The following is a 55,519-nucleotide window of genomic DNA, read 5'->3' on the forward strand; positions in this document are numbered from 1 at the left end:
GAGGATCGATGGGCCGCTCTGCAGAGCCGGAGCCGCTGGGCTCAGCTCACCTCCCAGTACCCGGCGGGATGGGTGGATCAGGGCGCCCCCGTCGTGGCCTGGCGTCGGTACCGCCGCAAAGCCCACCTGCCGCCGCACGCCGGACGCCCCCGCTACGAACTCCTCGTCGCCCGGCCACCCACCGGCCGGGGCCGACGCCCCACAGATCAGGGCGCCCTCTTCTGACGACCGCCGTCCTCTGGATCAGAGCCCCGCCCCGCGCGACGCAAAGGTGGTTTAATTACTCCGCCGTCAGCGGAGCGGGCAACCTCCGACCGGCCGCGCGTCCCACAGGACGCCGCTCACCCCAGACGACAGATGACGGCCAGCGCACAAGGGCAACAAGGCGCTGGCCGTCGGTGTCTCTCACCAGAAAGACCACACCATGCTATGTGACCGACACCCCGACTGTCCCCAGCCCGGCGACATCGCCCAGCTCACCAGGGGTAACAGCATCGGCGCCGACGCCAGCGACTCCTTCGTCATCGTCGAGGACTTCCCCCCGACCGGCCGGCACCTCGTGCTCAACCTCCCTGTCGACCACCCCGGCCGCGCCGACTGGGCCGCCGCCGTCCCCCTGGCCGACATAGCCACCCTCACCCGGCTCGAACCGGCGGGCAGCCGTACGTGGACGCCGGCCCCGGACCCGGACGACATCGAGTGACCGCGCCGAGCGGGCACGACCCCGACCAAGAACAGGAGACGACCGTGTCCCCCAAGACCGGACGCACGCTCTACTCACGCGCGGACCTGCGCAGGGTCCACGGCATCAGCGAGCCGACGCTTCAGAACCTCTGGACCGACCGGGAGAACAACGGGCACCCGCCCGTCGCGGACACCATCGACGGCGTCATGCACTGGGACGGCGACGTATGGGCGACGTGGCACCACGAGCTTCAACGGCGGCGCGCTGCCGCCAGCACCACCAACCCACCGAAGCTCGATGGCGACCCGGAGGAGATGGTCGGCCCCGCCGAAGCCGCGAAGGTCTGCGGGTTCGCCGACTCCACCACCGTCTCCCACTACGTCAAGAACCCGCCCGAGGGGTGGCCGGCACCGGACGACTGGGACGAGCTTCCGACCCGGCGGCGTCCGAAGTGGAAGCGCTGGCGGCTGTGGCAGTACCTCGCGGACCGCAAGGGCCGCGGGCACGCCGGCGGACGGCCCACCGGCCGCCGCGGACTGGCCTACCCGTACCAAGGAGACGAGCGGCTGGCCCTCGCCCGGCAGGCCATCGCGGCGAACCCCGGGGCGAAGAATGCCGAACTGATCCCCGCACTCCAGGGCCAGACGGAGAAGACCTACTCCCGCCCGACCTGGAACCTGATCCTCAAGTCCGCCCGCGAGCACCCCGAGGAGTGACCCGTGCCCGACACTCGCTGTCCGCGCTGCGGCGGCCCGCTCGGTGAACGGCCCGCACGTTCCCGGCTGACCCTCGACCGCGAGGTCTTCATCTGCACCTTGTGCGGTACGGACGAAGCCGTACGCGAAGCCCACGGTCAGGCGCCGGTGCCATTCGGCGAGTGGCCCCTGAACACGTAGCCGTCGGCCGAGCCACACGGCCAGCATGACGAAGGTCCCCGCTCCGACCCGGAGCGGGGACCTTCGTCATGTCACCAGGGGCCTGCGGATCGAGCAGGGCCCAACCAAGACCGCACGACCCGACAGCAGTCAGACGTCCCGGTCCAAACCGGCCCTCCGCGTCGCCCCCGTACACCGGGGAGTCCGCGGCCATCCAATACGAGCCCGTCAACTCGGCGAACCGGCGGGAGGCCGCCGGATACGGGGTGTGCTCCATACGCCATCCAACGACTCGGCCCCGCGCAGGTACCGCGCCGACATCGGATCGTCACACCGCCTCAGCACGTACGGCACCCCAGCCCGCGCACCCCGCACAGAGGTAACAGTCCAACCGGAGATCGGACTCCAGGAGCCAAATCCGCCGGAGCGAGAGGCCGCTCCGAGTTGTCCGATCCAGTTGGGTGCTGCATCGCTCGTCGGCCGTGACCAGAGGGATGAAGGGTCGGACTGTGCGACCGGCGCCGGAGTTGGTCAACCCGACCCTGCATCTTCGGCGAACACGTCCAAGCCCACCGCTGTGTCGGGCGACACGAATGTGTCAGTGGGCGACGCCACGTCACTCGGCCGGAGGCGTTGCTCCCGTCATCGAGCGGATCGGCGGCTGTATCAGGGCCAGACGTATGTGACCCAGTATCGCTGCGCGCACTTGAGCGGGGAGCCTGTGTTGTAACCCAATGTGAAGGCAGCGGTGCGCTCGGACTTGTTACCGTGCGGCTGGTGTGCGCCGATGGTGGTGTCGGCCGCAGACATGAGCGCCCGCACTGCCTGCCCCAGGTCGGCGTGGCCGACCATCTTCTGCTTGAAGGCGTACTTGGCCCAGTTGCCGCTGAAGCAGTCCGCGATGAGCTCGGACTCCTTCACCGGAATGGTGTTGCCGTTCTCGTCCAAGACGGGTGCACCATCCTTCATCTGCACGATGGCGGGCAGGTTCAGCTGAGTCATGTACTCCTGGGTGACCTCATGGCCGTATTCGTGCGCCACCACAGTGGCTACTGCGAAGGCGCTGGTGTCGGCTTGCAGGCTCATGGCAGAGCCCACGGGTATGTGGATCCCACCCGTGTAGGTGGTTCCCTCGGCGTTGGTCCAGGTGTCAGCCGCGCAGTAGAAGTAGTTCTGCGTGTTGGTCTGTATCGGCTCAGGCAGACACCGGCTTACGGACTCCTGCCCAGAACCGATGAGCGAGTAGTACGTGGACGGCCCCGTTAGCTTTTGCTGCGTGAAGTCGTTCTTCCAGTACTCATCAATCTTGCCGAAGGCGAACGTCAGGTACTCGGCAAGACCCTCAGGAGTGTCGGTAGGAATCTCCTGGGCGTAGGGCGCTGGAGCGGTGGGGGTCGGAGGCGGCTGCGGTTCACTCACCGCGGTTCCGGTGAACGGGCCGGCCGCGACGAATGTAAGCGCGGCAATCAAGGTGGTGCACGAGGTTGCACCCTTGCGTCGTCGCATAACGGACTCCCTTTCCGGGCCTTCCCTTCCTCCACCGTGCGCCCGCCGGGTTTCCCCAGCAACTCCTGCCGTGTGACCCCCCCGGCGGCCCACGACGCACCTCTTACCGGCGTGACAGCCGACCATGATCGACCCAGCCTGTCGAAGCCGGGGTACTCCTCCGCGTCTGAGTCGACGGCGGCAACGACCCCGGCGACGCCTCCCAGCGCCAAGCCGTCGAAGACCTAGCGGCCGCCATGGTTACGCGCGGCGACATCATCGACGTCCTGCCCAACCACGTCGCATACAGCCTCCGGCTGCTCTCCGAGCAGCCGTCACCGCCTACCGACACACCTCATGTCGCCGACCACTGACATTTCGTGTCGTTTCCCACTGACGTTCTGACGTCGTCCGACAGCAAGGTCACGCTGACCTATGCAAGATCACGTGCAGCCTAAAGCTGACCTGTGCAAGGTCGACCAGTTGTCGTCTGCCACGGAAGTGTCAGTGGTTCTGCCACCTGATGTGTCAGTCGCGCGAAACGACCAGCCGAGGACGTGGGACGCCCCCAGCGCGGGCTGCGCCGGGGGCGGTCTGTGTGTGTCCTGTGCCACTGAACCTCGACCGTTTGCCACTGAAGTTTGACCGGGGTCGAATGCGCCTGGCAGTGGAGCGGGAGGGCCACCGCAGCATGGTCGAGCGTCCCGAGTAGCAGGGCCCGGAGACTGTCTGCCGCCATCCATGCCGGGCCGACCGACCTTTCGGATGTAGGGAGAGCTGTGGGAGGAGGCACTTGCACCATCATCTGTTGCCAGCCAAGCGATGGCTGATTCCCTGTGAGTTGATCGATTCAGGGAGAAGGGTCTCTCCAGTAGCTCTAGCGTGGCGGGAAACCGACCAAACGAACTTATGGAGCGTCCATGACCAGCAGCGAAGCAGAACCCGCCGCCGCCGACCAGGAGGCCCAGCAGATCCCGGTGGTGATCAACATGTCCGAGGTCGACGCCGCCACCGACGCCCGCGACGCCTTGTTGCGGGCCATTGGTGCTGAAGCCCAGATTGTCGCGGACAAGTTCCCGGGCCAGGCAGCCAAGGCCCTGGTTGACCTTGCGAACGCCTACGCCCTGGTGACCGCCGGAACCACGGCAGTCGCCACAGTCTCCGCGCCCACCCGGTCGTTCGCGAGCACCATCAGCAACCTCCAAAACATCAACGAGAACGCGTCGGCCGCGTTGGGCTGAGTAGAGGGCTGAGCTCGCTGCTGAGACGGCCAGATGAGGCTGGCCCATCAGTCCGCCTGGGGTCCGCGCCATGAGCCGCGGGCTTGTTTCCCGAGGCAAGTCCGCCGCTCGCCGATCAAACTTCAGTGTCAAACGGTCAAGGTTCGGGGTCATAGGACAGTGTGGACTACGAGGCGGGCCCGGCCTCGGGGATCAGTCGAACCGGGTGGTTGTCGGCGAGGTTGATCAGGGGCGGTAGGGGCCGCTGACCTTCAGTGAGCGGTGCCGCAGTGCGCGATACCCAGGGTCTGGTCGGTGCCGGTGAGGGCAAAGACGCGGGCGACGATGGGGGCCTTGACGTCGGACACGGTCAGCGGCACGCCTTGGCGGGCAGCACGGTGGCGGGCAGAGGTTGACGGTCATCTGCTGGGGGTCGTACAGCGGCCCTTGTCCTTGAGTGCGATGGCGAAGGTGAGCGTGTCGTCGTCGATGACCTTCGGCCGTCCGCCGTGGTTAGCGCGTCGCTGACCGGGTCAGCCGCCGCCTGGGCGTCGACGGTGATGTCGGCGAAGCCGAGACCGCGCTCTGCTCCGTTGGCTCTGGGGGTGGAGCAGAGCGTCGGCGGACGCTGCGGCGGGTGCTACAGGGGCCTGGCCCTTTCCGCTTGTGCGCCCTTCGGCCCCTGCGTGACCTCGAACTCCACCCGCTGGTTCTCTTCCAAACCCCTGGGCCCGGTGCCCTGGATCTCGGAGGACTGCACGTACACATCGGCGCCGCCGTCATCCTGGCTGATGAAGCCGTAACCGTTGTCGGCGCTGTACCACTTCACGGTGCCTGTTGGCATGGGTCTCAGTCCTTCTTCCGGTGCTACGGGGCGCTCTGAGCGCCCCGGCCACAGCCGATCGAGCCGACTGCGGCACTCGATCATGTCTTGCCGCCGGGGGGGAAAGCCGCTGTCTTTCCTGTGCCTCACCCGCGGGGATGAACGTCGTCGTGCCACGGCTCTGCTTGAGGCGGCGGCACTGTGCCGACTGATGGACAGACGCTTTTCGGTTCTCGGACCGCCCGGGGCTGCTCATGCGGCACAGCGACCTGCACTCTCAGAGGTCCGGCTCATGGCGTACGGCCAACAAGCGGATAAGTCGGCCTGGTGGCCGGGCCACCGCCGGCTCGGCAGCGAGGCCGGTCCGGCAGTGGCGCGTTCAGTGCGTCAGCCGGTGGTCTGTGTGGTCAGCTGCTCTTCTTCGGCGGTGTCGTCGGCGGCGCTTTTCTTGCCGAAGCCGCGGTGGACGCACATCAGCTGGTCGTGGGTGCCGTTCTTGTCGCGGTAGACGATCAGGGCGGGGCCGGCGTTGCTGGCGTGCTTGCTCAGTTCCTTGTCCTGGCTCCAGCCCTTGCCTTCTTCGAAGACGGTGTACCACAGGCTCTGGTCACGGTTGCCCCGGTGGACGCAGTACAGCTTGTCCTTGAAGACCGCGAGGGCCGCTCCGGCTGTGGTGCCGTGCTGGGGGAACTTCTGGCTCTGGCTCCAGTCGGTGCCGTTCTCGGAGACCGTCCACCACAGGCTGTTGTCGCTGCCGTCGCCCTTGTAGACGCAGTACAGCTTGTTCTTGTAGACGGCGAGGGCCGGGTTGGAATCGGTGGCCGTTTTGGGGATCACCTGGTCGCCGGCCCAGCTCGTGCCGTCCGGGTTGAGGGTGGTGTACCAGAGCTTGGGGTCCGAGCCACCGCCGCGGTGGACGCAGTAGAGCTTGTTCTTGAAGACGGCCAGGGCCGGTCCCGCGCCGGTGGCGTGCCGGGGGAACCGCTGGTCGGAAGACCACCCGCCGGCGGCTGTCCGGGCCGTCCACCACAGGTCCGTGTTTCCGTTGCCCTTGTGGACGCAGTACAGCTTGCCGTTGAAGACCGCCACTGCCGGGCCGGCGTCGCTGGCGTGCCTGGGAAGCTCGACGTCGTCGCCCCAGCCGCTGTCGGGGTTGTAGAGGGCCTGCCACAGGCTCTCGTCCGAGCCGCCGCCGCGGTGAATCACATGCAGGCTGCCGTCGAAGGAGGCCAGCGCGGGGTTGGACTGGCTGGCGTGGGCGGGCAGGCGCTTGTCCTCGCTCCAGCCGCTGCCCTCCTCGAAGACCGTCCACCACAGGCTGGTGTCTTCCTTCGGGATCTTTCCGACCGGGATGAGCATGCCCGGCGCGATCCACGGCGAGACGAGCTTGCAGCCGTACCCGGCGGACACGGCCGAGATCCACTCTTTCTTGATCTCGCAGAACGCCTCGACAATCTTGTTGAACGGCGACGGCAGGATCTCACCGCCAACGGCACCGATCAGCTCGGCGATGTCTCCCGCCATGTCGGCGGCCTCGGCGTTGAGGTGGAGCTCGAAGCCCCACCACTTCGTCTCTTTCCAGACCTCGACGCCGCGTGCAGCCAGTTCCTTCCGGGCCTGCTCGCCACGCGCCAGGTCCTGCGGTGACGGCTCCGCGTTGTCGCTGCCCAGGATGTAGCTGGGGCTCTGTGCAGCTGCTTCGTCAATGGCCAACGGGCACTCCTAGCGTTTGGTGCTGTGAAACTCAGGGCCGCCTCAGCAGCTGCCTTGAGCAACGAGACGAACTCACCCGACCACGAACCACCCACTACGAAAAGTAATTATTAAGTCACGTTTAGTGTCATATTTTCGGGTGTCTCGTGTCAGGTCCGTGTACGACCTCTGTCGCACACCGATCAGCCGGACCCGGGAGGCCGCTGTCCAGTACAGATATTGATCGGCCATTGGATTCCTACGACGCCCGCGACAGCAGAGGCGACGATCTGTACTCGTGGATCAGGTGGATGACAGCGGCGCGGATCGCGTCGTACGCCGAGTCATCGACAGCGTGGTCGGGGCCGGCGGTGAGCGCGTCGGCCTTCCGTCCAGCGCCCGCCCTGCTGCTCGACGCGATGAAGACCGCGTGCTGCTGCTTGGCCTCCTTGTACGCCGCGTTGAAAGCGTCGACGGCGGCGGCGTCCGGGATCAGGTCGGCGGGGCAAGGTACCGGCAGCGGCTGCATGAGGGGCATCGTGCCAGGCGCGGCCGGGTGGCGCCGGTGCCGACGCGTACGGGCGCGGGGGCGCTGCTGGTCAGCGGTGCAGGTCCTCGTTGAGCCGACGGTGCAGCAGCAGGAGGGCCTCGGCGTCGGCGACGTCGGCCAGCTGGTGGAGCAGGGGGCGGATCGCGGGGTCGTCGCCGGCGCGTACGGCCGCCACGATGCGCTCGATCAGCCGTGCTGCCTCGCAGGGGGTGGCTGCCGGACCGGGCGGGGCCCAACCATGGCCGTCCGGTCCGGCAGCGTGGGGTGCAGCCCCGTGGGGGCTTGTGGTCGTCACGGGTTCAACGCTCCTGCTCGGACTCAGTCACGCGGTGAGCGGCGAGCGCGCCCTTCACGGTCGGCGGTTCGATGGCGACGCCGAACTCGTACAGGCCGATCTCCAGCACGATGTCCGTGGTCGCCGCGGCGGTCCGCTTGAGGGCGAGCGCGGTGGCCCCCTGGGCGATGGTCTGCTCGCGGCCGGGGACGTCAAGGTCCTGGAGCGCGGACAGCACGTTCCGCCACAGGGTCGTCATCGCTGCGTCCGCTCCTGTTCCTGCTCGGTATGCGCCTGGTTCCGATCGTCGCCGTCGGCCTCACGGTCGCCGCCGTACGGCCCGAAGGGCCCGACCTCCCCGGCGGCGCGGGCGCCCAGGAGGAGGGCGGCCCCCTTCATACGGTGCGGGTGCGGGATCACCGGGTGCTCCCTTCGAGCTGGGCGGGGACGCGGGAGGTCCGCAGTTCCTTGAGGTCGGGGACGTGGTTGTAGAGGGTGCCGACCGAGACGCCGAGCAGGGCCGCGATGGTCTCGATGCTGTTCTCCGGGTTGGGCAGCATGTCGCGGGCGGCGCGAAGCAGCTTGTCGTTGACGACCGAAGGCCGGCCGCCGACGCGGCCGCGGGCCCGGGCTGCGGCCAGGCCCTCGTTGGTGCCCTGCACGATCAGCTCCCGGATGAACTCCGCGAGCGCCGCGAACACGTGGAAGATCAGGCGGCCGCCCGGGGTCATGGTGTCGAGCTTCTCGTGCAGCGAGGTGAAGCCGATCTCGCGCTTGCGCAGCTCGGCGACCATGTTCACCAGGTCCTGAAGCGAGCGCCCGTACCGGTCCAGGGAGGGCACGACGAGGGTGTCCCCGGCCTGGAGGAAGGCGTGGCACGCCTTCAGCTCCGGGCGCAGGTCGTTCTTCCCGGACTTCTTCTCGGGGAAGATGCGCCGGCATCCCGCGAGGGTGAGCGCGTCGATCTGCCGGTCGAGCTTCTGTCCGCCGGTGGAGACCCGGGCGTAGCCGATGCGGATCTCGGTCGGACGGGCCGGGAAGATGCCGAGGAGGTCGTCGTCAGCGCCGAGCACGTCGGTCAAGGTCGTCACGGGGGCAGTCTGCCCTCAAGTAACCAACGTTTTCTGAGGATCGGCCGACGATCACCGAAAAGGGCTCCAGAGCCTTCAACAACTCCCTCAAAAACCCCCGCCCCTCAAGAACACCCGGAGACCCTTTGATGAGGGAATCCGGGCCCCTCCGGCCGTATCCGGATCACGCCCGGCGTCCGCTCGCCACCGGTTCGGGAACAGTCCACCCGGATGTGTGGATGCGGGCGCATGTTCGGGCGCGGGGTTCTGCCACCGCTGACACTTCGGTGCATGGGGAGGGTGTCGGCGGAGAAGCGCCGGGCGGCCGTCGAACGGCTGTCCCGGCTGCGCGAGGACGAGGCGCTGACCGCGGCGCATGTGCGTACGGTCGCCGCGGGCCTTGAGGTGTCGGAGCGGACGGTGTGGCGCTGGCTCGCGCCGCCGAAGCCGGCCGCGCCCGCCGCCCGCCCGCGCCCGCGCTACGAGCTGAACGAGGCCGACCGGGCGGCGCTCGCCTTCTACCGGGGCAACGTCGCCGCCGTGGTCCGCGCCCGGCGGGCGGTAACCGACGGGGACGGCACGACGGCCGGGGCGCCGGTGCCCGACTTCCTCGCCGACGGCTGGGCGGGCGCGAAGCCGGTCGCGGAGCGCACCCTGTACCGGGCGTTCACCGACGGCCTGACCCCGGCGGAGCGCGCAGCGTGGAAGACCGGTGAGGCCGGGCGCCGGGCGGGCTCGGTCTACCTGCGCCGCCCCGACGCGCTGCGCGGCCGCATCTGGGAGATGGACCACAAGCAGCTCCCGATCCTCGTCTTGCCGCCGAAGGGCAAGGCGCTCGCGCCGTGGCTGACCACCGTGGTGGACGACGGCACCCGGGCCCTGCTCGGCTGGGCCATCGCCACCGCCCCCAGCTCCGGCACGGTCCTCACCGCGATGCGCCTGGCACTCACCCACGAACCCGAGCTCTCCCCGTTCGGCGCGGTGCCCGAACTCGTACGCATCGACCGCGGCCTGGAGTTCGCCGCCGGCGCCGTCAAGGAGGTCCTGGGCGGCCTGGCCGTGGTCATGCACCGGCTGCCCGCGTTCACCCCGCACCGCAAGGGCAAGGTCGAGCGGCTGAACCTCACGATCGAGCAGATGCTGATCTCCCAGCTCCCCGGCTTCACCGGCGGCCCGCGCGACGCCGCCGGCCGCCTGTACGGGCCGATCAAGGACTCGACGGCCGCCCAGCGGGCCGCCGAGAGCGCCGCCGAGGGCGAGGGCCCGCTGCGCCTGGAGCGGTTCGTACGCCGCTTCGCCGACTGGGCCCGCTGGTACAACACCTCCCACCGCCACCGCATGCTCTGCGGACGCACCCCGCTCCAGGCGTGGGAGGAAGACCCTGCCCCGCTGCGACGGATCGGCGCCGACCAGCTGCGCCACCTCATGCTCGCCGGCACCGAGCGAATCGTGCAGAAGGACGGCATCAACTTCCGCTCCCTGGCCTACGTCGCCCCCGAGCTGCATGGGCGCGGCGGACAGCGGGTCCAGATCCGGTACATGCCGCACGATGACCGCACCATCGAGGTCTACCTGGGCGCCGAGCACCTGTGCACCGCCTACCCGACCGGCCAGCTCACCCCGGCGCAGACCGACGCGTTCCGCGAGCACGCCCGCGCCGAAGCCGAACGACTCGGCCGGGAGCGGCGCCGCGCCTCCCGCCAGGCCCGCCGCACCCTTGCTCCCATGACCGGCGACAGCGCACCCGCGGAGTCCCGGCTCGTCCCGGCCGCCGACGGCCGCGACCGTACCCAGCGCGACCGCGACGCCGCGCTCGCCGCCCGCGCCTCCACCAGCCTGCTCGGACTCATCGACCCCACCGCCCCCGCCGACCCGGAGAGCTGATGCCGCGCCACTTCGTCGACCTGGACGGGGCCAACGCCCTGCCCACCGGCCACTTCCAGATGACCGCCCGGATCGTCCGCGACCTCGTCGCGCACGCGGCGACCGGCGTCGTCCACGGCCCGGCCGGCACCGGCAAGACCTTCGCCGTCGAAGCCGCCCTCGAAGCCCTCGACGCGCTCCCCGCCGTCGACCGGCCCCAGGTGTGCCTGCTGACCTTCCCCTCCCGCCCGACCATGCGCATGATCGCCGACCAGCTGCTGCGCGAACTCACCGGCGCGGACACCCCCACCTCCCGCAACCGCTTCGACCTCACCACCAAACTGGTCGGCCTGCTCGCCACCCCGATGCGCCTGGTCGTCGTCGACGAGGCCCAGCGGCTGAACGGCGACTGCATCGAGCTGCTGCGCCACCTCCACGACCACCCCAAGACCCGCTTCGCGCTGCTCTACGTCGGCGGCGACGGCTGCTGGGAGGTCCTGTCCAAGGAACCGATGCTCCGCTCCCGCGTCTTCCGCCGCCTGCCCTTCTCACCCCTCGCCCCGGCCAAGGTGCCCGCCCTGATGCGCCGCTACCACCCCATCTACCAGGGCGCCGACGACGAGCTGCTGCACGAGGTCGACGCCTCCTACGGGCACGGCACCATGCGCGACTGGGCCGTCTTCACCCACACCGCCGCCGCCCTGTGCGCCGAGCAGAACCTGACCACCGTCGACCAGACCACGGTGCACAACGCCTACTCCCTCCTCGGCGGCGGCCTGCGTGACTGAGACCCTCCCCGCCGCCGAGCAGACCGAAGACCCCGCCGCCCGGCCGGTCGTCCCGCGCCGCACGGTCCGCGTCGTCATCGACGCCGGCGACGACCCGGGCCTCAACCGCCGCCTGGCCGCCCTCGAAGCCGCGAGCCGGATCGTGGTCCGCCCCAACCCCGTACGATCCACCACCGACCTGGTGTGGGACGTCCTGGCCGCCGCGGGCAAGAACCCCGCCGCCGTCCACTCCCCGCGCCTGAGCGTCGCCGACGCGTGGAAGGCCGTCGCCGCCTGGCTGTCCGCCGCCCATGTCACCGACGTCATCGTGGAACGCGCCCACCGCCTCCTGCCCGGCGAACCGCTCGAACTCGCCAAGCTCGCCGACCGCATAGACGCCGACCTGTGGCTGATCTGGTCCTCACCCGCCGACCCGACCCGCACCTGCAACTCGATCGAAAGCCTCGGCCGCTCCCGCCGCAACCGCGGCCGCCTCCCGGCCAGCGGACCCCACCGCCACGTCCGCGTGATCGGCATCAGCATCTTCCACGACCTGCTGTCGCTACCCGCCCCGGCCCACCACCAGCCGCCCCACCCCGACGAGCACGCCGACATCGACGCCGACTGGCCGGCCCTGCCGACCGCCGACTTCCCCCTCTTCCTCGCCACCTGCCGCCGCCGCCTCGCCGGAGACACCTTCGACCAGCTCAACCACGCCTACCGCGCCGAAGCACAACGCGCGGACGAGTTCGTACGCCGCCATCGCCACGAGCTGACCCCGAGCCGCACCCCCGGCGAGTTCCAACGGCAGCTGAACGCCTACCTGCGCGACGAACGCCTCGGCACCGCCGCCAGCGGACGCCTCGCCCTCATCCGCCTCCGCGCCATCCAAGCCTCCCTGCTCACCCGCGGCGTCCTGCTGCGCTGGCAGTCCGCCGCCCTCGGCCCCGCCGCCCCCGACAAGCTCACCACCTGGCTCACCCCCGGCATCTGCCGCGCCCTGCGCGCCACCGTCTCCACCCACGCCGCCGCCGTCACCGTGCTCTCCCTGCACCTGACCGCCGCCCCCGACCGCTTCGCCCACCTGCTATGCCGCAACGTCGACGAACACGGCCAGTACCTGTACCTGCCGACCTTCGCCGACCACGCCCTCTACCTCCGCGCCGACTGGGCCCACCAGCTCGACCGCCGCGACGACGACGAGTGCCCCAGCTACGCCCACACCACCGGCAAGACCCTGCTCCCGCCGTACGCGGCCGACATCATCGCCGCCCACCTCGCCCACCGCCGCGCGGACGGCGCCGGCACCCGCCGCCGCTTCTTCGCCGACCCGAAGAACCCCGCGCTCGACGCCTCCGACCGGGCCCTGACCGAGATGGTCCTGCGCACCTGCCGCCGCATCGGCGTCGACCCGATCTGGCTCCACCGCGGACACTGCGAAGTCGCCCAGCTCGGCGCGGGCCCCGCCCCGCTCACCGACTGGATGGCAGCCCGCCGGCTCGACGTGAAGATCCTGACCGACCGGGGAGCCACCCTGTGACCGACCCCGGCCCCTACAAGCCCCCGCGCTACAAGCCCCGCGGCTGGGGCGAGGAACTGCGCCGCCGCCAGCACAACGCGGGCATGTCCGCCTGGGAGCTCGCCGACCTCCTCGGCGTCCACGAGCACGACATCTCCCTGGACAACCTGCCCAACCAGCCGCTGCGCGTCGTCCTCGAACTCGCCCGCCGCCTCGACCTCCACCCCGGCGACCTCACCCCGTACGCCGCCGAGGTCTACAACCACCCCCTCTACTTCGACGCCCAGTTCCCGGCCGAGCCCGCCCCCGGTACCGACACGGACGCCGTCGCCGTTCTCAACGCGCTCGCCCACGCCGGCCGCCCGCTCACCGCCGATTTCCTTGCCGAGTCCCTCGGCTGGAGCCTGGACCGCGTCAGCGACGCCATCGAACGCGCCTGGGCCTACCCCCACCTCGCCGGGCCATACGCCCTGCGGCGCGCGGCCCCCGCACACTTCGCCCTCAGCCCGCGCCTGGACGTCCTCACCGACCGGCAGATGAACTGGGTCCACCCCGCCAACCACACCGAGCCGTGGCGTCACCCGCGAGATGCGCACTTCCGGCCGCTCCAGCGCGACGTCCTCAGCGACCAGGACGCGGCCGTGCTGTTCCAGGCGTCCTACGAGGGCACCGTCTCAACCGATCCCGAGGAGCCGATCGCGGCCACCGTCGCGGGCCTGCTCGACGCCGGGCTCCTGATCCGGGCCGACGACGGGACCGCAGTCCTGACCGACGACGTCCGCTACAGCCTCCGCCTCACCGACGCCGACGACGTCAGCACCTACTGACACACCTCATGGCAGAACCACTGACATCCAGTGGCAGACTCCGCTGACGTCCCGATGGCAGACGACACCAGTACCGGACACGAGTGACCGAGGTTCCCCGTCGTTGATCATGATCTTGAATTGAGAGGACCAAGGTATCGTCACTTCGTGACGATACAATCAGCCAAGACGACCGAAACTGGCCGGATGAGAGCGGGGGGTGAGCGGGCCGATGGGATGGGTGACCATGATCGGCCCCTCCGACGAGCAGGTTGAATACCGCCTTACCGGCGGCCACGGATGCGGGAAGTCCACGACGGTCGACGCCGCCACCCTCGTCGCCGCCATCGAGGCCAAGGCCGAAGCGGCCGGTGCCCCCGTCGCCTCCCTGTTCGCCAACCGCGAGGCCAAGCGCGCCTTCTTCCGCGCCCGCGGGCTCGTCCGCAGCAAGGGCACCGCGCGGTTCACCGGGTTCGACGCCGTCGAGGTCGCCGCCGCAGCCGGACTCGACGCCCGCGACCTCTATGGCGAACGGGCTCTTCCCCCACGGCCCGTCGACGGACAGGTGGACTACCACCTGGACGCCAGCGAACGCCCCCTGGTCTGGATCGGGGGAGGGCTCACCGAGTTCGACATCACGCCCGGCAGCGTCCTCGCCCCCGAGCAGTTCCAGGCGGCACGGCGCCTCATGCACGGGGAAGACCCCCGGACCGGGCAGACCCTCGTGGAACCCAAGCTGGCCATCGCGCCGGCCGCCAAGCTCCCAGCCGCCCCGCTGGCCCGCGCCATCCGACGCGCCGCCGCCGAACGCAGCGTGACCCCCGCCTCCCTGCTGGACTCCAAGCGCAAGCAGGACGCTTACCGCCGGATGGAGAACCAGATCCAGCGGTTCGGGGAGTCGCACCGCGTGCCCGTCGCCACGGTGCTGAAGCTCGCCGACGCCGTCGGCATCGACGCCGTCGACCTCTACGGTGAAGGCGTGGTGGAGAAGGCTGTCGCCGCCGAGGCGGGCGGCCACCTGGACGCCCGTGCGCTCCTTCGCGCAGTCGAGGCCCGCGCCACCGAGATCGGCCAGGAGCCCGCCGACCTGTTTGACGCCGCGTCCATGAAGCGCCGATACGCCCAGACCGAGGGCCAAGGTGCACGGCGCCTTCGGGACCTGCCGATGGACGTCCGCGAAGCCGTCGCGATGGCCAAGGCGGCAGGACTCTCGCCCGAGGACGTGTGGGACGCCGAGGAGATCAAGGCCGCTCTCCTCGAAGGCCGCGTGCAGGTCGGCAACTTCGGCGCCGACGTCACCTTGGACCTGGCGAAGTCGAAGTCCGCGTTCCTCGCCTACGCGCCCGAGGAGATCGCCGCCCAGGTCGAAGGCATCTACACAGCCGCCGGCCGCGAGTCCATCGGTGCCCTGGAACGGTGGACCGCGTACGCCATGCGTGGCCACCACGGCGACGGCGACGAAGCCGAGACCGTGAAGACGAGTGGGTTCTCCGGCTGGATGATGGTCCACCGTGCCGCCCGCCCGGTGGACGGCGCACCGTATGGAGACCCGCACTTCCACCTGCACTTCACCCTGGCCAACATGGTCAAGGGTTCCGACGGCAAGTGGTCCACGATGGCCAGCGGGGGCCGAGACCTCCACCGGCACACCCGCGCGACCCAGTCCCTTATGAACGCGCGCATCCGCAGGGAGCTGACCGACACATTCGGCATCAGCTTCCGCCGCGAGGAGCGGACCGGCGCGTGGGAGATCGCAGCGATCCCCGAGTCCACCATCAAGCTCTTCAGCAAGCGCGACAGCCAGGTCCGGGACCTGCTGACGAAACTCGGCATTGACTACGACAGCGCCACGACCCGCGAGCGCACCGCCGCCTCCACCGCCTCCAAGGCCGCGAAGAACGGCGAAGCCGCCGGAGTCGAGGACGACGTGCTGCGCGCCTACTGGCAGGCCGAAGGCCGCGCTGCCGGTGACGACCCCGACGCCATCGCAGCCAGCGCGATGGAGCAGGACCGAGCGGACCAGAACCCGTCTCTGGACGAGCTGTGCGCCCAGGTCTTCGACCCGAAGACCGGCCTGACCAGCCACTCCAAGGAGTTCACCCACGCCGCCGCCATTTCCGCCGTGTTGGACGCCCTGCCGTACGGCGTCGCGGACGCCGCTGAAGCCGAACAGCTCACCAACTCTGTCCTCCGGCACGCCGGGTACGCGGTGCAGCTGAACCCGAAGGGTGCCCAGCACTTCACCCACGCCGACCGTTACACCACGGCGGATGTCGTCGCGGCGGAAGCTCTGATCGTTTCCGAGGCAACGAACCGGCTCGGCACGCAGGCCGCCGTCGTCACCAGCGACACCGTCGACATGACCTTGTCCACCGTCGAGGCCCAGCATGGTGGGACCTTCGCGTTCTCCGACGAACAGCGTGCCGTCCTCGAACGGCTGCTTACCGCCGGGCACGGAATCGACGCCGTGGTGGGCATCGCGGGTTCGGGCAAGACCACGATCATGGACACCGCGAGGCAGGCGTGGGAGGCCCATGGTCTCGTCATCGCCGGCGCGAGTACAGCCGCCGTCGCCGCCGCGAACCTGAAGGCTGAGGCGGGCATCGAGTCCCGCACCCTTGCGTCGTGGCTCACCGGCATCCGTGCCGGTGGCCCCGGCCTCACCGGCGTGGACGTGTTGGTCGTGGACGAAGCCGCCATGTGCGATGACCGCGACATCGCTGAACTCCTTACCCACGCCGCGATGACCGGTACGAAGGTCGTCGGCATCGGCGACCCGAAGCAGCTCCACTCGCCCGGCATCGGCGGCAGCTTCGCCGCCGTGCACCACATCGTCAGCGGACTCAGCCTCAACGAGAACTTCCGGCAGAAGGACATGGTCGAGCGCCGTGCCCTGGAACTGTGGCGCGACGACAACCGCGTGGAAGCACTCCGTACCTTCGCCGGAACCGGCCGCGTGCACGCCCTCGCGGACAAGGACGCCGCCCTCGCCGCGATGCTCACGATCTGGGCCGACAAGCGCGCCGCGCACACCGACGACCACACCGCCGTGCATCAGCTCCTCATGCTCGCCGCGACCAACGAGATCGTGGAGGAACTGAACGTCGGGGCCCGCGCCCTGCGGAAGGAGAACGGCGACCTCACCGGTCCCGAGCACGCCTACGCGCTGCCCGGTGGCGGCGAACTGACTCTGTCCGTCGGTGACCAGGTCCTCCTTCGGATCAACGACTACCGGGGCAAGAAGTCCCGAGGCAACAACCAGGACGTGTTGAACGGCCTCCGCGGAATCGTGCGGGCCGTGGACGAGGAACGCCGGGTGCTGGTCGAGTGGCGAGAGAAGACCGCGGACGGCCACCGTGACGTCGCCGAATGGGTCGATGCCGACTACATCGCACAGGGCGGACTCAGCCTCGGATACGCGATCACCGGCCACAAGTCGCAGGGTCTCAGCGTCCAAGAGGCTCTGGTCTACGGACCCGGCGCCCAGGCGAATGCGCTCTACACGATGATGTCGCGGGACAAGAAGGAGTCCCACCTCTTCCTGCCGCTCTCCGTCTACGAGACCGACGCCGACCGTGCCCGCCACGGCGACGCACTCACCGAGCAGGAACAGCTTGACCGCGCCGTCGCCGGCCTCGTGCGCGAGATCGAGAACGGCACCGAGGAACGCATGATCCTCACCGAACTCCCGAAGAGCGCGGTCCCCGCCCACGTCCGCCAGGCCGTAGCGGATCTGCCGATCCCGCGCGCCCCCGGTGCCGGTGAACCGCACGACGCGAACACCCCCGAAGAAGCCGCAGCGCCCGAGGTCCGATCCACCCCGGCCACGGCTGGGCGGCACGAGGAGTTGACCGCTCCTCCTGAAGCCGCGCCGACGGCTGAACGTCCGTATGCCCACCTCAGTAATTCAGCCTTGCGCGACGCTGTGCGAAAGGCGGCGTCGGCAGCGCGCGCCACCAACACGGCGGCCGGGAAGGCGGAGGCCGCCGCCGATCGTGCCGAGCGGGAGGCTGCTGCCGGATCAGGCCCCAACTCGCTCGCACTCCAACGCCGTCATGAGGCCGTTGCCGAACGGGCCGTGGCCATCTGCGAAGTCCGAGCGCTGGACAGCACGATCGCTGAACGCACCGCCCGACTGAGCGGCACGCAGGCCCGGATCGAAGGTCTCGAACGGCAGCTGGCCGCGACGGGCCGTTTCGGGCGCTCCGCGCTCCGCGGTGACGAGCGTGCTGCGGTCGAGGCGGACCGGGAGGCACTGCTTCGTACCCGTGAGGAGACAGGGCAGGAGCTGGAGCAGATGCGTACGCGGCTCCAGGATGTTGCTGGGCAGGCCGGACCCGTCGGTGAACACGAAGCTGTGCTGACGGAAGCGGACATGTCGCCGCAGGAGAAGGCCGCACTGCTTCGGCGGGCCAAGGACAAGGACAACGGGGCCGCCAAGCAGCTTCGGGCCGAGGCCATCAAGGCTCGCAGCACTGCTCGTGGCGCGGACCACCGCGTGTCCGGTCTTCAGAAGGAGACGAGTTTGCGACACCGGCGCGGGGGTCAGCACGTCGACGTCGGTGAGTCCGTGGCGCCCACATCTCCGAGCCCCGATTCCTCGTACGCCAGCCGAACTGCGATGGACCACACGCAGCCTGCACTGCCGGACAGCGCTCACGACGCGCCGCCCGTGTAGAGGGCGCCTGAGACTGCCTAGGGCTCATGCCAGGTATGAACCCGACGCGAGAGCGGTACCGCAGCGTGATCTCGTGACCCGAGCGGCAGGTGGAGGGGCGCTCGGGCCGCGACGTAGTAGACGGACCACGGTTCGCCGTAGAAATGACGGCGCAGCCGGCACGGTGAGGCCCTCGGCCGGATGCGCCCAGAGGTGTCCTGTGAGCCGGTCCCGTATCTCACGCAATGGCGCCGATGGCGTCGCAGTCGGGTGACTTTGGCCCCGGCTGCAGCGCGCCAATGAGCCGTACGCAATGATGGAGACGGCCCGTGAATACCACTCCTTCGAACAGCACTGGGCCACGAGTAGAAGGAATCCCTCATGAATGACGTCTCGACACAGCAGGAGAACCTGCTGACCCTATGCGCGCTGCACCATGATGGCGCGACCGTGGACTGGCACGTGATCGCCCGTACCTGCCAGTCGCAGGCGGGGCTGGAAGCTCTCCAGGCCGGGGAGATCCCCGAGGACTCCGTCGCTGCCCGCAAGTCCCTGCCCGTCCTGCGGGGCGGCCTCGAAGCCCAGGACAAATCGCGTGAACGCGTGGCGTCCGAGCTGGCGGCGGCCGAGAAGGCTGGGGCCCGGCTGGTCACCGTCCTCGATGAGGAATATCCGGCGAACCTGCGGCTGGTGCCGAACCTTCCCCCGTTCCTGTTCTACCTCGGGGAACTGGAGCAGCGTGATGCCCGCTCGATCGCGGTGGTCGGAACCCGGGGGGCCTCTGAGGAGGGTCTGCGCCGGGCGGCCCGTATGACGCGGGGCCTGGTCGAGCACGGTGTGGTGATCTTCAGTGGTCTGGCGAAGGGCATCGACACCGCTGCGCACAAGGCGACGCTGGAGGCTGGCGGGCGCACCCTTGCCGTGATGGGCACGGGTATTGCGGCACGCGTCTACCCGGCGGAGAACAAGCCGCTGGCGGAGAAGATCGTGGAAGACGGAGGGGCGATCCTGTCCCAGTTCTGGCCGACGAGCCCGCCCGCCCGCTGGACGTTCCCACGCCGCAACGTCGTCACCTCGGGCGCCAGCATGGGCAGCGTGGTCATCGAGGCGTCCAGCACCTCCGGCGCGAAGATGCAGGCCCGGATCGCGGCCGAGCACGGCAAGCAGGTGTTCCTGCTCCGCTCGCTGGCGGCGACCCAGCCGTGGGCGGCGAAGATGATCGCCGACGGCCGGGCCGTAGAGGTCGCCGAGCTGAACGATGTGATTAAACGCCTCGGGAGTCCCGAGCGCGTCCGGAAGGCAAGCCAGCAGCGTATCCAGCTCGCTCTGGCGGGCCTGTGACCGACGAACTTCCCCAGCCACTCGGATTCCCCCACTGCGCCCGCTGCCCCTACCGCGTCAACGGCACCCCACGGATCTGCGGGGACTGCGCCGGTAAGACTCTCAAGCCGATCCCTGACGATCACTGTCCGGTATGCTCCCAGGTCCTCAAGCCCAACGTGCCCTGCGTGAACAGTCTGTGCGGCTGGCAGCAGGGCCGGGCTCGCTGGAAGCGGAGCATCACCCGGATCGACGCGGTCGCCCAGTACACCGACCCGTTCAGCTCCACGCTGCGACGGTTCAAGGAGGTCGCTGGTCACGAGCCGTGGGGAGGGATTTTCGGGCGTCTCCTCGTCGGCTGGATGGAGACCCACGAGAGTATCGTGTCCGACATCGACCTCATCATCGGCAACCCGACCCACGCCGAGCGGCAGCCGTTGCAGCACATCGAGACGATCATGGCTGCTGCGTACGTGGCGGACGCGCTTGGCTGGTGGCCCCTTCCGCATCCCGAGAAGCCAGTGCTGCTCAAGACGAAGGCGACCGTCACGTCCAAGGACAAGGGCTTCACTGCCAAGGAGGAAGCGGCGTGGGAGCACGTCATGGCAATCCAGCGGAGTCCTGCTGTCGACTTCAAGGGCAAGAAGATCCTCCTGATTGACGATGTGTGCACCACCGGGCTCCAACTGAACTACCTGGCCTATCGGCTGCTGGCCTCTGGAGCGGCCGAGGTCCGGGGTCTGGTCCTCGCCCGGGTTCCCTGGCGGTACTGACCGTCAGCGGCGGCCCTGCACCCCATCCGGGTGCAGGGCCGCTGTCGTTTTGAGGCGCCGCCGACGTCGCCTGCTCCGAGACGTGTCAGGAAGACGCCTTGGCCCGGGTGGCGGGGCGTACGGATGCCTGGATGCAATCCGCGGTGAGGTCGAGGCGTTCGGCGGTGTGGACGGCCATGACGAGGACTGGGCTACGAGCCACGCCTTCCCCGGCTGGCTGCACACCGAGGAACGGAGGGTCAGTCCACCTCTTGTTCGACGGAGCAGGATTGGTCCGCCGCCTGGAAGACGCTGGCCATAGCCTCGGCCCACGCTGCCGCCGGCTCAAGGTCCTGGCCCGGAGCGCTGATTCGCGCTCCGGGCTGGCTCTTTGAGGCGTGCCCTGCACGCAGGAGCCACTGAACAAACGCGGTACGAGCGTCGGGGAAACAGACCCACGCGAAGCCCGCCAGCCCCGCAGCAATGACCTCGACTCCCCCAGGGCCCTCCAGCGCCATCGGCGTAGGTCGGCATTCCTGCCTGGCCCGGTCCGCGACCTTCAGCGCGATCTCGTAGAGGCCGGCCCAGTCGCCAGGAACGATCGCTGGCGAGTCAACGGCGCCGGGGATCTTCCTCCCGGGGTACAGCGTGACAAGTTGGACAGGAGCATCGTCCTCGATCTTCCACGCAGCCGTGACCTGCTTGGTCTGGCCGTTTAGACCGACAACCGGAGCACTGATCTCGAACCGGAGCTGCTGTGTGTCTCCATACGCTCGGTTGTCCCTGAATTTCTTCGGCTCGGCACCATGCAGGGCCGAGATCAGCTGGATCGCGAGGAGTCTCCAGTTGCTCTGCTCGATTCCCAACTCTTGTTGGAAGAACCTCGCCTTCGAGCCGCCATCGGGATGGGCAAGGTTCAGGGCGTAGTCATGCAACTTGCTGCGCAGGTCGTCCACCAGGGGCTGCTGACGGCCTACCGTGAAGGACAGGCGACGTTCGGCTTCCTGGTACTCATGAACGAGCGCCGCGATCGACTCCTGGTAGGTCCTGCCCCCAGAAGAGGCGAGGGCTCCTAGCGTCACCGGAGCCTCGGACGGAAGCGTGGCGGGGGTCCACGGAATCTGGCAGTGGTGCTCAGCGATCGGACGTTCTCCCAGGCCGATGCCATCCACCGCCAGCCCCGCGAAGAGTTCCTCCGCCGAGATGCCCTCCCCACCCGGGTGATCCACGCGCCCCCGCGAGTACCTCCACTCGGGAAGCGGGGAGAACACCTCTTGGTGGAGGGGGTCGTTCGGGCCAACCTCGATCGCACCGAGGTACCAGCTAAATGCCCGCAGCTGGTCGTCCAGCGGTGCCCGCAGCTCGCTCGGCAGCCGCGAGATCACACCAACGTAGACATTCGATGTCCCGAGAAGCCACGGCGCGTGGGCACCCAGCGTGCTCCAGCGGCCTTCGCTACCCCGGCACAGAGTGGAAGCTGCAGACCACAGGAGAAGCGGATCGCGCGCCAGCGCCAGCTTGCCGTCGGACGAGGAACTCTCCCAGCGGAAGCTCGGCAACAGGAGCGAGCCCCAGTACGTCTGGAACTGGCATCGCCGGGGCTCATCGACGGTGAGGATGGCAGAGAGAATCGCCCGCTTGATCTGCGGGCCGTACTCGAACTCACGCGACACAACAAAATCGTCCGCGCTGACAAAGATGGCGATGGGTGCCTGGTGAGAGATCGCCGCTGCGGATGCTTCAGTCATGCCCGCCAGTATTCGCGACGGTCGGAGCGCCGACCACACCTGTGACATAGACCAGGTACGGATCGAGCAATCCGGCAGCCGATCAGCGCGGTTCAGGGAGCCCGCCCCAGAGACGACCACGACGCAACGGCCGAGAGTGACCACATCCGCTTGTTCCTCGCCGGGCAAGACGAAGACGTCGCGGCGGGGCCAATCCAGGCGGCCCCTTCCTTGTAGTGCCCGTCCGCAGGTCAGGTGCCGGAGGGATGGGGAGAGCCACTGAGCAGGTCTGGGGTTACCCAGAGCAGGGGGTGGCCGCTTTCAGAGGGCGTTAAGTCCGTTTCTGGTAGCGGCCTCGTCCGGGTTGGGTGAGGAAGCCTTGGCGGGTGAGGCGTCCGAGGCGGCTGCGGGTGATGTTGACGGCTGCCTCGTCGGTGGGCATGGCGAGGAGTTCGTGCAGCTCACGGGCTCGGAAGACCTGGTCGGGGTGCTGGTTGAAGACGTTCACGATGGCCTGGTAGGCGGTGTTCGTCTCGGGCGGATCGGGCTCGCCTCCAGCCGGTGCGAGTTCGGCGATGACCTTGGCGGTGGTGGCCAGGTCCGCGAGCCGTGCTTCGGTCTCGGCCAGGGCGGCGGTCAAGCGCTGGATCTGGTCGCGTAGTCCAACGGCCCGGGCGGTGGTCTCGTCGTGCTGGGCCTGGAGGTCGGCCAGGAGCTCGGTGACGTTCACGCGGCCAGCCCGAGGGTGTCGCGCCAGGCCGGAGACGGTGTGGTGAGGCGGCGGGTCATGTTCGCGATCGAGGCCCAGTAGACGCGCGAGGCGGAGGTGTCGGGCCGGTGGTCGTACTCACGGGCGAGGCGGCGGTGCAGCATCAGCGTGCCGTTGACCTGCTCCACGATCCACCTCTTCGGTTGCGGAACGAAGCCTTTGCCCTGATCGGCCCGGTTGCGGCGGACGATCTCGACGTCGATGCCGGCCAGGGCGCCGTGGATGAGGACCTCGTCCTTGAAACCCTGGTCCACCAGGGCCTTCGCCAGGCGGTTTCCGCACCGCTCGGCGGCCTGGTCGAGCAGGGCGGTCCCGGCGGTGTTGTCGTGGGCGGAGGCGGCGAGCACGACGACGCCGATGACCAGCCCCATTACATCCACGGCCAGGCCCCGCTTGCGGCCCGACACCTTCTTGTGCGCGTCCAGTCCCGTCGTGGTCTTCGGGACACCCGCCGCGGCGCGGACGGACTGGGTGTCGATGATCACGAGGGACGGGTCCTCTAATCGCCGGGCTCTCTCCCTCACCTGGCAGCGCAGGATCTCCTGGATCCGCTGGTCGAGACCGTCCTGTCGCCACAGGGTGAAGTAGTAGAACACCGCCGACCAGGTCGGCAGGTCGTGGGGCAGGTAGCGCCACTGGCAGCCCGTCCGGTTCTGGTAGAAGATCGCGTTCACGACTTCCCGCAGGTCGCAGGCCCCGGGATCGCCGGTCGCCGACCGTGCCACCCGGTCCTGCTTCCAGGCCGTGATCATCGGCTGGATCAACGCCCACTGCTCGTCCGACAAGTCGCTGGGGTACGGCTTTCTCTCCATGGCCGCATCTCAGCATGGACATGCCCAACGGATGTCCACTGTGGCGATCAGTACCACGATCGAGCGATCACGAACCGAGGAAGATCGGACTTAACGTCCACTCAGAGAGCACCATCAGCTCTCGCCTGCCTGATCAATTCCGTTCCCGGAGAGCCACTGCGCCGATGATGAGCGTCGTCATGACCCTGATCTCTCCCCGTGCAGGATGGCTGCCCTGGCCGCCCAAGCCAGGATGCTCTGCCCGCGCATGGACAGGCCGAGCCGGTTCCAATGGAAGATCACGTGGTAGCTGAGCACCTGACGCAGCCCGCGATCGAGCGTCCCGTCCTGTACGCCGCGGGCGAGTGCTTGGCCGGTGCTGCGGAAGGCGGCAGCCCACTCGGCGATGGGTTCCAGCGGGCCGCCGGAGCGCAGCAGGGTGTCGCTGTCGGCGAGAAGCAGGGGACGGATCTCCTGCGCTCGGGCGTTGAGTCGTTCCGCCGGAACATCGCCGATGGCTGAGCGGTGTTCCGTCGTGATGACCCGGTCCCAAACATCGCCTTGCTCGTACCACTCTAGCCGCGCCGCACGCATCATGATCGTGCACAGGAGAACGGACAGCTCCCTGGGCCCAACGGTGAGACCGCCGTGCTGTCGCAACTTCTGGATCTCGTGGCTGTCGGTGACGAACAGGGAGTGCGCGGCCGTCATGCTGGACTCCCCGCCGAACGCCGGAGTCTCCGGTTCGTAGATGCCGGGCCACCAGCGCTGAAGGTTCCCGTCGGAGACGAGGCGGTCGAAGTGGTCCCCGATGCCCAGCTTGGCGCCGCCCGCGGGCTGGACGCGGATGCGCAGACGCCAGCAGGGGTGCTTTCTGGTGTACCACCAGCCGCCGATGAGACCGGCGGTCTCCGCCTCCCGTAGTAGAGGCAGGACGTGTGCGGTGAAGGTCTCGTCGGCTTTCGTCCAGTCGGTGAAGTGGAGGTACACCTGCCACCAGTCGACTGCGGAGGCGTGTCGAGCCAGGGCCTCCCGGCCGCCTTGGTCGTAGACCGCCACAGCGTCGGAGAGGATCGCCGGTTCCATCCCGTACTGGGCTGCGACATCGGGGATCGACATGCCGGTGAGGGCAGCGGCGACCGCGCGCTGGATCGGGCTCGGCTCCGTCAAGATCAGTTGATCAAGAGACATGCGTCCCATCCGGTGATCGGGGCCTGCTGTGAGGCGTGGGTGGTCAGGGCGAGCGCGGTGCCAGCGTCACCGTTGATCAGGCCGAGCCCGGGAAGGCCGGGCTGGGCGTTCGCCGCGAGGGAGTCGCCGAGGCTCTTCGGGAGGGTCCGAAGACGAGGGTCGAGGGCATCGGCGGCGGCGCGGGTGGCGGTCTGGTAGATACCTGCCCAGCCGTGGCACAGGCCGGAGTCGGTGACGTGCGCGAGCTGTTCGGGGTCGGTCAGGGCGCAGTACAGCGCGTCCTCGTAGAACGCCTGGACATCGGGGGCGCGCAGGGCGAGCCCGGCGAGTTGCCCGGCTCGTGCGATGCCCGTGGTGCCGTAGCACCAGCTCGGCCGGCTTGGAGCGTCGTGGTGCGGGCGCCCGAGGTCGAGGTCGCTCCGCGAGATGTGCTCGGGCCACCAGGGACCGGAGGGATTGAGCTGGCACCACGCGTCGAGGTGTTCGCAGATGTTCCAGATGGCTTCGCGGTGGCCGCTTACGGTGATGCCGCGGCGCATGGCCTGGGCCAGCAGGAGGAGCGGGCCGGTGATGCCGTGCGCGGCACCGAAGTTGCCGTGGCCGCCCGGGAAGTGGGCGGACTCACCGCGGGCCGGGTCGTGGCGGACCCACCAGCCCGGCAGGCCGCGGCCGTCGGGGGCGAGAGGGCGGGTCAGGGCAACGAGGTATTTCAGGACTCGTTCCAGGGACAGCCCTTCGGGGTCGGTCCGCAGGAAGTACGCCCCGATGCCGGTCAGGCCGTAGAACAGGTCGTACTCGGCGAACGTGGGCAGGTCGCCCTTGCGGATGCGGGTGAGCGCGGCGTCCACGCGGCGGTGGGTCAGATCAATGATGTGCTGGTGCAGGGTCCGCCTCGCCGGTTCGTACAGGTGCTGGAAGGACGGCGGGACGGTGGTGAGGACGAAGCCGAGGGCGGGGGCGCCGAAGAACAGCCCCACGGTGTCGGCCGCGCTGATTTGCCCAGCCGCAGCGGCGGTGATCCACCGGTGTGCGGGACGCCAGGAGCCGCCGTGACGACTGGACATCTCGACGTGCAGCAGGCTGATTCCGGCGGCGCCGTCGGCGAGGGACTGCACCGCCCAAGGCTTGTCCCGGGGCAGAGGAGCGGGTTGTGCGAGCCGGGCGGTGTACTGCTCCAGGATCGCCGCAGTGGTGACGGCCGGCGTGGTCATCGGGCCGCCATCCGGTGCTGAACGGCGGCGGTCCGTACGAGCCGGATCGTGGTCTCCTCGGCGCGCGGGTCGACGCCCAGGGCCCGGACGTGGTGCTGGTGCAGCAACGACCGGACGACGTCGAGCGGATCACGCTGACTGGTCAAGGCCGTCCGGTAGGAGTCCACGGCGACGGCGCGGGCCCGCCAGGCTTCGGCGACCGCAGGGCCGCCGGGGAGGGCTGCGAGCACGGAGGCGCCGTTCGGCGCGGCGAGTTCGAGCACCTGGGTACGCAGAGCCCGGTCCAACCGCCCCGTGCCCTGCGGGAGGGTGCGCACCAACCACTCCTCGGCCGCCGCGGTGTCCGGCGCCAGGGGGGTGACGAGGTGCAGGGCGCTGGCCGCGGCGAGGGCCTGCGGGGCGAGCGCGTCGGTGCGCTCGGTGAGCTGGATCTGCGCGAGGGCGGCGGCGGAGTCCGCTGCGAACACCTGGTGCGCGGCGTCCATGGCCTCCGCGCCGCCGAAGCGCCCGGTCTGCGGCTGGTAGGGAGCCAGGACGAGCCCGGCCGCCAGGCCAGCCCCGTGCAGGCTGTCCGCCCACCTACGGACGTGCTGGGCGGCGGCCCCGTATGCGTCCGGCGGCAGGTGCAGCGTGAGGTCGAGGTGCTGGTCGGCGTCCGGGCGGGCCATCACCCGGTGCCGGGTGAACCACCAGACCGGCGGGGTGTCGCCGAACGCGGCGAGGAGGCTGGGCAGGTGGCGGCTCAGGATCTCGTCGTAACGGCGCGGGTGGGCGTGGAGCTGCGCGAGCAGGACGTCACCCGCGCCCGGAAGGCGCCGCCCGGGGGCCAGCACCGTGGCTGGGCGCGGCCGGGGCACATCGGCGGCGTCCGACTCCAACCGGCCCAGGGAGAGCCAGATCTCGTGTGCCCGCCCGATCCAGCCGTGGGCGTCTGCGTCTGGCACTTCGCGCAGCTCCAGGCGCCGGGCGTTGTCGAGGTGCGCGCGCAGGACCCGGCGGTGAACCGGGTGGGACAGGTCGAGGGGGAGACGCTGGTCGTAGTCGATGACGGCGACCTGCATCGGGACCCGTAGCCGGTCCCGCCAAGCGGTGAAGGCGTCCTCCCACTCCTCGGTCGCTGCTTTGCGGCCGGGCAGGTCGTCTGCCATCAGCAGCCATCGGGCCTGCGTGAGGATGGTGCGGCGGTAGCGCACCCGGGGGAGGAACGGGAGCCGGGAGCCGGCGCCGAAGTCGAACGGCTTGTAGGCGGCGAACCGCCCGTTGGCCACTTCGGCTAGGAACCGGGCCAGTGGCGGGGTCTGCGTCCCGCCCTCCAGGGCGTGCAGGACCCGCACGTCGATGCGCCGGCCGGTGGAGAGCTGCACGAGGCGGAAAGTGCGCGGGTCTGCGGTGACGGCGATGTCGGCGAGCGGGATCGTCGCCTCGTCCGTCTCCTGGTGGCCGGACAGCTCGATGACGTGTGGCAGCAGCCGCGGCGTGCGGGTGACGTTCTCGTTGCGGTGGCGGCGCGGCGGGAACACGAGCTGCGCCGTGAGGCCGTCCGGCGCCCCGTCGTACGTTGCGGCGAGCGCGTCCTGCTGCTCAGGCGGCAGGACGTGAGCGAACCGGCCCGCCATGCTGCTGCCGGGGCGGGGGACCGCGGTGAGCAGGAGGTCGAAGGTGCCGCTGGACAGTGCCCGGGTGCTGGGTGAGTGGACCTCGAAGGCGGTCTCCACCCGGGGCACGAACAGCCGCTCGTCTATCCCGGCGGACTTCTCCAAGCGGTCGACTATGTCGTCCGTTAGCCGCAGCTCACGGCCGCCGTCCAGGAGGACTTGCTGTACCAGGGCGAGTAGCAGTTCGTCGCGGTCGGTGCGCACCTTCAGGGCGGCGCCGCGTTCGGAGCCGACGTATCCGGCGGGCAGGCCGAGGCCGCTGTCGGCGACCAGGTCCATCACGGGCACCAGGGCGCCGACGCCGTACCGGGCCCGGAAGCGGCGGTGGTAGTCACGCCAGTGCTGGTAGCCGTAGGGCTGCGGGGTGGTCCGGTAGAGGGCTGACACGGCTGCTTGCGCTTCCGCGATCACGGCCTGCGGGAGCTGGGTCTCGCAGTCGAGGGCGGTGTCAATGAGCAGCGGTGTCGGGGTGACGGTGGTGAGGTCGCGCATTCGCGCGGCGACGGCGCTCACGCTGGTGTCGGAGAGCGTCGGCTGGTGGGCGGACACCTCGTCGCGCAGGGCGTACAGCGAGTGGACCAGGTCTCGCACCTCGGGGACGTTGTCCGCTTGGTGCGCCTCCAGTTCGCGGCACAGGTGCTGGAAGGCGTCCACGGTGGTCATGGGCGCCCACAGGCTGGTGATGAGGAACTGCTGCTCGACCAGGCTGGTGAGAAGGGTGTCGATCTTCTCCGGCGTGGCCTGCGGGAAGCGGTCGTGCAGGCGGCTGTGGAGGTCGCCGTAGGGGATGGGGGCGCGGGCCGCGTCCATGGCTGCGGTCACCGGCCGGGCGTTGCGGACGGATATCTCGACCGGGGCCAGGAGGACGGCGTGGCCGTCGGAGGGCGGCCCTGGCGCCACGAGCCGGTCACCGCGGGCGCGGGCGGCGTTGTTGGCGACGAGCGGTAACCGCTTCAGCAACGCGGGGGTGCGCTGGAGGCGGAGCACCATGTCGGTGACCCATTCGGCGTCCGGCCGGATCATCGCGCGGTGCTTGTCGCGCCACCGTGCGCTTGCCTGGGGCCCGACGGACACGGGGGCGGTGCCGGCGAACAGGCCGAGCGGGGTCGGCCGGTGTTGCCACCGCAGGAGGTATGCGACGGTCGACAGCGCGGTGCGGCGGACGTGACGAGGCTCGGTCTGCCGGCCCCGGACGACTGCCTCGATGGCGTCGGACAGGACGGGGGTGGCGAGCTCCAGCGCGCTGCGGAAGTCCTCGCGCTGCCAGATGCGGTTGAGCCATCCGCGGGTGACGGCCACGTTGTCCACGTCGAGGGTACGGGGGATGTCTGCCGGCCCGGGGCTGGTGGTGGCGCGCAGCATCGCAACGCCTTGCCATAGGTATCCGGCGGCTGCTCGGGAAGCCATGAGGCCCTTCCATGAGGCGGCGCGGGAGGGGAGAGGGCCTGTGGGCCGGGCGAAGCGCTTCGCCCGGCCCACAGGTGCGGGATCGGCCTGGATCAGGCCGGGTCCTCGGTGAAGGAACCGCAGGCGGAGGCACCGTTCGCACAGGTGGTGCCGCAGCCGTCGCCCGTGGTGCACATGAGGTGGCCGTACGAGTGCTCGGCGATGACGACCCTCACGTCCAGGGGCGCGAAGTCGTCGTCCAGGTCCGCTGACGCCGCGGGCGCGACGGGGGGCGGGGCGAGAGTGGCGCTCGTCATGATGTGCCCTTCTACTCGTTGGGGTGGTGCGGGATTACCTGGCTCCCGGTGTTATGCCGAGGGCCAGGAGAGCGAGATCCGGCTGTGCACCTTGTCGATGACGCGGTCGGCCGGGATCTGGTCATCGGGGGTGCTGGCCGGATAGACCCGGATGACCGGGCTGGGGCCACCGCGCCGGTTGGCCTCCCAGTCGCGGAGCACGCCGGCGATCTCGTCGGCGAACTGCTCCGCGTGCGGGCCGAGGGCGTGCACGCCGTACTCCAGGTGCTTGTTGTCCTCGGTGCGGCGGGTGACGAGGTAGGCGAATGTGTCGTCCTCGACGGCCGCGAGGGCAAACCGCTTGTTCACGGGGGCGACCAGGCCCGTGTCCGAGTTCTCATCGACGGCCATCGTGCAGAAGCCCGGCAGGCTAATTGCCATCGCCATCTGAAGGGTGTCGATGAGTTCCTGGATGCGGACGGTGACGCCGGTCCACAGCTCGTGGCGCGGGAACGTGACGGCGTTGTCGAGCCGGTGCGGGTCGGCCGGCAGGCCGTCATCGAACTTGAGCCCGATCTCCGGGGTGCCGTTGACGAGGAGGAGTTCTTCCCGGTGAGCGGTCGAGCCCTGCATCGGGACGAAGCCGCAGATCCGCGCCGACTCGCTCTCCAGGTAGCGGCCGTGTTCGCCCTCGACCTGGGTGAAAGCGACCGACCGGGTCAGGCCGCGCATCCGGAGCGGCACCACGAGCCGGCCGCCCTGCTTGAGCTGCGCGGTCCAGGCCGGGGAGATGTCCCAGGCCCCGGCGGTCACCATCACGATGTCGACCTCGCCGAGGTCCGGGACGGGCTCGGCGGCGTCGGCGGTGACGACGTGCACCCTGCCGTAGCCGTGCTCGTCGAGGAGGCGGCGCGCGCGGTCGGTGACGCCGGGGTCGATGTCCACAGTGACGACTTCACCGTCCTCACCGACGAGCTCAGCGAGGTAGGCCGCGTTCAGCCCGCCCGAGCCGATCTCCAGGACCCGCATCCCGGGCTTCACCTCGGCCTGCTCCAGCATCATCGCCTGGATCTGTGGCGCCGAGACGGAGCTGAGCTGAACGCCGTGCTCGTCCGTCTTGGTGATCACGGCGGCGTACGTCTCGTACGCCTTGTCCAGCGGCGTGTCGGCGGGGGTGAACGCGTGCCGGGGCACCTTGCGCATCACCGCTTCGATCTCCGGGGAGGAGATGTTGCCGTCCGCGCACAGCTCGTCCACCACCTTGTTTCGCAGGCGGCTTGCCTCGTCGGGCTCGACGGTCGTGTTCGTCATCGACTTCCTTCGGTCGTTCGTGTTCGGGGGGTGAGTAGGCCAGCACTGCGTGCCGGGGGCGGGGAGGCTATCGGCGAACGCTCTCCGTTCTCGTCGGACCGCCGAAGGTTGGCGGATTCGTGTTGGACGGCGCGCGAGGCTCTGCGCCGGTGGTGAGCCGCCCGGCGGTCCTGTCTGTACCACTCAGGACCGCCGGGCGGCCGTCTATGCGGCGGGCACAAGATCGTCCAGATTGACTACCTCGTAGTCCCGCAGTTCGCGTACGAGTTGGCTCGCCAGGAACCAGCCCAACTGGGGGTGCCCGTACGCCACGGGCGCGTCGTCGTCGGCAGGAAGCGGCTCCAGGCCGGTGGCGGTGAGGCGGTACCGAGAGCCGATGACGCCCCAGACCGATGTCGCCCGCGCGCGGAAGACGACGTGACCCTTCCGCAGGTGCGGGCACAGCTCCACAGCCGGCCGCAGGTGCTTCAGACACACCGGCGGCTGTGCCGTCCTCACCGGCTCACCAGCACGGTGAGACGCGTCTTCCACAGTCCCGGCGAGGAAGATGTACCCCCGGTCGGTCTCGGCCGGGCAGAAGCCGACCTGGCACCGAAGCTGCTCCATCGTCTCCCGCTGCCGAGCGGGGTTGACCAAGCGCCACTGCGGCTTGCCCCTCGGCTTCCCGGTAGCGTTCAGCGACTGGGAGCAGCGAGCCCACAGCTCACCGCGCGGCCCGCGGTCAGCGGGGGTCTCCTCCTGGTAGGCGAGACGCACGGAGCCGAAGGCGTTGATGCTCAGCGTGAGTTCCGACTCCAGTCCGCCATACTCGCCCTCTCGCGACGTGATGTACGGGACGAGCCGGGGGGCTGCGCTGGTCCGCTTCACGCGGCTGCTCGCGCCATGTTGAGGGGCCGGTGCGGGGCGACGATCCGACCGTCGGGGAGGAGTTCGCCGGTGTCCTCGAAGAGAAGCACTCCGTTGCACAGCAGGCTCCAGCCCTGCTCAGGCCGGTGCGCGAGGGGCCGCGCGGCCTCCCTGTCGGGAGCCTCAGCCGTGGGGCACGGCGGATTGTGCGCACACATGGTACTCGTCCTCTCGGATGAGAAGTTGGGCCCTCTTCGGCGAGCTACGGTGCCGTGGGGGAACACGGTTCGGGCACGGCCGAAGAGGGAGTTTTGTGGTGCCGCTGCATGAAGGCGGCGATGGCTGCTTCGCTGTAGCCGTAGAAGCGTCCGAAGACCGCGTCGTCCTCCCACCACTCGGGGGCGGGATCACCCCACTCGACGGTGTGGCAGGTGTCGCGGTAAGGCGACCAGCGAACGCGCAGGTCCGGGAAGCCTGGCCGCTCCGTGAGGAGACCGCGCGTCGCCGTCGCCAGAGTCAGCAGGTCGAAGGACATGTATCCGCCGTGGCGCGGCCCACCGACGGGAACCGCGAGGAGCGGTGCCCGAAAGACACAGACTGCTACGGCGTCAGCGAGAAGTGCAGGCTCGGCGAGACGGCTGCCGAAATACTCGTAGTCGTACGCTTCCGTCGCCGGGCGAAGGGAGACGGTGAGCTGGCGCGTCGGCGTCGCGGCGGTGGTCAGCATTCGACCAGCCCCTTCACGATGCCGACTTCTTCCAGGCGCTCCGCGAGCTCCAAGGTGACCCGGCCCAGTTTCCGCAGGAACGTCAGGGCCTGCTGCTCGTCGCCGGGCAGCTCTTCGGAACGCAACGTCCGTGCTCGTTCGATCAGATCGGCAACGTCCGGGTGCTTGTTGGCGTCGTCACGCAGACCTCGGTTCACAAGCTGCATGAGGGCCCCGCGGAAGCGCTGAGCGAGTTCTTCGGCTTCGTCGTAGCCGGGCCCGGCGGCCCCGGGCCGGCCGCTGCCGCTGGAACCTGCCGCGTGGTGGCTGACTTCCTCGTTCAGGACGATGTCCAGGCCGTCATACACCGCGTCCCAGTCAACCGGCTCCCAATTTCGCACTGCGCTGAGCAGGTCGTGAAGGCCCAGCCTGCCAAGCGGAGGGGTCCAGGGTTCTGCCTCGACGGTGGGGTCTTTGACGCGGACCGGCATGGTCTCCGGGCTCGTCGTCTCGTCGCGTAACGCGGTCTTCGTCATCAGCACGCCACCAAACTCAGCTCGCACCACGTGGTGGCGCCGCTGTCGCTGACCCCCCACGCGCCTTGTCTGCTTCGGGCGATCTCCTGCACGAGCACCAAGCCGCGACCGTGCTCGTCGTCGTCCTCGGGGAGCTGAGCAGTGGGGCGAGGTCCGGGCACTCCGTCGTGGACACGGATGCTCAGAACGCCATCGGATACGTCCAGGGTGAGCCGGATCTGCCTGCCACCGCTGTGCACGATGGCGTTAGTGATCAGCTCAGAGACAATGAGCGTCGCGTCGTCGGCGACGCAGGTCAGACCGCTAGAGGTGAGACGTTCGCGGGTCACGAGCCTCATGGCGCGGACGCGGGACTCGTCTTCGGGAGGGGGGCGCTCGCCCGGGGAGTGCTTGGTGATGGGGAAGCGCTCCTTCACCAGGCCGCCGGTAGTTGCGGCCGGGCGCTGCGGCGCCTGGCCGTTCACCGCTCCGTCCCGATCTGTGAGGCCACGTCTCCCGGGGTGGCCCGGTCGTCGAGGGAGGCGAGCGGGCCCGTCCGGCGCTGCTGGCCCGGGACGTGCCGGAGCAGCGCGGCAAGAGCGGGCAACGGTGTGATCGACGCGTCCGCGAGGTTGCGGCGGCGCTCACGATCTGCGGGAGTTCGTGCGGTCATCAGTTGTCCCCTTCCGCGAACGGGAAGAGGGAACCGAGCCTGCTGTGCAGAGCAACCGCTTCATCGGCCGTCAGGACCAGCGGAATGGTCGCGGGCTCCGCGGCCCCCTCGTGCAGGTCGAGGGGGACCGCGAACCGACCGGCCTCCGTGTGCGCGACCTCGGCCTCACGAGTAAGGCGGAGGTGGCGCTTGGCGGGCGGTAAGGGCGCCGCGCCGGCATCCGTCTGAGCGTGACTAGTCGTCATGACGCGTAAACGTAGGGCCACTTCGGGGCCCCACCCCTGAGAAAAAATCAGGGCTGAGTAACGCTCAGGGTTGGCATATGCCTACGCGGCGAGCCCGATGTGCGCGGCCACCTTGCGCAGGTCGTCGCGCCACAATGGCTTCTCGCGCTTCAACAGGTCGGCCACCGCCTCCCTGACCAGGGGAGAGAACACGATCTCCTCCGGAGACTGCTTCAGCAGCTTGCCGAGAATGTGCACCGTCGCGTAGTCGTCCTTCTGGATGCGGTTGAGGTTCATTACCTCGATCAGGTATCGGGTTCGCCGTTCGAGCGGGACCTCTTCGTTGACTTGGACGTGGTCAGCGGCGCGGAGTGCTTCGCTGGTGTCGCCCTCCTCCGCCTTCAGGTGTACCTCGTGCATGGCGAAGTTGGTCGGCCCGAAGCACGTGTGCCAGTGGTTGAGGTCTGCGCCGACCCGCTCCACGGCCTGCTGTGCTCCGTTGTACAGGTCCCATGCCCTCGGGCCCTTTGTGGCGCGTACGGCGGCGACGGCACCTTGCAGGTGCAGTGCACCGTACGCGGACCAGTGCTCCGGGTTGGAGTCGTCCTGCGGCCGGCACTGGGCGATGGTCTGCTGGGCGAGTTCGTAGCTGTCTTCCACATCACCAGCGGAAGTGAGAACGCAGGCTAGGTTCCAGGCCGCAGCTGCGAGGAGGGCCGGGTCACCCGCGTTGTCCGCGAGGGAGAGCCCGCGGTCAGCCGCGATGCGGGCGAGAGTCGGTTCACCGACGCGGCGAAGCCAGATCTGGTGCAGGCCGTAGAGGCTGATGAGCTGCCGGAGGACGGTGCCCTCTTGCTCAGGCGAGGCGTCGCGCAGAGCGGCGTGTCCCTGCCGCAGCAGGGTGGGCAGCCGCTCGCCGACGTCGCGGTACCGGTCATCCGCCTGTGTCTCGTAGACATTCCAGGCGTCCGTAACCGACGACTCGAAGTCGTCGGAGGTGACCGACCCGATCCGTTGCGGAAGGAGGGACGCAGGGAGCGACAGGGCCTGTCGGATGAGCGGAACGTGCTCGTGCTCCGTACCCGCCGTAACGATTCCGGACACGTAGCCGCCTGTCAGGTCCTCAAGGCTGCATCGCAACTGCTTACTCAGGGCGATCAGGATCGGAAGCCGGTCCAGGGGCATCCGGTCATTCTCGATCTTGTAGACCCAGTTCTCTGACCTGCCGATTAGGTCTCCCAGCATCTTTTGGGACAAGCCCCGGCGCTCACGCCACCACTTGATCCGTTGGCCGATACTGAACAACTCTCCGTCATACACCATGGGTTGACCGTTCGCCGTAGTGGACAGGGCACTCGTGTCAAGCGTAGGCCCAGGTGCTTCGGGGAGGGGCGATACTGGGGGTCTCTCCCTCTGGGGAGGGCACTCAACGGTCCCCCTGTCGCCCCGCGGCCGGGGGACCGCTTACACGTATGAAAGATCGGCAAGGAGGCCGCTTTGCCAGCCCCATACCGTGGCCTGATCCTCGACTTCGGTGGTGTGCTCACCACTCGGATGCGACTGAACGGGCAGGCGTTCGAGAGGACGGAGGGATTGACTCCAGGCGCGTATTTCGCGGCGCTGAACGAGCATCCCGACGGCGTCGCGATCTACGCAGCGCTGGAGGTCGGTGAGGCAACCCAGGAGGACTGGAACCGTGTCATCGGCGGCATCCTCGGTATCGACTCCACCGATTTGATGCGGCGCGCTCTGGCCAACCTCCACCCGGAGCCTCAGATCGTCGCCGCCGCGAAGCGCGCTCGCGCGGCCGGGATCAAGGTGGCGATGCTCAGCAACTCGTTCGGGATCGAGCCCTACAACCCGTACGAGGACAAGGGCATGTGGACGGACTTCTTCGATGCCGTGATCTTGTCGGAGCTGGAGGGCGTACGGAAGCCGTCGCCGCTCATCTATCAGCGCGCTCTTGACGCCCTGGACCTGACCGGTCCTGAGTGCGTCTTCGTTGATGACCACGCGGAGAACCTGCCGCCCGCCGAGGCCCTGGGCATCCGCACTGTGCACCACACGACCGATCCCACCGCCACCTCTGCCATCCTCGACTCGCTTCTCCTCGATCCCGCTCCCGCCTGAACGAACTGCCGGGGATTTCACGCCGGCCAACGAACGGCAGCAGCGTTCGAGGCACCCGTGGGGCTCCTTGAACGCTGCTGGACAGGTATGGGCTCTTCCTGGCGGGCGTTCTAGATTGCTGGGGACTGGGGCCAGCCGGGTTCACCCGGTCCTTCTGAAGCGGATACGCCCCCGTACGTAGGCCGCCTGGTGTCCGCTCTTGCAGGCTGATCATTGTTCGTGCCCGCCTCGGGGGTGACCTCACCGGGCTCCCGCGCGGCGAGCTTCGTGAACACCTGCTTTGCGCGATCCAGGGTCAACCGCATCGTGCCGTAAGGCCCCACGGCGTACCCGGTCCGGTGCCCGTGCAGGTGCAGTTCCTCCACTGCCTGAAGGCCGGCGTCGGCCTCCGGCACGTCGCCCGGTGGGATGAGGGCGTGCAGTTCCTCCGCCCACTCCCAACCGAGATCACGGAGCACGGTCCGCGCCTCCTCCTGCTCCCAGCCGCTTCGCGCCACCAGGCCGTGACGGGGGTCCGTCGAGAAGACCACGTTCGGGTCCGTCATCATCCGGCCGTCTCCTCGACTCGTTCCGCAGGCCCCGTATCTTCACCCTCGGCCGCGGGCCAGGCAGCGAGCTGGAAACGCGCCGAACGCTCCTCGTGTTTGCCGACGCGGCATTCGTCGCCCGCCTTGCCCAACGTCTTGTTCATGCGGGTGAGGAAGCGGTCGTACTGCTCGTGCCAGACCACGGACGAGCCCGTCTCCGTGTATGCGTCCCGCCGGGCGAAAGCCAGGGCGGCGATCTCGTATGCCAGACCCTCGTGCTTCGCCCAGCAGGGTGGGATCACATCCTGCGGCTGCCAGGCGTACCGCCCGTTCAGCCAGCGGCACACGGAGTCGAGCCACGCCGGCATAGGCTCGATCAACTCGGCGGACAGGGCGCCGAGGTCCCACGGGGTGGGACCGTCAGCGGCCACGGACTCCCCCGTGCTCCGCTCCGCGATGTACTCCAGGATCAGGGCAGGCGGCTCGGGGAAGGGCTCGAAGCGGGTCAGGGTCTCGGTCACGCGGCTGCCGATCCTTCACGGCCGGCCCATGCCGCCGCGTGGGCCTTGGCCTGGTTCTTCTTCTCGGTGGCTCGTCGTGTGCGCTCGGCTTCGTTGGCGGCCCGCAGGTCCCGGACGTGACCCTCGATCTCGGCCCAGGAGTCCCAGGTCCACATGCCGTCGAGCCGGGTGACGATCGGCGGGAGATTGTCCGCGAGGACCAGGGCGTGCCCCTCGGCCAGGCTCCGGATTTCATCTCCTCGAAGGACTGGTTCGAGCGCCATGTGCGTGGCCGTCGAGTGGCCGCCGCGGTCCCCACCGGACGTGGTCTTCGTCGTGCGCTCTCGCTCGACCTGGCCGCACAGGTCGGACATGTCCTTCAGGAAGTCGGGGTCCTTGTCCCCGGGAAGGACGATGACGTTGTTGGTGAAGGCCGCCAGCTCCTTGGCGGTGTCCTCGCCGAAGCGGGCACGCGCAGACGCCCACGCCTGGAGGCCATAGACGACCGTGATGCCACGGCCTCGGCCGTCGGCGACCCGTTGGCGAAGGGACGGGATCGGCGCGATGTTCGGGGCCTCGTCCAGGGCCGCGAGGAGAGCGGGGTCGAGCCGACCGGCCGGTGAAGCGAGCGCGTGCGCCTCCGCGAGGTCCAGAAGGTCTTCGGCGATCGCGGTGGTCAGCGGCGCAACGCTGTTCACCTCCGAGTCCTTACCGAGAAGGTAGAGAGTGCCCCCGGCGTCGAGGAACGCGCCGAAGTCCGTGGGGTCCTCTCCATCTCCCTGAAGGGCGTTGATCACCGACTGGTGCATGAAGGGTTCGAGAGCCGCATCAAGGGTCGATGCGGTGTTGCCGACGGTGCGGCTATCGCCCGTGGTGGCCGTGCGGAGCATGTCTGCCCAGCCGGGGCCGGCGCCCGGGTGGGCGTTGAGGATTCCGAGCGGAGTGGGGTCGGTCAGCTTGCGGGCCCACCGCAGCACCCAGTCGAGGGAGGCGCCGTCCAGGGCGGCGGCGTGGAAGAAGGCAGCGAGGATCTTGGAAGCCTGCCCCTTGTAGAAGGCGGCGCCCTCGCTGGACTGTGCCGCACCGTTGGTGGTGCGCGAGCCCGCGACGAACGCCTTCCCGCGCATCATCGCCACCTCCGTGTCGGCTGCACCGTTGATCGGCGTCCAGCGGAAGCGCGGGAGGCTCGGCGCGATGTTCTGCGGGTCGAAGACCGCCACAGGGCGGCCGTCCCGCCGCCTCGCGTCGAGGGTCAGTTCGACCAGATCGGGCTTGGTCGAGGTGGCCAGGACCGGTCCGGCCCAGCCGCGGACGAGCGGGGCGAAGAACCGCAGAGTCTTTCCGCTGCCCATCGGACCGATGACCCGGCATGCCTTGTCGGCACGGGACCACAGCTCGACGCCCTTCGGACGTTGCGAGGTGCCCAGCGAGTAGCCGAAATCGTGAGGATCGAGAGGGTGGTGCATGACGTACTCCGGAACGAAGTGGGCGACGAGGAAAGGGAAGGTCAGCGAGCGGAGGAACGGTCCTTCGCGAAGCTCACTGCCGACGCTCGGCTGGGGCGGCCGTCGTCGCTGGTGAGGGAAGGCCGAATCTCCGTGGCCTTCACGACCGCCTTGGCCGACATCTGACGCTTGAGCTGTCCCTTGCTCGCGAATCCGGCGTTGCGCCGTCCGCGGCTCAGCAGGAACCAGAGCGTCACCAGGGTGACCGCGCACACGGCCGTCACGGCGTACAGGGCCAGAGAGATTCCGCCGGGAAGGATGTCCATTACTCGGCCTTCCGCGCGACGCGGGCCGCCAGGTAGCGCATCCGCCGGCCGCACAGCCGCGACATCGACGCGTCGGGCCCAGCACAGCGCGGGGGCGCGGTGTGGAAGGCGCTGTGCAGGTCCTCGGCGGCTCGCCAGATGTGGGAGACGGCCGTACGTACGCGTCCTCCGGCGGCGGAGTAGTCGCCGTGGTCCAGGACGATGGCCAGTTCCTTCGTGCGGCGGGCGAGGTCGAGTGCTTCGGCGTGCAGCTGGTCGATGTCCTGTCGCACCGCGCGTTCGGCGGCGGGCAGTGCGGTGTGGTCGGTGGGGATAGTCATGGAGGGGGCTCGTTCCGAATCTGCGTGGAAGGGGGCGGCGGCGGAGAGGTGGCGGTACCCGCTCATGCGGCGTCCGCCGCAGTGGTGGTCAGATCGGTCATCGAGCCGGAGGAGAAGCACAGGTGCTGCTCGGCCTCCACCAAGAGGTGCTGAACGCCGGGGTAGATCACCTCGCCGACCTTCCACAGCGCGATCCCGCGGCGCAGGCGCATGATGTGCTCGGCCGTCCAGGACGGCAGGCCCAGCCGGGCCACCGTCGCTTCCGCCTCGGCCTTCTTCTGGCTGTAGATCACGATGGTGTCGGCCATCTTCAAAGCCGCTTGGGTTTCCGGGCTGTCGTCGATGTCCGAGAGGTGATGAACGATGAAGATGCAGGAGAGGCCGTACCCACGAGCGAACTTGAGGAACTTCTCCAGCAGTGACGCGAGTTGGGGTGTTCCGAGGATGTGCCACGCTTCCTCGCAGACGAGGATGCGCTTGCGCTGCGTGTAGCGGCGGCAGCCAGAGCCGGGGTTCGGCCCCAGCTCCCAGGCTCCGGAGTTCGCGTCGACCACGATGCGGTCGTGCTGGCCCGGCTCCGTCCCGCACTCGCACAGCGGGCGAAGCCACACCTCTTCGAGGAAGACCGAGATCACGGCGACGAGGATGGTCATGGCGACGCCGCCGGACGGAACCTTGGTCAGGTCAAAGACGATCATGTCGGCGTCCAGGTCCACGCCCAGGCTGGTCGGGCCGTCGAGCATGCCCGTGAGGTCGCCGGTCGCGTCCTGCTCACTGCCGCAGAGCCGGTCCAGGACGTAGGACGCCTCCAGGCCGTCACCGAGGAGTTCGTCCCGCGTCCGCTGCTTGGCCGTCGCGTCGGACTCCTCCGGCGCCCGAAGGGCGGCGGCGACGTCGGCCAGGACAGGGGTGCGGCCGTGGTCTCCCGCCCGCTGGTGGGCCCGGCGGATCGCGATGCGGAGCGCGGAGCCGGCGAACTCGTCCAGGTTCTTGCCGAGGCCGAGTTCCACGATCGTGCGCACCAGCTCGACTTGCCGCTTGCCCGCGATGGCGGGGTCCATCGGGTTGATGCACGAGGCCCCACGTCCGCCGCCGGGGGCGAACTTCACAGGGGCCTTGCCAGTGAGCGAGCGGCCGAGCGCGGCCCACTCTCCTTCTTCGCGCTCCTTCTGTTCCTTGGTGTCGAGGACGACGACCTGACGGCCGAGGCGGATCTGTCGGGCCGCGTAGGTCTTGGTCAGGGCCGACTTTCCCCGACCCGTGTCGCCCATCACGATCATGTTGCCGCCCGGCAGGCCGTCACCGAACGCCGAGAACGGGCAGTAGATGAAAGCCTTGCCGGAGTAGAGCTCCCGGCCGATGATCGCTCCCGCGGTGCCGAGGGTGGGCGGTGCGATGGGCAGATACAGGGCCTGGCTGGTGGTCGTCTCGGTGTAGAGGGGACGGCGCACGGTCTCGTGCATCGGCGACAGCGGGGCGAGGTCGAGGAGGTCTGTCACTTGATGCCTCCGGCGAGGGGCAGGGTCGTGGCGAAGGCGCGGGCGTGTTCGAGGTCGAGCCATTCGATGCGCAGGTGCGCGTTGCGGGCGCGGGAGGCGGTGGTGCGCTTGGTGCGCTCCAGCTCTTCGGCGCTGCGCGAGGAGATGGTGACGTAGCCGACGACGGCCGAGCCGGCCGCGCCCGAGGCGGCCAGAGTCATGCCGCGTGATCCGGTCGCGGTGGCGGCGATCTGGTCGCGCGGGTCGATGTTCTTGCCGCGCTTACGGTCGCGGTCCATCTCGGCCTGGTTGTTCGTGTCCTCCGCGAGCATCCGTTCCACGGCCTTGTCGTTGGGTTCGAGCTGCTGCGTGATCGAGATGGTGCGGATGACGTCAGGCATTCCGATGAGCAGGGGCGAGAGGAAGTCGGGGCCGACGGGGGTGGTAGGCCATCCGACGACGGCGGCCGTGGCGTGGTACCAGCTTTCGGTGGAGCCTGCTGCGCGGGTGGCGACGTGGGCGCCGTCGCGGACGTCGACGTTGCGAGGGAAGGCGTGTGCCCGTCGGAGGTCGGTGTCCCAGATGGCGTGGTCAGGGTCGTAGGAGTTGCGGATGAACGCGGTCATCCGGCCTTCGTCCAGGGGCGCGATCACGGAGAGGTCGGCATCCTCCGCGCGGGACCACAGCTCATCCAGGTACGCGGCCATTGCGGCGGCGATCCCTTCGTCACCGGTGCCGCGGGCGGCGCCCTCGGCCGCCAGGTCGCGGGTGAACCGAGCGTGGATGGTGATGTAGTAGCGGTGTTCCTCCGCGCTGGTGGACACGGCGTCGGCCAGCACGCTGTACGAGTCCTTCAGCCACTGCGGCGCGTTCGACGTCGCGGCCGATTCGTCGCGTTGCGCGATGAACCGCTGGTGGGCGTAGGGGTCCGACTTCATCTGCCGAGCGAGGACCTGAATCCGCTTCACCGGGTGCTCTTCCACGTTGCCGAAGGCGTCGAGGAGTTCACCCCAGCGCTCCAGAGCAACAACCTGCTCCCCGACTTCCTTGCCGCCGAGGCCGGGCGAGGCGATTTCCAGCGTGGCCGTGACACACCCGGCCTCCGGCTGGAGGACCACGACGGCCTGCTGCCCGCGGACCGTGACCGGCACCCACGTCATGCCGACGATGCCTTCCGGCTCGATCAGGGCCGCGTCCGGCGGGGTGCCGTCTCGGCGCACGCCGGCCTCGACGGCCGGGGACACCCACACGCCGCCGGTGCGGCGGAGTGCCTTGCGGTGGTAGCGGTTGATCCGCCACCAGCGGTAGAGCGTGCGCCGCTGGGCGGTGCCCCTGGGCCGGTACGGGGCGTACACGATGACCAGGGCCAGCAGGATCGGCAGGAACAGGCACGTCGCGGCGATGGCCGTCACGCCGTTGAAGAGGTATCCGAGCAGGATGCCGGTGACGGCGCCGCCGCCGAGGACGACCTGTTCACCGAGGTCGCGGCGGCCCACCAGCCCTGTCGGGCGGTGCTTTCCGAACTGATACGTACGAGTCGACATGAAGGGTCACTGATCCTTGCTGGGGTTCGGTCGTCCGGGAGCCTGGCCGCCCGAGGGCCGCGGAGGTGGCGGGGGTGAGAGGGAGGGCCCGGAGCCCGAGGTGGTTCCTGAAGCGGAGGAGGGAGACGAGGGGGATGCGGGCGGCATCGGGACCGAAGTTCCCGAGCCGGGCGACTGCGGCAAGGGCGGCTGAGCCGTGCTCGGCGACCCGTTGGCGCCCGATGGGCTTCCGGCCGATGCGTGACCACCGGCCGAGGACCAGTCCGGAGAAGAGCTGACGACCGGGTCGGAGGTCGCTCCCTGTGGACGAGCGGCGGCCGGTGCACCGGAGGTACCGGCCGTGTCGTCGCCGCCCTGCTGGCCTTCGGGCTGTTCGGGGTTGCCGCCACCTGCGGCGGCGGTGCCCTGCGCACCCGGGGAACTGGTGGCCTTGTTCTTCGCCACGTCGAGGCCGGCCTTGGCAACGGCGGCCCCGGCCGCGAGCGGTCCGGCCACAGCAGTTCCGCCGCCCATCTTGGCACCAGCAGTCTTGGCGCCAGCGGTCTTGGAACCGCCGACCAATGAGTCTTGGACACGAGCGCCCATCGCCCTGTTGGCGTGCTGGGCGGGGCCGTCGACCGCTGCGGCCGGGCCGGAGGACTGTGCAGTCTTGCGGTCGTGGTGGAGGCTGGCCATCTCGTCGCCGAAGGCGGGCACCCACTTGTAGAGCGTGGCGGACGCGAAGACGGCGAGCAAGAGGATCAACGCGCCGACCAGGGTCTTGGAGACCGCGTCGGACATGCTCCCCGAGGTGTCGCTGAGGATCGCGCCGCCGAGGCCCAGCAGGGCGAACAAGATCGGCTTACTCAGGCCGATGGCGAAGATGGCGCCGAACCACTTCTTCGACTTGCCCCACAGGTCGCGGTCGACCAGCCCGGCGTTGACGATCGGCCCGAGCGCAACGGCCACGTAGATGGCCGCGCTGCGGATCAGCAGCTCGATCCACATCAGCAGGGCGCCGCACATCATGATGAGGTTGACGACCAGCAGCTGTCCCACGCCCTCCGTGGGGTTGGCTGCCATGACCTTGAGGATGTTCTCCAGGAACGGCTTGAAGTTGCTCGTCGCGTACGGCTCGAAGACGGCCGTGACTTCGTCAATGGCCTTCATCAGAAGTGCGATTGCGCCCGGCGTCATGGCGTTGACAACGAACTGGAGGAGCAGGAAGCCGATCGCCTCGGACACGGCGGTGGTCACGGCGACTCCGCGGACCGCACGCTTGGCCACGGCGATCAGCCAGAGGGCCACGGTGAGCAGGCTGGAGGCCGCGAAGATGATCGCGTACTGCTTCAGGAAGCCGGGGCTCGTGAGGTCGATCTTCGTCGTGTTCTGGATCAGCTCCAGCATCTTGCGCAGGAACCAGATGTTGGCCTCGGTGAGCTTCTGGAGCAGGAAGCCCAGCGGGTCCTTGACGAAGTCGATGGCCGCCTTCGCCTCGCACACCATCGGGATGTAGCAGAAGGGGTTGGCCACCGCCGAGGGCACGAACACGAACCCGATGATCACGTTGACCATGGCCACCGCCTGGAGGCGGCGGCGCCAGCGGCCCGGCGTTCCCCGCTCGACGGTCAGCAGGCCGGGGGCGTCGTCACGCAGTCGCAGGCGCATTGCTGGCACCTCCCACGTCCGCGAAGCTGTTCGCCGGGTCCGCCTCCTGCATGGCCGGCGGCGACGGTACGAGCGGCTCGGACGGCGTGACGGCCGTCGTCTTCCAGGTGCCGTCTTCCCAGACCAGATCCACGGTCATCCGCAGGAAGGCGACCTGCGGGCGCTGCGTCTCGTCCTTCCCTGCGACGCCGCCAACCGACGCCGTCCACAGCTCGATGCTCGCGGCCTGGTCGGAGTAGGAGATCGAGCGGGTGGCGAGCGCCGCAGTCCGCGTGATCAGTTCGCTGCCGTCGGCCGTCTTCCCGTCCGCGCCGACCCCGCGGTTCTCCATGACCAGACGAGCCGTCGAGTCGGTGTCCGAGGTGACCGAGTCCAGCACGCTCGAAGCGGCGGTGGCCGCCAGCATCCGGTGCCGCCAGTCCTCATCGGTGAAGAACCGGGGGTCGCCGTAGAGCATGGTGGCGCTGACGGCGGCGGCACGCGCGCCGCGCTCGTTGTGCCCGTACGGGGCCGGGAATCCGCTTCGGTCTTCGGTGCCGCTCAGCACGGGGTTTTCTGCAGCGCCCGGGGCGTAGGCCGAGAAGTCGGCCGGCACGTTGGACGCCTGCCGCACGTCGATCGGAGCGACCAGCCCCGTTGAGGCCGAGCTGTCCTTCAGCTTCCAGTCGTTGTCCTCCCAGGTGAGCGTCACCGTCACCGACCGGAAACCCGTCCTCGGTGTCGCGTGCCCGGCCGCGCTGCCGCGAACCGTCGTGGTCCACAGCCGCACCATGGCGCCGTGGGCGTCGAAACCCAGGACGTGAGCCGACAGGACCCCGGTACGGGAGATGGCCTTCTCGGCGGAGACCTTGGAGGTGTCGCCTCGCAGTGAGCCGACCGCGTTCTCCGCCGCGTGGTCGGCCTTCTTCACCACCGATCCGGCCGTGTCCTTGGCCGCCATGACGGCCACCGCACGGTGCCGAGCGTCCTTGTCCGTGAGGAACCGGGAACTGCCCGCGATCGTCGTGTAGTTGGCCGCCGCCGCCTTGGCGCCGGATCGAGTGTGCGGGTAGCCGACAGGGACGCCGTGCAGCTCGCGCACGCCTTCGCCGCTCGCCTGCGGAGCTGAGTGAGAGGGTGCTGACGCGGAGGGGGCCGTGGCCGGAGGGGTGCCTGTCGTCATGCTGACGACCACCCCGGCCGCGGTGACGACTGCCGCACCGCCAGCCGCGATGCCCCAGAGCTTGGCCGACGAGCGGCGCACTCCGCTGGCCTTCGAGGAGGAAACGTTCCTCCGGGATCGGAAAGGCATGGATCACACACCCATGCCGTACGTGATGGCAAAGATGGTTCCGAAGCTAGCCACGAGGAACACGCAGGTCAGACCGCCGACCATCATCCCCTTGCCGCGCGAGCTGTCCATCGTGGAGTGGCCCTCGCCGAACCAGCCCTTCGACTTGCCGACACCGGCCAGGAAGGCGCCAGCGCCAACGACGAGGACGACGGCCGCGATGACGCCGAGGATCACCTTCGCCGTGCCGCCGAGCTTCCCGAAGGGGCCCCAGTCCGGCTTCACGCCGGACACGACATCGGCACCGGCGGCGAGGGTCGTGTGCAGGGAGGGATCGGCAGCGGCAGACAGGAGGTTGTGCATTTTCAGTCCCTTGGTGATGTAAGTGTTTGTTTGGGATGTTTTGGCTTGATTAGCCGACGTGCCGCATCGCGATGATCTGCGGTTTCCAGTAGCTGAGCGGCTTGATCCGCACCTGAGCCCCGGTGCGCGGGGCGTCGATCACCTGGCCGCCGCCGATGTACATGCCGACGTGCTCAGGTCCGGCGCTGCCGGGAACCGTGAACAGCAAGTCGCCCGGAACGAGTTGGGAGATGTCCTTGACGGCGGTCCCTGCGTGGACCTGGTCGTACGTGGTGCGCGGCAGGTTCACTCCCGCCGCTGACCAGGCCATCTTGGTGAGCGAGGAGCAGTCGCAGCCGCCCGCGCCCTCGTACGGCATGACACAGCTGCCGCCCCAGCGGTACCAGGTGCCCAGGGCCGTCTTCGCGGCCGAGATCGCGCGGGCAGCACCCTTGCCGGCCGGTGCGTCCGGGCTGACGGCGTCGGCCCATTCCGAGGCCAGCGCGCGGATGACGCGCACGTAGTTACGGGTCTCGGAATACGGCGGGATGCCGCCGTACTTGATCACCGCGCCGCCGCCCGCGTTGTAAGCGGCCAGCATGTTGTCCGTCGAGTCACCCGGCACCTTCTTGACCTCTTTGGCCAAGGTGCAGTCGTACGCGGCCTGCGCGGCGATGGCGTCGGCAGGGTTCCGGACGTCCTTGACCCCATCGCCGTCGCCGTCCTTGCCGTGCTGAGCCCAGGTCCCTGGCATGAATTGCGCGATGCCGAGGGCGCCGACGGGTGACGTCGCACCGGAGTTGAATTTGCTTTCGGTCCAGAGCTGCGCGGCCAGGAGCGAAGCTGTGACCTGCGGGCACTCTCCCGCGTGCTTGTTGATCAACTCGCGTACCCAGCCCGGTACGGGCGCGTCCGTCTTGATGCCCCCGCCCGGACCGGATTCCTGCGCCGAGGCGCTGTCCGCCCCTCCGAACGTGGTCAGCATGGCGACACCAGTGATGAGACCGGCCGAGACGAGTCCCAAGCCAGCTTGCGTGCCCTTGTTCATCGCGGCCCCGTCACGCCCAGGGCAGGGCGGTGACGCGCCAGCCCTCGGAGGTGTGCTCCAGGCGGAGTGCGAGCTGTTCGCCACTGCTGCGTGCGGGCCCGGACTTCGGGGTCGTCGTCAGGGTGTAGCTCACCCGGACGAGAGCGGAGGAGGCGGTCACCGCAGGTGCACCGTCGGGGACGGCGGCTGACGTGATCTTGGCTGTCTGGTGTGCCTTCTCGGCCCGCAGGGCGGCCCAGGCGGTGTCCTGGCTCGGCCGCTTCTGGGCGAGCACGCCCGCGAGTTCTCCCGAGGAGAGCCGGGCAGCCCGAGCGCCGGCATCCGCGTACGAATGGTCGCCGCCGTCGCGGGCGTCGTGCTCCACGTAGGCCGTGGCGAAGGCCCGAGCCGTCCGCTCAACGTCTCTCGGCAGACGGTTTGTTGACGGGGAGGCGGCAGCGCCGCTGTGCGACGGAGCCGTATCGGGTATGCCCGCCGAAACAGAGCGCGGCTGCGGGGATGCGGTCGAGGCCGCGGACGTGCCGCTGTTCGAGTTGGAACAGCCAACCGACAGGAGAATCAGGGAACCAGCCACGCCTATTGCGGCTGATATAGGTATGAAACGGGTGGATCGAGGCATGCGGGAACCACAACCTTGGTGCAAGAGATTTCGGAAGTGCGAGCGGCGCGGCCCCGCGGGGGCTGGGGGTCGCGCCGCTCCTTCGCAGGAAGAAGGGGGATTCCTCCTGCGGGCTTTACCGGCGAATGCCGGGGAAATCGCAAAGCAGGCCGGAGCGTATAGCTCTATCTGCCTGTCTCATCTGCGGAAGAGGTCGATCGCGTTTCGCATCTACGAGACGGTTGAGCTGCCGGGCGCGTTACTCATATCAAGGCCATCAGCCCCTTCCGCGATTCGAGCGAGATCGTGAACAGACCTCTACGGCCGAAAAATGCCTTGTGGCGTTGGCCGTGCCTGAATCCTTGCAGGGGTTCGCGGACAACTCGAATCACGAAAAAGCCGGAACTTAATTCCTAGAATTAAGTTCCGGCTTCTATGGGAGAGAGGGAGGCTTTTCCAACCTGGTTGCGTGGCACGTCGGTTGGCTGACGGCGGCGTTGAGGGAAAGGCGAAGCTCCTGGTAGATGGGTTGTCGACCAAGATCAACCTGTCCGCCCGGAGCTTCACGTGCTTGTCTACCCATCGGGGATCGATCTGTCCAACTCGACCCTGCGCTATCTGTCTGACCTGTTGAGAGCCCGGCGTCGTGAGCGCGGCACGCGCTGGCGCCGCCTGACCGCGGACCGACAGGCTCTGCTCGCGCTGGCCCATCTGCGCTGCGGGCACACGTACGCCCAGCTCGCGGCCGGCTTCGGGATCGGGCTGGCCACCGTCTACCGGTACATCGCCGAGGCGGTTGAGGTCCTGGCCGCCCTTGCCCCCACTCTCCAGCAGGCCATGACCGTCGCCGCCAACAAGGCATTCGTGATCCTGGACGGCACCCTGCTTCACATCGACCGCATTGCCGCCGACCGCCCCTACTACTCTGGCAAGCACAAGCGCCACGGCATGAACGTCCAAGTCATCGCCGACGCGTTCGGACGCCTGCTCTGGGCCTCACCTGCCTTGCCAGGTGCCGTCCACGACATCAAGGCCGCCCGCACTCACGGCATCATCGAAGCGCTCACCCGCGCTGGCATCCGGACGTGGGCCGACAAGGGATATCAGGGAGCTCAGGGGACGATTCGGGTGCCATACCGGGGCCGCTGGAGCACGCTCCCAGCCGGGAAGCGGGCGGTGAACTCCTCCCACGCCAAGATCCGAGCCGTCGGAGAGCAGGCCAACGCCACCCTGAAGAGCTGGCGGCTCCTGCGCAAACTCCGTTGCAGCACCACCCGCATCACCGACATCGTCAAGGCCGTCCTGGCCTTGCACTTCGCCACGGCAGCCTGAGATCACTGGCGGCCAAAGGCATGGACAAGGACAGCGCCACCATCAACGACAGCAAAGGGAGACCGCTCACCGTGACAGACGTTAGAGTCACCTACGACAAAACCGTCAACGCAGCGTACGTATACCTCACCGAACCGCAGGCCCGCGTGCAGTCCGCGCGCACGTATCCCTGCGATCCAGTGGACGTCGACGGCATGATCAACCTCGACTTCGACGAGCAGGGCCGCCTCATCGGCATTGAAGTATTGGCGGCCAGTTCCAAACTGCCCGAGTACCTGCTCCAATCCGCGGAGCGACTTGACACCGAAGGTGCATGACCAGCCGGGCACCACGCTCGCGGCGAACAGGTTGGAAAAGGCTCAGGATGTCGGTCCCGCGGGAGGGGCGCGGTACCTCGCCTGGTCAAGCAGCCTTCGGTTGGTGGTGGCTGAACGAGCTCGTGCGGGGGTGAGCCTGCGAGTCGGCTCGTCCCGCGACCGCCGGAAGTCGGCCACCAGAGGGGCGTCTGCGCGAGTGGGGGCGGCGGCGACCAGCCGGGCGCAGCGGTCGGCGGCTTCGAGAGTTCGGATCTTCGGGCAGGAGCCCGGCTCTGAACAGGAGAAGGGCATGTTCGATGTCGAGCGTCCCAGCATGCTTTCCAGAACAGGTGCACATGGACGGCAGGGCTGCAACAAAAGACGCCCCGCCCGCGTACGCTTCAAACTAAGATGGTCGGGTGATTGATGATGGTCCGGCATACAAGCTCTTGCTGTATAGAGCAGTGAAGCGATTCGAACTCGACCTACGGAAGTGGCCTTGGCCTCCCACGCGAGCTGCCGGAGACGACTGGGGCGCGTACTGGCAAGCGCGTTTCGAAGACACGCTTTTTAGGGTCGGTCTCGGCGCGCGAAAGCTAATCGAGGCCTCGAAACTTTCCGTTGAAGTTCAACAATGCCCGATCGATGTAACCTTCATGCCTGTGCGTCAGGAGCTATTTCCCGGCTCCATAAACCAGCACCACATCGAAAAGTTCTACGACACCGAGGCGGCGCGCCCCGACCGGATGCCTGTCCTGCTTCTCTGTCACGCAATCATCCATTCGTACGTTCTCGTTCCCCGATTCGGCGGGTCGGGGCACTCGGGGTTGCGTGTTGAGGACTTCTACCTGGCTTCGGACCGTGGGAGGAAGAAAGGCGTCTACCTGATCGAATGGCGCACTTTCGTCGATCAATTGGTGCACGCTGTGACTTCGGACGATGTCGTTGAGATGATCATGCATCGTTTGCCTAGTGGGGAAGAGCTTAGAATCCCTTCTTCATCTCATCGTGGGTCCGTGGGCCCGCGAGACGGGGCGGTGAGTCTTTATCGAGGCCTGTCGCAGGGGAATGCCAAACTTGTCGATAAATTCATGAAAGAATGGCGAGAGGCTTATGGGCTACCGTCCGATGGCGAACCTTGGGTGTAATACGGGATTTGTTCGTCAGGCCAAGGCGTCGGTATTACAAGCTCCATGGGGGGTGGCGGTGAAGGTGCTCGATCGCGACGCCGAGCCACGGCGCGGCCGGGCCGGCCAGGAGCAGGGGCGCGCACGTGCTGTACGAGAGCACGACGGTGGGCGGTTCAGCGGTGACTTCGGTCAGGAGGGCGTGGTCGAAGGGCATCCACTCGTGAGCCCCCAGCGGCAGGAGCCGCACCCCGGCCGAGGTGAGCACCACCCGGGCGCCGGTGTGGTCGCGCCACTGGGGAAGGGCGGCGTTCTCCGCTTCCTGCCGTCGACGGGCGTTGAGGCGACCGTTGCTGACCCACCGCCGGCCGAAGGTCGGGTGGTTCTCGAAATAGCCGGTGGCCGAGGTCGGGTAGTCGACCTCTGCCCCGTAGAAGCGGGTGGCGGAGCACGCCACGTCCGCGAAGGCGACCTCACCAGCCGCCAGGACAAGGCCGTCCGCCTGGACCGGCACAAGACCGCCCCCGCCCTGGAGGTGAAGCGCGAGGGCGGACGCTGCCTGTACGGCATCGGCGTGGGCGGCGTCCTCCGCCCGGTCGCGTGGGCGAGACCACATCGTCTTTCCTTCCTGATCAAGCTGACCGGCCGGGGTCTGTGCGGCGTGAGCCGCAGAGACCCCGGGCCCGTCATGAGATGAGATCACCACAGGGCGCTGGCGGCGGCGGCGGGTGCCTTCGCCGCCTCTTCATCCGCTTCCTTCAGCCGGGCCAGCAGCACGCCAAGACGGTCGTTGCTGATCGCCTGGTGCTTGCGGACGGCGTCCCCGACAACCTCACGACTGGTCCGTCCGGCCCGCTCGGTAGCGGCCCGCGCAATCGGCAGCAGCTCTGCCAACCAGTCGTCGTCCGCCTCCCGGTCCTGGGGGCAATCCGCGTCGTCCGGGACGGACGGCTTTTCCCCGTCCGCGGGGGTGCGGACCGCCGTGGGCGCAGCGGATTCCGTGCTCTCCGGAACTGCCGTGGACGGTGCGCCGTCCGCAGGGCCGCCGTCCGGTCCGCCCGCGCTCTTGCCCTCGCTCACCGCTCCGTCCGCTTCCGCGGACGGGTGGGCGGCAGCGTCATCGGTACACGGTTCTTGGTTGGGCCGGGACTCGGCTTTCCGCAGGTCAACGGGTGCTGCGGCGGCGTCCTGCTGAGCGGACGGACCGTCCGTCAGCGGCCGTGGAGGCATTGAAGCCGATGCTTCCACCGGACGAGGACCGTGCTGGACGGGGACGCGTTCGAGCGTCGGAGACGTCTCGCGGACTGGTCCGGGACCGGTCCTCCTCCGGTCCGGGACCGATCGCTCAGCCGTCCGCGCCATCAGGATGTAGAGGTGGACCGATCCCGCCAGCGCGAGCGGCGCGAGCATCGACAACACCCCGACGACGCTGTCCGTGAGGTGCAGCGCGGACCGTCCGGCCTGCGGAGAATCGTTCAGCGTGATGGCGTGCAGAGCGTTCGCGCCGAGGCTCGCCCCCGTCGCCGCGAGGAACAAGAACCAGGCGTAGAGCCGCGCGGCGAACCGCTGGTGCCGAAGGAGCACGATCGCCCGCACGCCGTAGGCAATGAACCCGTCGATGAACACCGGAAACAGGTAGGACAAGGTCTCCCTGGCGTGGATCGCGAGGGCGATCTGACGCAGTGCGTCGTACGAGAAGGCGAAGCCGGCCGCGCCGAGCAGGATGATCGCACTGCGGTCCCAGGCCGTCATTCCGCGCAGGCTGTAGCTCTCCTGCCGTACGGTTCCCGCCGCCGTGTCTATGTGCGCGTATGACATCAGAGGTTGCCCCCGTCACGCGGGCTGATGTCCTGCCATGCCGGGGTCTGCGAGAGGAGCTGTCCGAGCTGTTCCAGAGACGTGACCTCGTGCACGTGCTGACTCGGGCAGCTCACGCACGACACCCGCAGTGAGATTCGTTCTGTGCCGCCTTGATCGGTGTAGTACAGCTCCAGGTGCTGGCCCCCGGTCGTATCCAGCGACGCGAAGGCTTGCAGGTGTTCCTCGAAGCTCAGAAGTCCCAGCACCTCCCAGTCGAGCGTGACTGCCGAGTTCCCCAAGAGGGTGCGCGCGTACTTGGACGCTGCGGTGATCGACCTCGGACCCCAGGTGCGGAACGCGGCCTCCCGAGCGGTCTTGCGCTGCACCTCTGCTGTGGTGAGGTGCTTGGCCGCAGCGAACATGATCGGGTGACTCATCAGGGGCCTTCCAGAAGATCGTTAGTGCGGGGCGCGGTGAAGTCGCCCGGCTCGTTGGCGAGGCGGAGGAGAACGTCCGCGTGGCACGGAGCGTCAAGGGGACAGGTGCACATCAGGTCGAGCCCGCGCAGGACTCGGGCGAAGCGAGCTGCGTAGTGGCGTCCGACCGGGCCCCGGAGCGTGGCTACGAAGCGGTCCACCGACTCCGCAGCGTCCATCGGAGGACCGAGCGGGGACCGAACCCCGGCTGTGAACGGGTTCGCGTACCGGCTGCGAGGGCCGACGTATGCACAGGCTCTGGACAGCGCTGCGGCATCGCGGGACGCTCCGCGGAGGCGGACGGGCATCACGCCGCCCTCCCGCCACGGCGCCGGTCGGCCCCGATCATCGGCACGAGGGTCGTGACCATCTCGGCCAGGCGACTCGCCACGCGGGCCCCGACGAAGTCGCTCAGGTCCGGCCCGTTCTCATCACGGGCCGGAAGGTTGGACGTGATGATCGTCGGCAAGCAGTGGTTGTACCTGTAGTTGATCAGCCGGTACGTGACCTCCTCTGTCCATTCCGACGTCTTCGCCGTGCCGAGGTCATCGAGAAGCAGGTACTGAACCCGGCTGAGCCGTTGCAGCTCGTGTTCTGCTGTCCCCATGACCTGTGACGGGCGCAGGTTGCCGTACATGTCCGCTGAGTTCACGGTGATCAGCTCGAACCGGTCCGGTCCGCCGGCCGCGATCCTCCGCAGGGCCCCGTACGCCTGGTGCGTCTTGCCCGTCCCCGTGAGGCCAGTGAGGAGAAGAGCGCCAGCCTCAGCGTTGTCCGTGAGTGCCCGGTCGGCCCAGCCGATGACCTCCGGCAGCGTGGCCTCAGCGTCGCGGAACCGGGGAGGGGTTGCCCTCTGCCAGCGGCTCACGGCGTAGTCGGCCCGAGCCCGGCAGTGCCACTCGCGGTCTCCGGGGTTCTCTTCCGGTGCGTCGTCGGCGGGGTTGGCGTCCGGCACGACCTGAAGTCCTTTCGCAGCGAGTATTCGTTCCATTGCGCGCATTGACCTGGCGCCGCCCGCGCGTTCCGGCTCTGCCATGATCAAAATCCGTTCTGGTAAGCGCTGGGGGCGGCGGTGTTCTGAAAGGGAATCCAGCCTCCGGACTGCCGTCGCAACGGCACGACATTCCCCTGGGAGGCTGCTACGGGAGCGTGTGAGGGCAGATCCGCCCAGATCCGCAGCAGATAGCGGGCGGACTGTGGCGGGCGGTCGGCGTTCCATCGCCGCGCCACCATCTCGACCAGCCGTTCATTTCCCCAACGCGCTGCGAGAGCTGTTACCCGATCCCATTCCGATTCGGTCAGTCGCCAGCCAACGAGCATTCCAGCGCTTGTTATGGCTGTTACCAGGTCCTTGGATCCGTCCGGAACCTTCACCGAGTCTTGCTTGACGGCGCTGTTCTCTCGGCGAGACCCCAGCAAGCTAGCTTGCTCTTTGGTGGTGGTAATACTCCCGTAGGGAGTATTACCACCACGTACGCGCGAGGAAGAAACTTCCGAGTCTGCGTGCTGAAAGTTCCCACTTCCGACTTTCATGGCGGGGTTCTGGGAAGAAACTTCCTGGACCTTCTCTCCCACTTCTGAATCCTCACGGGGGAGTGTAGGAAGTTCCTTCGCTGAACTGGCGCTTTCCTCGGCGGTCCCGCTGCATAGCAATATGGAGTAGGTATTCGGGTTGGAAGCACCCCCGCCACGCTCGTGGCTGAGTTCCCCGAGCTTCGCCAGCTCTCCGAGGCACTTCGTTATCGAGCGCGGAGTGAGACGGGTAAGCGTGGATATCTCATCCAGAGTCAACGTCGCCTTGCCGGCGTCGTCCGCCTCGCGTGCCAGCGCCAGCATGACGAGGCGCGAGCCCCTGCACGACTTTGACTGTGACCAGATCAGTTCGGTCGCTATGTCACTCATCAGCGCTCCCCGCCGCCTATGGCTATGCGACGGCTGAGGGAAAGACCAAAAGACTGATCGTCCTCCGGGACGTAACCGTTCTGATGCGGCTCCGGGGTGAGATACAGCGTTTCGGTAGGGAGGTAGAAATCGTGGGCGTGACGCCAGTCAGCGGCCCCGCCGAAACCACGCCTGACCATGCGCGCCAGTTCCTCTTCCGTCCTGCGGTTGATGAGCATGCGGTAGAAATCCGATCCGAAGACGTGGGTAACAGACCGGCGCGCGGGATAGACCCGTACGAGTACGGCTGTAGGTGCAATTTCCCGAATCTCGGCACCGATAGGTGCACGCTGAAATCCGGAGGGTCTGTTCTGAAGCATGGGGAGAACTCCCGTGAACGCAGGATCCGCCGAGCGGAAGAATCGTTTCCTTGGGAGTGCGTCAGGCAGCGACGACGCGGAGCGACGAGGGCGATCCCTGCCCGGCCTGAGACTTTCGGTAGCGACGGGCGAGTTTCAGCAGATACTCGTGCGTCACGCCAAGCCCGCGGGCGACGGCGGCAGCGTCCAGTGAGGGATCAGTGGCGAAGCGCGCAATTACGGCGTCCCGGGCAGGCTTGGTCAAGGCCGCAGTGGCCCCTCGAAGCGCGCCTTCTACCGCCTTCTTGCTGTCCTGCTCTTGCCACGCACGCCGAAGTTCTGAACGCTCGGAAGCGAGAAGGCCGCCCCGGATTCCGTACTCGTCGTCATCCTTGAGGGATTCCACCAGACACCGGGCAGCGACGGCCAACGGGCATGACGCGCAGAGATTGCGAGGACGGTTGAGGGAGATCCCCAGCTTGGCCCTTACCGACTCGGGGTCTTCTCGCGGGCCGTCCGTGAGAGGGACGAACATGTTGACGTCCTGGTTCGCACACCGGGCAAATTCGGCCCAGTGCTTACCCGGAGCTTTCTTTGACTCCTCTATGAGGGGCAGCCAGTTTCCCTGGTGCGCGGCCTCGATGAGGCTGGATATGTCAGTGCTCATTTGTATCTCGCGATGTTCGCAGCGCCGCGAATTATTTGTCATCGGGCGCGAGAGGAGATCAGGAACGCTTACGAGAGCGCTTGGAAGGCTGAAGGGCCAAAAGTGCCGACTCGCCATCCGTCTGGGACTTCGCGCCAGGGCTGACGAAGTGCATATCGGAAATCGCGTGGAGGTCGTCCTCCGTGAACTGGACGAACTTCCCGAACTTCCGGTGTGGGAGCGTCGATATGCGCTCACGGAGCCACTTTTCCGGGATGTTCAGCCGTTCAGCGGCTTCGCCGTACCCGACGTGCAGACGCTTGTCGCGGGGGTCCGTAGCCGGGCTGCCCAAAAGAGCGTCCAGGCCGCCGGCCTGAGTCAGGAGGCCGACCACGGCTGCGAGTCCCTGCAAGTCCACAGCCGGGCCCGCGTTCGCCGGTGCCAGGGCCGCCATCACGCTTCCAGCCCGCGCAGTTCAGCGGTCCGCAGGTCGAAGGCATGCCCGCCGGAGGCCGCCCATCCGGCCTGCGGGAACGAGCGGATGATCCACCGGGCGATGGTGAGCGCCTTCGCCCGGGGGACACGAAGGGTCCGTCCGCGGGCGCTGACGGCGGTCAGCCCGAGGTGGGGCCACAGGGTCCGAGGCCCCTGAAGGCGCACCTGTATGACAGCGGCCTCCGGCAGCATGGACGACAGTTGCGCTGCCAGCCGTTCGGCCGGGCCCGAAGGGATCTCCACCTTCGGGTTGCAGCCCGTAGCAGGGGACAT

General features: G+C 68.6%; 62 protein-coding genes (1 of these 62 cut by a window edge). 16 read left to right on the forward strand and 46 right to left on the reverse strand.

All coding sequences use genetic code 11. The features are described 5' to 3' along the window. The 4 genes from OG393_RS22640 to OG393_RS22655 all read left to right on the forward strand — a co-directional run. On the forward strand, positions 1–225 hold the 3' portion of the coding sequence (locus OG393_RS22640) for a DUF6349 family protein (protein WP_327376511.1). 384 nt of this gene lie to the left of the window's left edge; 225 of the gene's 609 nt are visible here — the last part of the coding sequence; its start codon lies off the left edge, out of view; the stop codon is at positions 223–225. Positions 226–424: 199 nt separating this feature from the next. After that, positions 425–703 carry a DUF6211 family protein gene (locus OG393_RS22645; protein ID WP_327376512.1) on the forward strand — a complete coding sequence of 93 codons (279 nt, stop codon included), beginning with the start codon at positions 425–427 and terminating at the stop codon, positions 701–703. Positions 704–747: 44 nt separating this feature from the next. Further along, positions 748–1,401: a hypothetical protein gene (locus tag OG393_RS22650; RefSeq protein WP_327376513.1), complete on the forward strand. Its 654-nt coding sequence runs from the start codon at positions 748–750 to the stop codon at positions 1,399–1,401. A gap of 3 nt (positions 1,402–1,404) precedes the next feature. After that, complete coding sequence (locus OG393_RS22655) at positions 1,405–1,581, forward strand: hypothetical protein (protein ID WP_327376514.1); 177 nt, start codon at positions 1,405–1,407, stop codon at positions 1,579–1,581. A gap of 645 nt (positions 1,582–2,226) precedes the next feature. Here the strand turns inward: OG393_RS22655 and OG393_RS22660 are convergent. Next, positions 2,227–3,066, reverse strand: a complete 840-nt coding sequence (locus tag OG393_RS22660) for a neutral zinc metallopeptidase (RefSeq protein WP_327376515.1) — start codon at positions 3,064–3,066, stop codon at positions 2,227–2,229. 899 nt (positions 3,067–3,965) lie between these two features. Between OG393_RS22660 and OG393_RS22665 the strand changes: the two genes are divergently transcribed. Next, complete coding sequence (locus tag OG393_RS22665) at positions 3,966–4,286, forward strand: hypothetical protein (protein WP_327376516.1); 321 nt, start codon at positions 3,966–3,968, stop codon at positions 4,284–4,286. A 619-nt stretch (positions 4,287–4,905) separates the two neighbouring features. Here the strand turns inward: OG393_RS22665 and OG393_RS22670 are convergent. The 7 genes from OG393_RS22670 to OG393_RS22700 form a co-directional block, all read right to left on the reverse strand. After that, positions 4,906–5,109 carry a cold-shock protein gene (locus tag OG393_RS22670; RefSeq protein ID WP_327376517.1) on the reverse strand — a complete coding sequence of 68 codons (204 nt, stop codon included), beginning with the start codon at positions 5,107–5,109 and terminating at the stop codon, positions 4,906–4,908. Positions 5,110–5,475: 366 nt separating this feature from the next. After that, on the reverse strand, positions 5,476–6,801 hold the full coding sequence (locus OG393_RS22675) for a hypothetical protein (RefSeq protein ID WP_327376518.1): 1,326 nt from the start codon (positions 6,799–6,801) through the stop codon (positions 5,476–5,478). A gap of 238 nt (positions 6,802–7,039) precedes the next feature. Continuing rightward, positions 7,040–7,309: a hypothetical protein gene (locus tag OG393_RS22680; protein WP_327376519.1), complete on the reverse strand. Its 270-nt coding sequence runs from the start codon at positions 7,307–7,309 to the stop codon at positions 7,040–7,042. A gap of 70 nt (positions 7,310–7,379) precedes the next feature. Then, the gene (locus OG393_RS22685) at positions 7,380–7,625 is read right to left on the reverse strand and encodes a hypothetical protein (RefSeq protein WP_327376520.1); all 246 of its coding nucleotides are present in this window, start codon (positions 7,623–7,625) and stop codon (positions 7,380–7,382) included. A 4-nt stretch (positions 7,626–7,629) separates the two neighbouring features. After that, entirely contained in the window at positions 7,630–7,863 is a 234-nt protein-coding gene (locus tag OG393_RS22690) for a hypothetical protein (RefSeq protein ID WP_327376521.1), read from the reverse strand. Next, positions 7,860–8,024 carry a hypothetical protein gene (locus tag OG393_RS22695; RefSeq protein WP_327376522.1) on the reverse strand — a complete coding sequence of 55 codons (165 nt, stop codon included), beginning with the start codon at positions 8,022–8,024 and terminating at the stop codon, positions 7,860–7,862. Before OG393_RS22695 ends, OG393_RS22690 begins: the two co-directional genes overlap by 4 nt. After that, positions 8,021–8,695: a recombinase family protein gene (locus OG393_RS22700; RefSeq protein ID WP_442817347.1), complete on the reverse strand. Its 675-nt coding sequence runs from the start codon at positions 8,693–8,695 to the stop codon at positions 8,021–8,023. Before OG393_RS22700 ends, OG393_RS22695 begins: the two co-directional genes overlap by 4 nt. Positions 8,696–8,965: 270 nt before the next feature. Between OG393_RS22700 and OG393_RS22705 the strand changes: the two genes are divergently transcribed. The 7 genes from OG393_RS22705 (at position 8,966) to OG393_RS22735 (ending at position 20,379) form a co-directional block, all read left to right on the forward strand. Further along, positions 8,966–10,558 (forward strand): Mu transposase C-terminal domain-containing protein, encoded by a 1,593-nt coding sequence (locus OG393_RS22705; RefSeq protein ID WP_327376523.1) that lies wholly within the window; start codon positions 8,966–8,968, stop codon positions 10,556–10,558. Further along, a complete protein-coding gene (locus tag OG393_RS22710) occupies positions 10,558–11,325 on the forward strand; it encodes an ATP-binding protein (RefSeq protein ID WP_327376525.1) in 768 nt (255 codons plus the stop codon). Before OG393_RS22705 ends, OG393_RS22710 begins: the two co-directional genes overlap by 1 nt. Further along, positions 11,318–12,844: a hypothetical protein gene (locus OG393_RS22715; RefSeq protein WP_327376526.1), complete on the forward strand. Its 1,527-nt coding sequence runs from the start codon at positions 11,318–11,320 to the stop codon at positions 12,842–12,844. Before OG393_RS22710 ends, OG393_RS22715 begins: the two co-directional genes overlap by 8 nt. Next, entirely contained in the window at positions 12,841–13,650 is an 810-nt protein-coding gene (locus OG393_RS22720; protein WP_327376527.1) for a hypothetical protein, read from the forward strand. Before OG393_RS22715 ends, OG393_RS22720 begins: the two co-directional genes overlap by 4 nt. A gap of 211 nt (positions 13,651–13,861) precedes the next feature. Next, positions 13,862–18,307: a MobF family relaxase gene (gene mobF, locus OG393_RS22725; protein ID WP_327376528.1), complete on the forward strand. Its 4,446-nt coding sequence runs from the start codon at positions 13,862–13,864 to the stop codon at positions 18,305–18,307. 360 nt (positions 18,308–18,667) lie between these two features. Then, on the forward strand, positions 18,668–19,627 hold the full coding sequence (locus OG393_RS22730; RefSeq protein WP_327376529.1) for a DNA-processing protein DprA: 960 nt from the start codon (positions 18,668–18,670) through the stop codon (positions 19,625–19,627). Positions 19,628–19,794: 167 nt separating this feature from the next. Next, positions 19,795–20,379 (forward strand): ComF family protein, encoded by a 585-nt coding sequence (locus tag OG393_RS22735; RefSeq protein ID WP_327376530.1) that lies wholly within the window; start codon positions 19,795–19,797, stop codon positions 20,377–20,379. A gap of 239 nt (positions 20,380–20,618) precedes the next feature. On the opposite strand, the gene OG393_RS22740 is transcribed toward OG393_RS22735, so the two are convergent. The 16 genes from OG393_RS22740 to OG393_RS22815 all read right to left on the reverse strand — a co-directional run bounded on the left by OG393_RS22740 (position 20,619) and on the right by OG393_RS22815 (position 34,982). Further along, the gene (locus OG393_RS22740) at positions 20,619–22,106 is read right to left on the reverse strand and encodes a DUF6883 domain-containing protein (protein WP_327376531.1); all 1,488 of its coding nucleotides are present in this window, start codon (positions 22,104–22,106) and stop codon (positions 20,619–20,621) included. A gap of 310 nt (positions 22,107–22,416) precedes the next feature. Further along, positions 22,417–22,815, reverse strand: coding sequence for a hypothetical protein (locus OG393_RS22745; protein ID WP_327376532.1), 399 nt, complete (start codon positions 22,813–22,815; stop codon positions 22,417–22,419). Next, positions 22,812–23,666 (reverse strand): IS5 family transposase, encoded by an 855-nt coding sequence (locus OG393_RS22750; protein WP_327376533.1) that lies wholly within the window; start codon positions 23,664–23,666, stop codon positions 22,812–22,814. The genes OG393_RS22745 and OG393_RS22750 overlap by 4 nt, the downstream gene beginning before the upstream one ends. Before the next feature lie 177 nt (positions 23,667–23,843). Then, entirely contained in the window at positions 23,844–24,815 is a 972-nt protein-coding gene (locus OG393_RS22755) for a thiopeptide-type bacteriocin biosynthesis protein (protein ID WP_327376534.1), read from the reverse strand. Between the two features lie 2 nt (positions 24,816–24,817). Next, on the reverse strand, positions 24,818–26,047 hold the full coding sequence (locus tag OG393_RS22760; protein ID WP_327376535.1) for a lanthionine synthetase C family protein: 1,230 nt from the start codon (positions 26,045–26,047) through the stop codon (positions 24,818–24,820). After that, the gene (locus OG393_RS22765) at positions 26,044–29,109 is read right to left on the reverse strand and encodes a lantibiotic dehydratase (protein ID WP_327376536.1); all 3,066 of its coding nucleotides are present in this window, start codon (positions 29,107–29,109) and stop codon (positions 26,044–26,046) included. The genes OG393_RS22760 and OG393_RS22765 overlap by 4 nt, the downstream gene beginning before the upstream one ends. 92 nt (positions 29,110–29,201) lie before the next feature. Then, positions 29,202–29,405: an FxLD family lanthipeptide gene (locus tag OG393_RS22770; protein WP_327376537.1), complete on the reverse strand. Its 204-nt coding sequence runs from the start codon at positions 29,403–29,405 to the stop codon at positions 29,202–29,204. A gap of 51 nt (positions 29,406–29,456) precedes the next feature. Continuing rightward, on the reverse strand, positions 29,457–30,695 hold the full coding sequence (gene fxlM / locus OG393_RS22775) for a methyltransferase, FxLD system (protein WP_327376538.1): 1,239 nt from the start codon (positions 30,693–30,695) through the stop codon (positions 29,457–29,459). A gap of 204 nt (positions 30,696–30,899) precedes the next feature. Then, on the reverse strand, positions 30,900–31,562 hold the full coding sequence (locus OG393_RS22780; RefSeq protein ID WP_327376539.1) for a hypothetical protein: 663 nt from the start codon (positions 31,560–31,562) through the stop codon (positions 30,900–30,902). Beyond that, entirely contained in the window at positions 31,559–31,759 is a 201-nt protein-coding gene (locus tag OG393_RS22785) for a DUF5999 family protein (protein WP_327376540.1), read from the reverse strand. Before OG393_RS22785 ends, OG393_RS22780 begins: the two co-directional genes overlap by 4 nt. 44 nt (positions 31,760–31,803) lie before the next feature. Further along, positions 31,804–32,268 carry a DUF6302 family protein gene (locus OG393_RS22790; RefSeq protein ID WP_327376541.1) on the reverse strand — a complete coding sequence of 155 codons (465 nt, stop codon included), beginning with the start codon at positions 32,266–32,268 and terminating at the stop codon, positions 31,804–31,806. Beyond that, positions 32,262–32,783, reverse strand: coding sequence for a DUF6415 family natural product biosynthesis protein (locus OG393_RS22795; protein WP_327378513.1), 522 nt, complete (start codon positions 32,781–32,783; stop codon positions 32,262–32,264). Before OG393_RS22795 ends, OG393_RS22790 begins: the two co-directional genes overlap by 7 nt. Further along, entirely contained in the window at positions 32,783–33,247 is a 465-nt protein-coding gene (locus tag OG393_RS22800; RefSeq protein ID WP_327376542.1) for an ATP-binding protein, read from the reverse strand. The genes OG393_RS22795 and OG393_RS22800 overlap by 1 nt, the downstream gene beginning before the upstream one ends. Continuing rightward, positions 33,244–33,435 (reverse strand): hypothetical protein, encoded by a 192-nt coding sequence (locus tag OG393_RS22805; RefSeq protein ID WP_327376543.1) that lies wholly within the window; start codon positions 33,433–33,435, stop codon positions 33,244–33,246. Before OG393_RS22805 ends, OG393_RS22800 begins: the two co-directional genes overlap by 4 nt. Continuing rightward, complete coding sequence (locus tag OG393_RS22810) at positions 33,435–33,680, reverse strand: hypothetical protein (RefSeq protein ID WP_327376544.1); 246 nt, start codon at positions 33,678–33,680, stop codon at positions 33,435–33,437. Before OG393_RS22810 ends, OG393_RS22805 begins: the two co-directional genes overlap by 1 nt. An 81-nt stretch (positions 33,681–33,761) precedes the next feature. Further along, entirely contained in the window at positions 33,762–34,982 is a 1,221-nt protein-coding gene (locus OG393_RS22815) for a helix-turn-helix domain-containing protein (RefSeq protein WP_327376545.1), read from the reverse strand. A 174-nt stretch (positions 34,983–35,156) separates the two neighbouring features. Here OG393_RS22815 and OG393_RS22820 point away from each other — a divergent pair, with 174 nt between their 5' ends. Continuing rightward, positions 35,157–35,789 carry an HAD-IA family hydrolase gene (locus tag OG393_RS22820; RefSeq protein ID WP_327376546.1) on the forward strand — a complete coding sequence of 211 codons (633 nt, stop codon included), beginning with the start codon at positions 35,157–35,159 and terminating at the stop codon, positions 35,787–35,789. A 110-nt stretch (positions 35,790–35,899) separates the two neighbouring features. Here the strand turns inward: OG393_RS22820 and OG393_RS22825 are convergent, their stop codons facing one another. The 12 genes from OG393_RS22825 to OG393_RS22880 form a co-directional block, all read right to left on the reverse strand. Then, a complete protein-coding gene (locus tag OG393_RS22825) occupies positions 35,900–36,337 on the reverse strand; it encodes a hypothetical protein (RefSeq protein ID WP_327376547.1) in 438 nt (145 codons plus the stop codon). Next, positions 36,334–36,837, reverse strand: a complete 504-nt coding sequence (locus OG393_RS22830) for a hypothetical protein (RefSeq protein WP_327376548.1) — start codon at positions 36,835–36,837, stop codon at positions 36,334–36,336. The genes OG393_RS22825 and OG393_RS22830 overlap by 4 nt, the downstream gene beginning before the upstream one ends. Then, positions 36,834–38,282 (reverse strand): type IV secretory system conjugative DNA transfer family protein, encoded by a 1,449-nt coding sequence (locus tag OG393_RS22835; RefSeq protein ID WP_327376549.1) that lies wholly within the window; start codon positions 38,280–38,282, stop codon positions 36,834–36,836. Before OG393_RS22835 ends, OG393_RS22830 begins: the two co-directional genes overlap by 4 nt. A gap of 41 nt (positions 38,283–38,323) precedes the next feature. Next, the gene (locus tag OG393_RS22840) at positions 38,324–38,587 is read right to left on the reverse strand and encodes a hypothetical protein (protein WP_327376550.1); all 264 of its coding nucleotides are present in this window, start codon (positions 38,585–38,587) and stop codon (positions 38,324–38,326) included. Next, positions 38,587–38,907, reverse strand: coding sequence for a DUF6238 family protein (locus OG393_RS22845; protein ID WP_327376551.1), 321 nt, complete (start codon positions 38,905–38,907; stop codon positions 38,587–38,589). Before OG393_RS22845 ends, OG393_RS22840 begins: the two co-directional genes overlap by 1 nt. Positions 38,908–38,969: 62 nt before the next feature. Beyond that, positions 38,970–40,406 (reverse strand): ATP/GTP-binding protein, encoded by a 1,437-nt coding sequence (locus OG393_RS22850; RefSeq protein ID WP_327376552.1) that lies wholly within the window; start codon positions 40,404–40,406, stop codon positions 38,970–38,972. Continuing rightward, on the reverse strand, positions 40,403–41,929 hold the full coding sequence (locus tag OG393_RS22855; protein WP_327376553.1) for an SCO6880 family protein: 1,527 nt from the start codon (positions 41,927–41,929) through the stop codon (positions 40,403–40,405). The genes OG393_RS22850 and OG393_RS22855 overlap by 4 nt, the downstream gene beginning before the upstream one ends. 6 nt (positions 41,930–41,935) lie before the next feature. Continuing rightward, positions 41,936–43,576, reverse strand: a complete 1,641-nt coding sequence (locus OG393_RS22860; protein ID WP_327376554.1) for a hypothetical protein — start codon at positions 43,574–43,576, stop codon at positions 41,936–41,938. Beyond that, entirely contained in the window at positions 43,557–44,657 is a 1,101-nt protein-coding gene (locus OG393_RS22865; protein ID WP_327376555.1) for a hypothetical protein, read from the reverse strand. Before OG393_RS22865 ends, OG393_RS22860 begins: the two co-directional genes overlap by 20 nt. A 213-nt stretch (positions 44,658–44,870) precedes the next feature. Next, positions 44,871–45,209 carry a hypothetical protein gene (locus OG393_RS22870; protein ID WP_007447287.1) on the reverse strand — a complete coding sequence of 113 codons (339 nt, stop codon included), beginning with the start codon at positions 45,207–45,209 and terminating at the stop codon, positions 44,871–44,873. A 49-nt stretch (positions 45,210–45,258) separates the two neighbouring features. After that, a complete protein-coding gene (locus OG393_RS22875) occupies positions 45,259–46,173 on the reverse strand; it encodes a C40 family peptidase (RefSeq protein ID WP_327376556.1) in 915 nt (304 codons plus the stop codon). 73 nt (positions 46,174–46,246) lie between these two features. After that, positions 46,247–46,600, reverse strand: coding sequence for a hypothetical protein (locus OG393_RS22880; RefSeq protein ID WP_327376557.1), 354 nt, complete (start codon positions 46,598–46,600; stop codon positions 46,247–46,249). 801 nt (positions 46,601–47,401) lie between these two features. Between OG393_RS22880 and OG393_RS22885 the strand changes: the two genes are divergently transcribed. The 3 genes from OG393_RS22885 to OG393_RS22895 all read left to right on the forward strand — a co-directional run bounded on the left by OG393_RS22885 (position 47,402) and on the right by OG393_RS22895 (position 49,610). Continuing rightward, entirely contained in the window at positions 47,402–48,166 is a 765-nt protein-coding gene (locus tag OG393_RS22885; protein ID WP_327376558.1) for an IS5 family transposase, read from the forward strand. Between the two features lie 20 nt (positions 48,167–48,186). After that, entirely contained in the window at positions 48,187–48,483 is a 297-nt protein-coding gene (locus tag OG393_RS22890) for a DUF2283 domain-containing protein (protein WP_327376559.1), read from the forward strand. A gap of 398 nt (positions 48,484–48,881) precedes the next feature. Beyond that, positions 48,882–49,610 (forward strand): hypothetical protein, encoded by a 729-nt coding sequence (locus tag OG393_RS22895; RefSeq protein ID WP_327376560.1) that lies wholly within the window; start codon positions 48,882–48,884, stop codon positions 49,608–49,610. Positions 49,611–49,644: 34 nt separating this feature from the next. Here OG393_RS22895 and OG393_RS22900 read toward each other — a convergent pair whose 3' ends face one another. From OG393_RS22900 to OG393_RS22945, 10 genes are all read right to left on the reverse strand, one after another. Continuing rightward, complete coding sequence (locus OG393_RS22900; RefSeq protein WP_327376561.1) at positions 49,645–50,205, reverse strand: hypothetical protein; 561 nt, start codon at positions 50,203–50,205, stop codon at positions 49,645–49,647. Positions 50,206–50,288: 83 nt separating this feature from the next. Next, positions 50,289–51,407 carry a DUF2637 domain-containing protein gene (locus OG393_RS22905; protein ID WP_327376562.1) on the reverse strand — a complete coding sequence of 373 codons (1,119 nt, stop codon included), beginning with the start codon at positions 51,405–51,407 and terminating at the stop codon, positions 50,289–50,291. Further along, positions 51,407–51,826 carry a DUF6195 family protein gene (locus OG393_RS22910; protein WP_327376563.1) on the reverse strand — a complete coding sequence of 140 codons (420 nt, stop codon included), beginning with the start codon at positions 51,824–51,826 and terminating at the stop codon, positions 51,407–51,409. Before OG393_RS22910 ends, OG393_RS22905 begins: the two co-directional genes overlap by 1 nt. Next, positions 51,826–52,173, reverse strand: a complete 348-nt coding sequence (locus OG393_RS22915; protein WP_327376564.1) for a DUF4326 domain-containing protein — start codon at positions 52,171–52,173, stop codon at positions 51,826–51,828. The genes OG393_RS22910 and OG393_RS22915 overlap by 1 nt, the downstream gene beginning before the upstream one ends. Then, on the reverse strand, positions 52,173–52,820 hold the full coding sequence (locus OG393_RS22920; RefSeq protein WP_327376565.1) for an ATP-binding protein: 648 nt from the start codon (positions 52,818–52,820) through the stop codon (positions 52,173–52,175). Before OG393_RS22920 ends, OG393_RS22915 begins: the two co-directional genes overlap by 1 nt. An 83-nt stretch (positions 52,821–52,903) precedes the next feature. Then, positions 52,904–53,767 carry a hypothetical protein gene (locus OG393_RS22925; RefSeq protein WP_327376566.1) on the reverse strand — a complete coding sequence of 288 codons (864 nt, stop codon included), beginning with the start codon at positions 53,765–53,767 and terminating at the stop codon, positions 52,904–52,906. Then, on the reverse strand, positions 53,767–54,126 hold the full coding sequence (locus OG393_RS22930) for a hypothetical protein (protein WP_327376567.1): 360 nt from the start codon (positions 54,124–54,126) through the stop codon (positions 53,767–53,769). Before OG393_RS22930 ends, OG393_RS22925 begins: the two co-directional genes overlap by 1 nt. Positions 54,127–54,187: 61 nt before the next feature. After that, the gene (locus tag OG393_RS22935) at positions 54,188–54,772 is read right to left on the reverse strand and encodes a WhiB family transcriptional regulator (RefSeq protein ID WP_327376568.1); all 585 of its coding nucleotides are present in this window, start codon (positions 54,770–54,772) and stop codon (positions 54,188–54,190) included. 58 nt (positions 54,773–54,830) lie between these two features. Then, positions 54,831–55,205 (reverse strand): hypothetical protein, encoded by a 375-nt coding sequence (locus OG393_RS22940; protein ID WP_327376569.1) that lies wholly within the window; start codon positions 55,203–55,205, stop codon positions 54,831–54,833. Continuing rightward, positions 55,205–55,519 carry a transcriptional regulator gene (locus tag OG393_RS22945; protein ID WP_327376570.1) on the reverse strand — a complete coding sequence of 105 codons (315 nt, stop codon included), beginning with the start codon at positions 55,517–55,519 and terminating at the stop codon, positions 55,205–55,207. Before OG393_RS22945 ends, OG393_RS22940 begins: the two co-directional genes overlap by 1 nt.

Source organism: Streptomyces sp. NBC_01216 (genome assembly GCF_035994945.1).
GTDB lineage: Bacteria > Actinomycetota > Actinomycetes > Streptomycetales > Streptomycetaceae > Streptomyces.

Bases quoted from the DNA above. Each gene is read 5' to 3' on its own strand.
- OG393_RS22690 (WP_327376521.1), bottom strand. From the start codon at position 7,863: ATGACGACCCTGTGGCGGAACGTGCTGTCCGCGCTCCAGGACCTTGAC.
- OG393_RS22665 (WP_327376516.1), top strand. From the start codon at position 3,966: ATGACCAGCAGCGAAGCAGAACCCGCCGCCGCCGACCAGGAGGCCCAG.
- OG393_RS22840 (WP_327376550.1), bottom strand. From the start codon at position 38,587: ATGGACATCCTTCCCGGCGGAATCTCTCTGGCCCTGTACGCCGTGACG.
- OG393_RS22785 (WP_327376540.1), bottom strand. From the start codon at position 31,759: ATGTGTGCGCACAATCCGCCGTGCCCCACGGCTGAGGCTCCCGACAGG.
- OG393_RS22935 (WP_327376568.1), bottom strand. From the start codon at position 54,772: ATGAGCACTGACATATCCAGCCTCATCGAGGCCGCGCACCAGGGAAAC.
- OG393_RS22810 (WP_327376544.1), bottom strand. From the start codon at position 33,680: ATGACGACTAGTCACGCTCAGACGGATGCCGGCGCGGCGCCCTTACCG.
- OG393_RS22680 (WP_327376519.1), bottom strand. From the start codon at position 7,309: ATGCAGCCGCTGCCGGTACCTTGCCCCGCCGACCTGATCCCGGACGCC.
- OG393_RS22860 (WP_327376554.1), bottom strand. From the start codon at position 43,576: ATGCGCCTGCGACTGCGTGACGACGCCCCCGGCCTGCTGACCGTCGAG.
- OG393_RS22805 (WP_327376543.1), bottom strand. From the start codon at position 33,435: ATGACCGCACGAACTCCCGCAGATCGTGAGCGCCGCCGCAACCTCGCG.
- OG393_RS22705 (WP_327376523.1), top strand. From the start codon at position 8,966: ATGGGGAGGGTGTCGGCGGAGAAGCGCCGGGCGGCCGTCGAACGGCTG.
- OG393_RS22815 (WP_327376545.1), bottom strand. From the start codon at position 34,982: ATGGTGTATGACGGAGAGTTGTTCAGTATCGGCCAACGGATCAAGTGG.
- OG393_RS22875 (WP_327376556.1), bottom strand. From the start codon at position 46,173: ATGCTGACCACGTTCGGAGGGGCGGACAGCGCCTCGGCGCAGGAATCC.
- OG393_RS22910 (WP_327376563.1), bottom strand. From the start codon at position 51,826: ATGAGTCACCCGATCATGTTCGCTGCGGCCAAGCACCTCACCACAGCA.
- OG393_RS22730 (WP_327376529.1), top strand. From the start codon at position 18,668: ATGAATGACGTCTCGACACAGCAGGAGAACCTGCTGACCCTATGCGCG.
- OG393_RS22760 (WP_327376535.1), bottom strand. From the start codon at position 26,047: ATGACCACGCCGGCCGTCACCACTGCGGCGATCCTGGAGCAGTACACC.
- OG393_RS22945 (WP_327376570.1), bottom strand. From the start codon at position 55,519: ATGTCCCCTGCTACGGGCTGCAACCCGAAGGTGGAGATCCCTTCGGGC.
- OG393_RS22925 (WP_327376566.1), bottom strand. From the start codon at position 53,767: ATGAGTGACATAGCGACCGAACTGATCTGGTCACAGTCAAAGTCGTGC.
- OG393_RS22825 (WP_327376547.1), bottom strand. From the start codon at position 36,337: ATGATGACGGACCCGAACGTGGTCTTCTCGACGGACCCCCGTCACGGC.
- OG393_RS22870 (WP_007447287.1), bottom strand. From the start codon at position 45,209: ATGCACAACCTCCTGTCTGCCGCTGCCGATCCCTCCCTGCACACGACC.
- OG393_RS22710 (WP_327376525.1), top strand. From the start codon at position 10,558: ATGCCGCGCCACTTCGTCGACCTGGACGGGGCCAACGCCCTGCCCACC.
- OG393_RS22855 (WP_327376553.1), bottom strand. From the start codon at position 41,929: ATGTCGACTCGTACGTATCAGTTCGGAAAGCACCGCCCGACAGGGCTG.
- OG393_RS22890 (WP_327376559.1), top strand. From the start codon at position 48,187: ATGGACAAGGACAGCGCCACCATCAACGACAGCAAAGGGAGACCGCTC.
- OG393_RS22835 (WP_327376549.1), bottom strand. From the start codon at position 38,282: ATGCACCACCCTCTCGATCCTCACGATTTCGGCTACTCGCTGGGCACC.
- fxlM (WP_327376538.1), bottom strand. From the start codon at position 30,695: ATGACGAACACGACCGTCGAGCCCGACGAGGCAAGCCGCCTGCGAAAC.
- OG393_RS22930 (WP_327376567.1), bottom strand. From the start codon at position 54,126: ATGCTTCAGAACAGACCCTCCGGATTTCAGCGTGCACCTATCGGTGCC.
- OG393_RS22645 (WP_327376512.1), top strand. From the start codon at position 425: ATGCTATGTGACCGACACCCCGACTGTCCCCAGCCCGGCGACATCGCC.
- OG393_RS22670 (WP_327376517.1), bottom strand. From the start codon at position 5,109: ATGCCAACAGGCACCGTGAAGTGGTACAGCGCCGACAACGGTTACGGC.
- OG393_RS22770 (WP_327376537.1), bottom strand. From the start codon at position 29,405: ATGACGAGCGCCACTCTCGCCCCGCCCCCCGTCGCGCCCGCGGCGTCA.
- OG393_RS22900 (WP_327376561.1), bottom strand. From the start codon at position 50,205: ATGTGGTCTCGCCCACGCGACCGGGCGGAGGACGCCGCCCACGCCGAT.
- OG393_RS22845 (WP_327376551.1), bottom strand. From the start codon at position 38,907: ATGACTATCCCCACCGACCACACCGCACTGCCCGCCGCCGAACGCGCG.
- OG393_RS22740 (WP_327376531.1), bottom strand. From the start codon at position 22,106: ATGACTGAAGCATCCGCAGCGGCGATCTCTCACCAGGCACCCATCGCC.
- OG393_RS22940 (WP_327376569.1), bottom strand. From the start codon at position 55,205: ATGGCGGCCCTGGCACCGGCGAACGCGGGCCCGGCTGTGGACTTGCAG.
- OG393_RS22790 (WP_327376541.1), bottom strand. From the start codon at position 32,268: ATGCTGACCACCGCCGCGACGCCGACGCGCCAGCTCACCGTCTCCCTT.
- OG393_RS22905 (WP_327376562.1), bottom strand. From the start codon at position 51,407: ATGTCATACGCGCACATAGACACGGCGGCGGGAACCGTACGGCAGGAG.
- OG393_RS22765 (WP_327376536.1), bottom strand. From the start codon at position 29,109: ATGGCTTCCCGAGCAGCCGCCGGATACCTATGGCAAGGCGTTGCGATG.
- OG393_RS22750 (WP_327376533.1), bottom strand. From the start codon at position 23,666: ATGGAGAGAAAGCCGTACCCCAGCGACTTGTCGGACGAGCAGTGGGCG.
- OG393_RS22915 (WP_327376564.1), bottom strand. From the start codon at position 52,173: ATGCCCGTCCGCCTCCGCGGAGCGTCCCGCGATGCCGCAGCGCTGTCC.
- OG393_RS22795 (WP_327378513.1), bottom strand. From the start codon at position 32,783: ATGACGAAGACCGCGTTACGCGACGAGACGACGAGCCCGGAGACCATG.
- mobF (WP_327376528.1), top strand. From the start codon at position 13,862: ATGGGATGGGTGACCATGATCGGCCCCTCCGACGAGCAGGTTGAATAC.
- OG393_RS22660 (WP_327376515.1), bottom strand. From the start codon at position 3,066: ATGCGACGACGCAAGGGTGCAACCTCGTGCACCACCTTGATTGCCGCG.